Source organism: Pseudomonas sp. W2Aug9 (genome assembly GCF_023127755.1).
Taxonomy (GTDB): Bacteria; Pseudomonadota; Gammaproteobacteria; order Pseudomonadales; family Pseudomonadaceae; genus Aquipseudomonas; species Aquipseudomonas synxantha_A.
Window position 1 is genome coordinate 113,193 of sequence record NZ_SPKL01000008.1, and the last position, 55,004, is coordinate 168,196.

56 protein-coding genes (2 of these 56 cut by a window edge) are annotated in these 55,004 nt (G+C 61.1%); 24 read left to right on the forward strand and 32 right to left on the reverse strand.

Annotated elements, in window-relative coordinates:
• The 5 genes from E3O56_RS05140 to E3O56_RS05160 all read left to right on the forward strand — a co-directional run.
• Positions 1-1,035, forward strand: the 3' portion of a protein-coding gene (locus E3O56_RS05140; RefSeq protein ID WP_078822573.1) for a putative 2-aminoethylphosphonate ABC transporter ATP-binding protein. Its footprint begins 30 nt before the window's first position; only the last 1,035 of its 1,065 coding nucleotides appear in the window; the start codon falls outside the window, past its left edge; it ends in the stop codon at positions 1,033-1,035.
• A 1-nt stretch (position 1,036) separates the two neighbouring features.
• Positions 1,037-2,749 (forward strand): putative 2-aminoethylphosphonate ABC transporter permease subunit, encoded by a 1,713-nt coding sequence (locus tag E3O56_RS05145; protein ID WP_032878889.1) that lies wholly within the window; start codon positions 1,037-1,039, stop codon positions 2,747-2,749.
• A 23-nt stretch (positions 2,750-2,772) separates the two neighbouring features.
• Complete coding sequence (locus tag E3O56_RS05150; RefSeq protein WP_248127944.1) at positions 2,773-3,795, forward strand: putative 2-aminoethylphosphonate ABC transporter substrate-binding protein; 1,023 nt, start codon at positions 2,773-2,775, stop codon at positions 3,793-3,795.
• Between the two features lie 125 nt (positions 3,796-3,920).
• On the forward strand, positions 3,921-5,054 hold the full coding sequence (locus tag E3O56_RS05155; protein ID WP_248127945.1) for a TIGR03364 family FAD-dependent oxidoreductase: 1,134 nt from the start codon (positions 3,921-3,923) through the stop codon (positions 5,052-5,054).
• Positions 5,055-5,208: 154 nt separating this feature from the next.
• A complete protein-coding gene (locus E3O56_RS05160; protein ID WP_032878892.1) occupies positions 5,209-5,724 on the forward strand; it encodes a hypothetical protein in 516 nt (171 codons plus the stop codon).
• Positions 5,725-5,738: 14 nt separating this feature from the next.
• Here E3O56_RS05160 and E3O56_RS05165 read toward each other — a convergent pair whose 3' ends face one another.
• Together E3O56_RS05165 and E3O56_RS05170 are read right to left on the reverse strand one after the other, a co-directional pair.
• Positions 5,739-7,106: a DUF3482 domain-containing protein gene (locus E3O56_RS05165; protein ID WP_248127946.1), complete on the reverse strand. Its 1,368-nt coding sequence runs from the start codon at positions 7,104-7,106 to the stop codon at positions 5,739-5,741.
• On the reverse strand, positions 7,099-8,478 hold the full coding sequence (locus E3O56_RS05170) for a DUF2868 domain-containing protein (protein WP_248127947.1): 1,380 nt from the start codon (positions 8,476-8,478) through the stop codon (positions 7,099-7,101). The genes E3O56_RS05165 and E3O56_RS05170 overlap by 8 nt, the downstream gene beginning before the upstream one ends.
• 69 nt (positions 8,479-8,547) lie before the next feature.
• Here E3O56_RS05170 and E3O56_RS05175 point away from each other — a divergent pair, with 69 nt between their 5' ends.
• A complete protein-coding gene (locus E3O56_RS05175; RefSeq protein ID WP_032878896.1) occupies positions 8,548-9,060 on the forward strand; it encodes a dihydrofolate reductase in 513 nt (170 codons plus the stop codon).
• 85 nt (positions 9,061-9,145) lie between these two features.
• Here E3O56_RS05175 and E3O56_RS05180 read toward each other — a convergent pair whose 3' ends face one another.
• The gene (locus E3O56_RS05180; RefSeq protein WP_216090440.1) at positions 9,146-10,537 is read right to left on the reverse strand and encodes an L-cystine transporter; all 1,392 of its coding nucleotides are present in this window, start codon (positions 10,535-10,537) and stop codon (positions 9,146-9,148) included.
• A 242-nt stretch (positions 10,538-10,779) separates the two neighbouring features.
• Here E3O56_RS05180 and E3O56_RS05185 point away from each other — a divergent pair, with 242 nt between their 5' ends.
• The 4 genes from E3O56_RS05185 to E3O56_RS05200 all read left to right on the forward strand — a co-directional run bounded on the left by E3O56_RS05185 (position 10,780) and on the right by E3O56_RS05200 (position 16,114).
• Positions 10,780-11,841 (forward strand): hypothetical protein, encoded by a 1,062-nt coding sequence (locus tag E3O56_RS05185; RefSeq protein ID WP_005792308.1) that lies wholly within the window; start codon positions 10,780-10,782, stop codon positions 11,839-11,841.
• 213 nt (positions 11,842-12,054) lie between these two features.
• The gene (locus E3O56_RS05190; protein ID WP_005792307.1) at positions 12,055-12,588 is read left to right on the forward strand and encodes an RNA polymerase sigma factor; all 534 of its coding nucleotides are present in this window, start codon (positions 12,055-12,057) and stop codon (positions 12,586-12,588) included.
• The gene (locus E3O56_RS05195; protein ID WP_103734220.1) at positions 12,585-13,538 is read left to right on the forward strand and encodes a FecR family protein; all 954 of its coding nucleotides are present in this window, start codon (positions 12,585-12,587) and stop codon (positions 13,536-13,538) included. The genes E3O56_RS05190 and E3O56_RS05195 overlap by 4 nt, the downstream gene beginning before the upstream one ends.
• A 131-nt stretch (positions 13,539-13,669) precedes the next feature.
• Positions 13,670-16,114, forward strand: coding sequence for a TonB-dependent siderophore receptor (locus E3O56_RS05200; protein ID WP_103734221.1), 2,445 nt, complete (start codon positions 13,670-13,672; stop codon positions 16,112-16,114).
• Positions 16,115-16,240: 126 nt separating this feature from the next.
• Here the strand turns inward: E3O56_RS05200 and ilvD are convergent, their stop codons facing one another.
• The 3 genes from ilvD to E3O56_RS05215 form a co-directional block, all read right to left on the reverse strand.
• Positions 16,241-18,082: a dihydroxy-acid dehydratase gene (ilvD, locus tag E3O56_RS05205; RefSeq protein ID WP_248127948.1), complete on the reverse strand. Its 1,842-nt coding sequence runs from the start codon at positions 18,080-18,082 to the stop codon at positions 16,241-16,243.
• A 238-nt stretch (positions 18,083-18,320) separates the two neighbouring features.
• Complete coding sequence (locus E3O56_RS05210; RefSeq protein WP_032878899.1) at positions 18,321-19,511, reverse strand: MFS transporter; 1,191 nt, start codon at positions 19,509-19,511, stop codon at positions 18,321-18,323.
• 142 nt (positions 19,512-19,653) lie between these two features.
• The gene (locus E3O56_RS05215; RefSeq protein WP_005792302.1) at positions 19,654-20,850 is read right to left on the reverse strand and encodes a class I SAM-dependent rRNA methyltransferase; all 1,197 of its coding nucleotides are present in this window, start codon (positions 20,848-20,850) and stop codon (positions 19,654-19,656) included.
• Between the two features lie 277 nt (positions 20,851-21,127).
• Here E3O56_RS05215 and E3O56_RS05220 point away from each other — a divergent pair, with 277 nt between their 5' ends.
• The gene (locus tag E3O56_RS05220; protein ID WP_177464458.1) at positions 21,128-21,940 is read left to right on the forward strand and encodes an HDOD domain-containing protein; all 813 of its coding nucleotides are present in this window, start codon (positions 21,128-21,130) and stop codon (positions 21,938-21,940) included.
• A 21-nt stretch (positions 21,941-21,961) separates the two neighbouring features.
• Positions 21,962-22,774 (forward strand): bifunctional DNA-formamidopyrimidine glycosylase/DNA-(apurinic or apyrimidinic site) lyase, encoded by an 813-nt coding sequence (gene mutM / locus E3O56_RS05225; RefSeq protein ID WP_005792299.1) that lies wholly within the window; start codon positions 21,962-21,964, stop codon positions 22,772-22,774.
• A gap of 123 nt (positions 22,775-22,897) precedes the next feature.
• Here the strand turns inward: mutM and E3O56_RS05230 are convergent, their stop codons facing one another.
• The 5 genes from E3O56_RS05230 to E3O56_RS05250 all read right to left on the reverse strand — a co-directional run bounded on the left by E3O56_RS05230 (position 22,898) and on the right by E3O56_RS05250 (position 27,470).
• On the reverse strand, positions 22,898-23,149 hold the full coding sequence (locus E3O56_RS05230; protein WP_003195146.1) for a YfhL family 4Fe-4S dicluster ferredoxin: 252 nt from the start codon (positions 23,147-23,149) through the stop codon (positions 22,898-22,900).
• Positions 23,150-23,251: 102 nt separating this feature from the next.
• Positions 23,252-23,731: a pantetheine-phosphate adenylyltransferase gene (gene coaD, locus E3O56_RS05235; protein ID WP_003195136.1), complete on the reverse strand. Its 480-nt coding sequence runs from the start codon at positions 23,729-23,731 to the stop codon at positions 23,252-23,254.
• A 103-nt stretch (positions 23,732-23,834) separates the two neighbouring features.
• Positions 23,835-25,430 carry a GMC family oxidoreductase gene (locus E3O56_RS05240; RefSeq protein ID WP_148853840.1) on the reverse strand — a complete coding sequence of 532 codons (1,596 nt, stop codon included), beginning with the start codon at positions 25,428-25,430 and terminating at the stop codon, positions 23,835-23,837.
• 37 nt (positions 25,431-25,467) lie between these two features.
• Positions 25,468-26,013: a hypothetical protein gene (locus tag E3O56_RS05245; protein ID WP_005792296.1), complete on the reverse strand. Its 546-nt coding sequence runs from the start codon at positions 26,011-26,013 to the stop codon at positions 25,468-25,470.
• 29 nt (positions 26,014-26,042) lie between these two features.
• Positions 26,043-27,470: a coniferyl aldehyde dehydrogenase gene (locus E3O56_RS05250; protein ID WP_248127949.1), complete on the reverse strand. Its 1,428-nt coding sequence runs from the start codon at positions 27,468-27,470 to the stop codon at positions 26,043-26,045.
• 146 nt (positions 27,471-27,616) lie between these two features.
• Here E3O56_RS05250 and E3O56_RS05255 point away from each other — a divergent pair, with 146 nt between their 5' ends.
• Positions 27,617-28,288, forward strand: coding sequence for a TetR/AcrR family transcriptional regulator (locus tag E3O56_RS05255; RefSeq protein WP_223017737.1), 672 nt, complete (start codon positions 27,617-27,619; stop codon positions 28,286-28,288).
• A 33-nt stretch (positions 28,289-28,321) separates the two neighbouring features.
• Complete coding sequence (locus tag E3O56_RS05260) at positions 28,322-29,176, forward strand: sulfurtransferase (RefSeq protein WP_032878904.1); 855 nt, start codon at positions 28,322-28,324, stop codon at positions 29,174-29,176.
• Positions 29,177-29,311: 135 nt separating this feature from the next.
• Here the strand turns inward: E3O56_RS05260 and E3O56_RS05265 are convergent, their stop codons facing one another.
• Genes E3O56_RS05265 through E3O56_RS05280 form a run of 4 tightly spaced genes read right to left on the reverse strand, consistent with a single transcriptional unit; the run spans position 29,312 to position 33,814 of the window.
• Entirely contained in the window at positions 29,312-30,307 is a 996-nt protein-coding gene (locus tag E3O56_RS05265; protein ID WP_032878905.1) for a hydrolase, read from the reverse strand.
• A gap of 51 nt (positions 30,308-30,358) precedes the next feature.
• A complete protein-coding gene (gene rsmD / locus E3O56_RS05270) occupies positions 30,359-30,976 on the reverse strand; it encodes a 16S rRNA (guanine(966)-N(2))-methyltransferase RsmD (RefSeq protein WP_005792291.1) in 618 nt (205 codons plus the stop codon).
• Positions 30,976-32,466, reverse strand: a complete 1,491-nt coding sequence (locus E3O56_RS05275; RefSeq protein WP_078822563.1) for a pitrilysin family protein — start codon at positions 32,464-32,466, stop codon at positions 30,976-30,978. The genes rsmD and E3O56_RS05275 overlap by 1 nt, the downstream gene beginning before the upstream one ends.
• Complete coding sequence (locus E3O56_RS05280; RefSeq protein WP_005792289.1) at positions 32,459-33,814, reverse strand: pitrilysin family protein; 1,356 nt, start codon at positions 33,812-33,814, stop codon at positions 32,459-32,461. Before E3O56_RS05280 ends, E3O56_RS05275 begins: the two co-directional genes overlap by 8 nt.
• A gap of 338 nt (positions 33,815-34,152) precedes the next feature.
• Between E3O56_RS05280 and ftsY the strand changes: the two genes are divergently transcribed.
• The 4 genes from ftsY to rpoH all read left to right on the forward strand — a co-directional run bounded on the left by ftsY (position 34,153) and on the right by rpoH (position 38,219).
• Entirely contained in the window at positions 34,153-35,547 is a 1,395-nt protein-coding gene (gene ftsY, locus E3O56_RS05285; RefSeq protein WP_005792288.1) for a signal recognition particle-docking protein FtsY, read from the forward strand.
• Positions 35,544-36,215 carry a cell division ATP-binding protein FtsE gene (gene ftsE, locus E3O56_RS05290; RefSeq protein ID WP_003213784.1) on the forward strand — a complete coding sequence of 224 codons (672 nt, stop codon included), beginning with the start codon at positions 35,544-35,546 and terminating at the stop codon, positions 36,213-36,215. The genes ftsY and ftsE overlap by 4 nt, the downstream gene beginning before the upstream one ends.
• Positions 36,212-37,234 (forward strand): permease-like cell division protein FtsX, encoded by a 1,023-nt coding sequence (ftsX, locus tag E3O56_RS05295; protein ID WP_005792287.1) that lies wholly within the window; start codon positions 36,212-36,214, stop codon positions 37,232-37,234. The genes ftsE and ftsX overlap by 4 nt, the downstream gene beginning before the upstream one ends.
• 130 nt (positions 37,235-37,364) lie before the next feature.
• Positions 37,365-38,219, forward strand: coding sequence for an RNA polymerase sigma factor RpoH (gene rpoH / locus E3O56_RS05300; protein WP_003176698.1), 855 nt, complete (start codon positions 37,365-37,367; stop codon positions 38,217-38,219).
• 131 nt (positions 38,220-38,350) lie between these two features.
• Here the strand turns inward: rpoH and mtgA are convergent, their stop codons facing one another.
• Entirely contained in the window at positions 38,351-39,073 is a 723-nt protein-coding gene (gene mtgA, locus E3O56_RS05305; RefSeq protein ID WP_228309085.1) for a monofunctional biosynthetic peptidoglycan transglycosylase, read from the reverse strand.
• A 74-nt stretch (positions 39,074-39,147) separates the two neighbouring features.
• On the opposite strand from mtgA, the gene E3O56_RS05310 reads away from it, so the two are divergent.
• The 4 genes from E3O56_RS05310 to trmB all read left to right on the forward strand — a co-directional run bounded on the left by E3O56_RS05310 (position 39,148) and on the right by trmB (position 41,386).
• Positions 39,148-39,522, forward strand: coding sequence for a DUF423 domain-containing protein (locus E3O56_RS05310; RefSeq protein WP_005792284.1), 375 nt, complete (start codon positions 39,148-39,150; stop codon positions 39,520-39,522).
• 79 nt (positions 39,523-39,601) lie between these two features.
• Complete coding sequence (gene thiS / locus E3O56_RS05315) at positions 39,602-39,802, forward strand: sulfur carrier protein ThiS (protein WP_032878918.1); 201 nt, start codon at positions 39,602-39,604, stop codon at positions 39,800-39,802.
• Between the two features lie 54 nt (positions 39,803-39,856).
• Positions 39,857-40,651: a thiazole synthase gene (locus tag E3O56_RS05320; RefSeq protein ID WP_032878919.1), complete on the forward strand. Its 795-nt coding sequence runs from the start codon at positions 39,857-39,859 to the stop codon at positions 40,649-40,651.
• 9 nt (positions 40,652-40,660) lie between these two features.
• Entirely contained in the window at positions 40,661-41,386 is a 726-nt protein-coding gene (gene trmB / locus E3O56_RS05325; protein WP_032878921.1) for a tRNA (guanosine(46)-N7)-methyltransferase TrmB, read from the forward strand.
• A gap of 142 nt (positions 41,387-41,528) precedes the next feature.
• Here trmB and E3O56_RS05330 read toward each other — a convergent pair whose 3' ends face one another.
• From E3O56_RS05330 to E3O56_RS05370, 9 genes are all read right to left on the reverse strand, one after another.
• Positions 41,529-41,852, reverse strand: a complete 324-nt coding sequence (locus E3O56_RS05330; protein ID WP_043046299.1) for a DUF3392 domain-containing protein — start codon at positions 41,850-41,852, stop codon at positions 41,529-41,531.
• Positions 41,853-41,871: 19 nt separating this feature from the next.
• Positions 41,872-43,074: a radical SAM family heme chaperone HemW gene (gene hemW / locus E3O56_RS05335; RefSeq protein WP_078822559.1), complete on the reverse strand. Its 1,203-nt coding sequence runs from the start codon at positions 43,072-43,074 to the stop codon at positions 41,872-41,874.
• Entirely contained in the window at positions 43,071-43,667 is a 597-nt protein-coding gene (gene rdgB, locus E3O56_RS05340; RefSeq protein ID WP_248127950.1) for an RdgB/HAM1 family non-canonical purine NTP pyrophosphatase, read from the reverse strand. The genes hemW and rdgB overlap by 4 nt, the downstream gene beginning before the upstream one ends.
• Positions 43,664-44,098: a DUF4426 domain-containing protein gene (locus E3O56_RS05345; protein WP_148854568.1), complete on the reverse strand. Its 435-nt coding sequence runs from the start codon at positions 44,096-44,098 to the stop codon at positions 43,664-43,666. Before E3O56_RS05345 ends, rdgB begins: the two co-directional genes overlap by 4 nt.
• Positions 44,099-44,119: 21 nt before the next feature.
• A complete protein-coding gene (gene metW, locus E3O56_RS05350; RefSeq protein ID WP_005792273.1) occupies positions 44,120-44,740 on the reverse strand; it encodes a methionine biosynthesis protein MetW in 621 nt (206 codons plus the stop codon).
• Positions 44,741-44,747: 7 nt separating this feature from the next.
• Positions 44,748-45,887 (reverse strand): homoserine O-acetyltransferase, encoded by a 1,140-nt coding sequence (locus E3O56_RS05355; protein ID WP_005792271.1) that lies wholly within the window; start codon positions 45,885-45,887, stop codon positions 44,748-44,750.
• Positions 45,888-46,108: 221 nt separating this feature from the next.
• Positions 46,109-46,696 (reverse strand): YggT family protein, encoded by a 588-nt coding sequence (locus tag E3O56_RS05360; RefSeq protein ID WP_003195087.1) that lies wholly within the window; start codon positions 46,694-46,696, stop codon positions 46,109-46,111.
• A 25-nt stretch (positions 46,697-46,721) separates the two neighbouring features.
• Positions 46,722-47,540 carry a pyrroline-5-carboxylate reductase gene (gene proC, locus E3O56_RS05365; protein WP_148854567.1) on the reverse strand — a complete coding sequence of 273 codons (819 nt, stop codon included), beginning with the start codon at positions 47,538-47,540 and terminating at the stop codon, positions 46,722-46,724.
• Positions 47,541-47,565: 25 nt separating this feature from the next.
• On the reverse strand, positions 47,566-48,261 hold the full coding sequence (locus tag E3O56_RS05370; protein WP_032878930.1) for a YggS family pyridoxal phosphate-dependent enzyme: 696 nt from the start codon (positions 48,259-48,261) through the stop codon (positions 47,566-47,568).
• A gap of 57 nt (positions 48,262-48,318) precedes the next feature.
• Here E3O56_RS05370 and E3O56_RS05375 point away from each other — a divergent pair, with 57 nt between their 5' ends.
• Entirely contained in the window at positions 48,319-49,353 is a 1,035-nt protein-coding gene (locus E3O56_RS05375; RefSeq protein ID WP_248127951.1) for a type IV pilus twitching motility protein PilT, read from the forward strand.
• A 147-nt stretch (positions 49,354-49,500) separates the two neighbouring features.
• Here E3O56_RS05375 and E3O56_RS05380 read toward each other — a convergent pair whose 3' ends face one another.
• Entirely contained in the window at positions 49,501-50,139 is a 639-nt protein-coding gene (locus tag E3O56_RS05380; RefSeq protein WP_005792265.1) for a C40 family peptidase, read from the reverse strand.
• A 249-nt stretch (positions 50,140-50,388) separates the two neighbouring features.
• On the opposite strand from E3O56_RS05380, the gene E3O56_RS05385 reads away from it, so the two are divergent.
• On the forward strand, positions 50,389-50,817 hold the full coding sequence (locus E3O56_RS05385; RefSeq protein WP_032878933.1) for a TM2 domain-containing protein: 429 nt from the start codon (positions 50,389-50,391) through the stop codon (positions 50,815-50,817).
• Between the two features lie 82 nt (positions 50,818-50,899).
• Here the strand turns inward: E3O56_RS05385 and E3O56_RS05390 are convergent, their stop codons facing one another.
• From E3O56_RS05390 to E3O56_RS05415, 6 genes are all read right to left on the reverse strand, one after another.
• Positions 50,900-52,171, reverse strand: a complete 1,272-nt coding sequence (locus E3O56_RS05390; protein ID WP_228309078.1) for a dihydroorotase — start codon at positions 52,169-52,171, stop codon at positions 50,900-50,902.
• Complete coding sequence (locus E3O56_RS05395; RefSeq protein WP_032878936.1) at positions 52,168-53,172, reverse strand: aspartate carbamoyltransferase catalytic subunit; 1,005 nt, start codon at positions 53,170-53,172, stop codon at positions 52,168-52,170. The genes E3O56_RS05390 and E3O56_RS05395 overlap by 4 nt, the downstream gene beginning before the upstream one ends.
• 24 nt (positions 53,173-53,196) lie before the next feature.
• Positions 53,197-53,703, reverse strand: a complete 507-nt coding sequence (gene pyrR / locus E3O56_RS05400) for a bifunctional pyr operon transcriptional regulator/uracil phosphoribosyltransferase PyrR (protein ID WP_005792260.1) — start codon at positions 53,701-53,703, stop codon at positions 53,197-53,199.
• Between the two features lie 132 nt (positions 53,704-53,835).
• Entirely contained in the window at positions 53,836-54,273 is a 438-nt protein-coding gene (gene ruvX / locus E3O56_RS05405) for a Holliday junction resolvase RuvX (RefSeq protein ID WP_005792259.1), read from the reverse strand.
• Positions 54,273-54,842: a YqgE/AlgH family protein gene (locus tag E3O56_RS05410; RefSeq protein ID WP_005792257.1), complete on the reverse strand. Its 570-nt coding sequence runs from the start codon at positions 54,840-54,842 to the stop codon at positions 54,273-54,275. Before E3O56_RS05410 ends, ruvX begins: the two co-directional genes overlap by 1 nt.
• 50 nt (positions 54,843-54,892) lie before the next feature.
• On the reverse strand, positions 54,893-55,004 hold the end of the coding sequence (locus E3O56_RS05415) for an energy transducer TonB (protein ID WP_032878937.1). The gene runs 794 nt beyond the window's last position; the window shows 112 of its 906 coding nt (coding positions 795-906); its start codon lies beyond the right edge, outside the window — the gene reads right to left on this strand; the stop codon is at positions 54,893-54,895.

Here is a 55,004-nt window from a genome sequence, read left to right on the forward strand (position 1 = left end):
CCCATGAAGGTGCGCGGGATCCAGAAACGCTTTGGCGCTTTCACCGCGCTGGACAACGTGTCCCTGGACGTCGCCGCCGGCGAGCTGGTGTGCCTGCTGGGCCCGTCCGGCTGCGGCAAGACCACGTTGTTGCGCTGCATCGCCGGCCTGGAGCGTCAGGACAGCGGTGAGCTTTACCTGGGCGAGCGGGACGTTTCCCTGCTGCCGCCCCAGGCGCGAGACTACGGCATCCTGTTTCAGTCCTACGCGCTGTTCCCCAATCTCACGGTTGAAGCAAACATCGGCTACGGCCTCACAGGCAGCGGCCGCGATGAAGTGCGCAAGCGCGTCGGGCAGATGCTTGAACTGGTCGGTTTGGTCGGCAGCGAAAAGAAATACCCCGGTCAACTCTCCGGCGGCCAGCAGCAACGGGTGGCCCTGGCCCGGGCATTGGCGCCGGCTCCTTCGCTGTTGCTGCTGGATGAACCGATGTCGGCCCTCGACGCCCGTGTGCGCGAGCATTTGTGCACCGAGCTGCGCCAATTGCAGCGGCGCCTGGGTATTACCACCTTGATGGTGACCCACAACCAGGACGAAGCCATGTTGATGGCCGACCGCATTGCCGTGATGAATAACGGTAAGGTCGAGCAGTACGCCACGCCCCAGGAGATCTACGACCGCCCGGCCACACCCTTCGTGGCCGAGTTTGTTGGCCAGGGCAACTGGTTGCCGTTCAGCCGTAGCAGCGCCAGCCATGCCCAGGTCGGCGGAATGAATATGCGCCTGGCCGACGATGCCGGTGTGGCCCGGTCCGGCCGCCTGTTCTGTCGCCCGGAAGCGATCAGCGTCAACCCGACGGTGCATGAAGAAAACCTGTTCCCGGCCAAGGTTCGCGAAATTACTTTCCTCGGCAACCGCTGCCGCATGAGCTTTGAGTTGGAGCAGTTGCCGGGCCATCCGTTGCTGGCCGAACTGGCGCCCGAAGCCATGCCGCGCCTGGGCGCCCAGGACATCTGGGTGGCCTTGCCGCCGCGCAGCCTGCAGGTGTTTGCCTGAGATGGCCGCCGTCATGACATTGCCGGTACCGCGTCAGGTGTCCCGCGCCGAGTGGGGCGACCGCCTCTTTGTGGTCGGCGGTAAATGGCTCTGGCTCGGCCTGCTGGTGGTGGCGGTCCTGCTGCCGCTGCTGGCGATCTTCTGGCGCGGCTTCAGCAGCGAAGCCGGGCAGGGCGGTGGCCTGGTTGCAGCGCGGGAGCTGCTGACCAGCGCCAACTTCCACTGGTTGCTGGGCAATAGCCTGAAAGTTTCCCTCAGCGTGGCGGCCATCGTCGTACCGCTGGCTTACCTGTTTGCCTACGCCCTGCAACGTACGCTGATTCCCGGCAAGACCGTCTGGCGCGGTTTGTCATTGCTGCCCTTGATGGCGCCGTCGATGCTGCCGGGCATTGCCCTGGTCTATCTGTTCGGCAACCAGGGCATGTTGCGCGGCTTGCTCTCGGACAATATCTACGGCTTCTGGGGCATTGTGCTCGGTGAAGTGATCTACACCTTTCCCCATGCCTTGATGATCTTGCTCTCGGCGCTGTCCCTGGCGGATGCACGCTTGTTCGATGCGGCGTCGAGCATGGGCGCCAGCCCGGCCCGGGCGTTTCGCAGCATCACCTGGCCGGCCACGCGCCAGGCGGTGTTCGCCGCGTTCTGCCTGGTGTTTACCCTGACCATCACCGACTTCGGTGTGCCGGTGGTGGTGGGCGGTGATTACCAGGTGTTGGCGCTGGAAGCCTACAAGGCGGTGGTCGGTCAGCAACAGTTCGGGCGCGGCGCGTTGATCGGCATGGTGTTGCTGCTACCGGCACTGTTCAGCTTTGGCGTGGATGCCTGGTTGCGCCGTCGGCATGGCGACTCGATGAGCGGTCGCGCCCAGGTGTTTCTGCCCGCGCCATCGCGGCTGCGCGACGGTTGCTACCTGGCCATCGTGTTGCTGATTTGCGCGGTGTTGCTGCTGGTGTTCGGCATGGCGGTGTATTCGTCGCTGGTGAAGTTCTGGCCGTACAACCTGTCGCTATCGCTCAACCACTACCAGTTCGAAGACACCGCCGGCGGCGGCTGGCTGGCCTACCGCAACAGCCTGACCATGGCGCTGTGCACGGCGTTGATCGGCAGTGTGTTGATCTTCACCGGTGCCTACCTGATGGAGAAGACCAAGGGCCAGAAGGGCCTGAACCTGGCGCTGCGCATGCTCAGCTTCGTACCGATGGCGGTGCCGGGGCTGGTGCTCGGCTTGGGCTACGTGTTCTTTTTCAACCTCAACGGCAACCCGCTGCACGTGTTCTACGGGAGCATGGCGTTGCTGGTGGTGTGCACCATTGCGCACTACCTGACCACCGCGCAGATGACCGCGACCACCGCCCTGCGCCAGCTGGACGCCGAGTTCGAAGCGGCGGCGTTGTCGCTCAAGGCGCCGTTGTACCGCCACTATTGGCGCGTCACGGTGCCGATCTGCCTGCCGGCGCTGCTGGATATCCTGCGCTACCTGTTTGTGTCGGCGATGACCACTGTGTCCGCCGCGATCTTTCTCTACAGCCCCGACACCATCCTCGCCGCCGTCGCCGTGCTGAACATGGACGACGCCGGCAACGTGGGCGGCGCGGCGGCCATGTCGACCCTGATCCTGTTCACCTCAGTCGGCGTCTCGCTGTTGCTGGCGTGGGCCTCACGTGGCGCGCTGCGTCGCTCCCAAGCCTGGCGCCAGACCGCGCCCGGCCAATAAAACATCCCTGAAGGAGGTGCTCCATGTTCAAGCCCCTGGCGCTGGTCGCTGCGGTACTCACGGCATTCAGCCTGAATGCCTTCGCCAAGACCGAATTGACTGTGTACACGGCCCTCGAAGCCGAGCAATTGAAGACCTACAAAAAAGCCTTCGAGCAGGCCAACCCCGACATCGAGATCAAGTGGGTACGCGATTCCACCGGCATTATCACCGCCAAGCTGCTGGCTGAAAAAGACCGCCCGCAGGCTGACGTGGTGTGGGGCCTGGCCGCCTCCAGCCTGGCGATCCTCGATCAGCAAGGCATGTTGGACAACTACGCGCCCAAGGATTTGGACAAGATCGGCAAAAACTACCGAGACGCCGCCAACCCGCCCGCCTGGGTGGGCATGGACGTGTGGGCTGCGACCATCTGCTTCAACACCATCGAAGCCGAAAAGCAGGGCCTGACCAAACCGGTGAGCTGGCAGGACCTGACCAAGCCTGAGTACAAGGGCAAGATCGTCATGCCTAACCCGGCGTCCTCCGGCACCGGCTTCCTGGATGTCAGCGCCTGGTTGCAGACCTTCGGCGAGAAGCAGGGCTGGCAGTACATGGACGACCTGCACCAGAACATCGGCCAGTACGTTCACTCCGGCTCCAAGCCGTGCAAGTTGGCGGCGTCCGGTGAGTTCCCGATTGGTATTTCCTTTGAATACCCGGCGGTTCAGCTCAAACGCCAGGGTGCGCCGCTGGACATCATCCTGCCGAAAGAGGGCCTGGGCTGGGAGATCGAAGCCACCGCCGTAGTCAAGGGCAGCGCACACGCCGATGCGGCAAAAAAACTCGCTGACTTTTCCGCCAGCCCAGCGGCGATGGAGCTGTACAAGGCTAACTTCGCCATCCTCGCCCAGCCGGGTATCGCCAAGCCGCAGACCGAATTGCCGGCCGACTACGAGCAGCGCCTGATCAAGAACGACTTTGCCTGGGCCTCGAAAAACCGCGACAGCATCCTGACTGAATGGCGCAAGCGCTATGACGGTAAGTCGGAGAAGGTGGCGGGTCAGTAAGGTTTTCGTTAGGGCTTATGGCCCCTTCGCAGGCAAGCCAGCTCCCACATTTGAAGGTATTCACACATCAAAATGTGGGAGCTGGCTTGCCTGCGATAGTGGCTTCGAATTCAGGACATCACTCCATGACACACCACAGCGACCTGCTGATCATCGGCGCCGGCATCCTCGGCCTGTCCCACGCTTATGCCGCCGCCAAGCGCGGCCTCAAGGTCAAGGTGTTCGAGCGCAGCGCCACGCCATTGGGCGCCTCTGTGCGTAACTTCGGCCAGGCGCTGGTCAGCGGCCAGCCGCCGGGGCCGATGCTGGACCTGGCCCGCCAGAGCCGCGAGATCTGGGGCCAATGGGCGCAAACGGCGGGCCTTGCGCTCAAGCGCAATGGTTCTTACCTGTTTGCCCGCACGGAAGCTGAAGAACATCTGCTCGAAGCCTTCTGCGCCGGGCGTGCCCGCGAACACGGCTACAACGTCGAGCTGCTGCAAGGCGCTGCGATGAAGGGTCTTTACGCCGGCCAGTTCCGCCACCACCGCGCGGCGCTGCACGGCAAGGACGATCAGCAACTGTATTCCCGCGAGGCGATCCCGGCGCTGATCCAGTACCTGAGTCAGGCGTTGAAGGTGGAGTTTCACTTTTCCACTCTGGTGCGCGACGTCGAACCGGGCCAATTGCACAGCACGGCCGGCAGCTTTCGCGGCGAGCAGATCATCGTCTGCTCCGGCCACGACTATCAGACCCTGTTGGCCGAATCCATCGCCCCGCTCAACCCGCAAACCTGCCGCCTGCAAATGCTGCGCGCCCGGCCGATGGTCAACCTGAACCTGCAACACGCCCTGCTCACCGGCCTGAGCTGCGTGCACTACGGCGCCTTCGCCGACCTGCCGGAGGCTGCCGCAGTGCAGGCGCAGATCCTGCGCGAAACACCGTACCTGCAGGAGCACGGCATTCACCTGTTGATCAGCCCTACACCCCATGGCGAACTGATCATTGGCGACTCCCACCATTACGACAGCGACCCGTCGCCCTTCAATGCCGAGCAGGTAGATGACTGGATGATCGAGCTGGCCGAACAGACCCTGGGCTGCAAAATCCAGGTGGTCGAACGCTGGCAAGGCGTCTACGGCGCTCGCGGGCCCGGGCCGTTCTCGTTTGTGCAGGCAGCATCCGGTGTCAGCGCTGCGTTGATGCACACCGGCGTGGGCATGAGCGTGGGGCCGGCGATGGCCGAGCGAAATATCAGTACCTTGTGGGGAGAGACGTGATGAGCCCGGTGCTCGACCTTGATGTACTCAAGGCCAAGGCGGCGAGGCTACTGGCAGCGAAGATGGGCCTTACACAATAAGCCGATACGCCGCCTGGAGCCCTTGTTGTTACCTCACTAAGGTGCTTGCTTCACCCATTAAGAGAGCAACACTGATGCACTATTTGAAAGCCATCGCCCAAGACCTGCAAGGCAACGGTCATGCCGATACGGTCATTTTGCATTTCTATCAGCAACGGCCGGGTCGTCCCGATGAGCTGATCCACGATATCGTCGGACAGGAAATGACCTCGAATGCAAAATGGGGAGGGCATAGTAAACCCGGTTCGCTGGACCTGGATAAGCGCCGGATCGCGACTTTCGCCGACAGCTTCGTGAAACTCAATTGGTTTAACCCGGCAAGCCATTGGCAGTGTGCGCTCGTCATCTATGTGGATGATTTCAGCGACGCGGGACGGCCGGATTCGGTGAGGCTGGAGTTCCGTGAGAGCAAGGTGTCCGAGGGGAAAACATTACTGGTCTCCAGAACCATGGACTATGACGTCGACAGCGACAGCGTGTTGGAAACCGCTACCACCAATAGTGATATCGACCGCAACGGGGTAGCTGAAAACGCTGATAAAGAGCTGGTTCGCTCGCTATGCAAGGCGTTCCTGGGGTTGAATTGGTGAGCGCTTTAAGCGCGTCACGCTTCGTTGAGCTGTTCAGCCAATATTTCGACCTGTTCCTGACGCTCGGCCTGGCTCAGCTTGGCGTGGGGGTTGAGGGATGACCATTGCGGATAGGCGCGGGCCTTGTGCAGCGCGTCGGGCAGCTTGCCCTCGCGCCAGGTTTTGTCCTGGGGCGTGTCGACCTTGATGCTATGCATCGCCGCATGCCCGCGCAGACTAAGGGCCTTGAGCAACTGACGTTGGCGCAAGGCGAGCAGGCGCAGCACGCTGTCGTCGACGGTCAGCTCGCGTTGGCCTTTGATCTTGCCCAGCAGGCGGCTGCCGTAGCTGCGTGCGGTTTGCAGGGCGCCACCGGCGATAGCGCCGGCCAGGGCCGCAGCGCCAAGGGTCAGGCCGCCGACCAAGAGATCCACGCCCGCACCGGCAGCGGCACCGGCGGCGATTCCGCCACCGACCCGCACGCCAAGTTGCTTGAGGGTTTCGGGGTTGAACAAGTCATCGCCCCAGCGACCGTCGAGCAATGGCAGGTCGCTGGCGGCGGCATCCTGTGGGCGAAAGCCGAACAGTTTGAGCAGGGCTTCAACACACTTTTGTTCCCGTTGGCGCACCGCTTTGCGCAGATCGCCGATGGCTTGCTGTTCATCTTCGGTGACGACGCTGCGACGGCAGGCCGCGCAGTCGATCAGCAGTTCGGCGATCAAGCGTGCGGCGCTTTGCTGGCGGGCCTGGCGTTGGGCCTCTTGATCGAGGATCAGGCGTTCCAACTGCGGGCGGGAGTTTTCCAGCAGCAGGGCCAGGCTTTCATACAGGCGACGTTCACCGTCTTCCGGCGGCGCCACGCTGTCGAAGCGCACCAGCGCGTGCAGGCCGAGGCGGGCCAGGGCTTCGCGCCAGTCCGGCTCGCGCTGGTCGCTGCTGGTGACGAAGTTGAGCACCGGCAACAAGGGTTTGCCGCAACTGGCCAGCACTTGCAGCTCATCGCGGTACTTGGCCAGCACCGGCTCGCGGGCGTCGATCACATACAGGCCGGCGTCCGAGGCCAGCAATTGGCGCAACACCTTGGCTTCCTGTTCGAACCGCTGGCGTGCTTCGCTACCCTCCAGAAAACGCGCCAGGCGAGCGGGACCGTCCAGGCGTTCACCGGGGCGATCCAGGCGCTCCAGATAGTCGAGCAGGGCGATGGCGTCTTCCAGGCCGGGCGTGTCGTACAGCTCCAGCAAGGCTTCGCCATCCACCGATAGGCGCGCGCCTTCGACATGCCGCGTGGTGCTGGGGCGATGAGAGACTTCGCCGAAGCCCACGTCACGGGTGAGGGTGCGCAGCAGTGAGGTCTTGCCGACATTGGTGTGGCCGACCACGGCGAGTTTCAGCGGTTTAGTCATGCCCGGTCTCCAGCCAGTTCAGCGGTGCGCAATCGGCAAACGGCAGCTCAAGTTGTTGCAGTGCGGTGTGCCAGTCACCCAAGCGTTCGGCGTCCAGCGCCTGGCCCGGCGGCGCTTGCAGCAGCCATACACGGGTGGCGGTGGCGCTGCGCGCCAGTTCGGCGATCAACGCCAGGCTGCCACGGTCCGGCGAGCGGCGCGGGTCGCAGACGATGACCAGACGTGCGGGCGGGAAACGGCTGAGTTGTTCCAGCAGCTTGTTCCGCGATTCACTGCTGTCGAGGATGCCGGCGTTTTTAACGTTGCTGGGCAGTTTGGGCGGCCACGGGTGGTGATCGTCGAGTTCGATGGCCACCAGCAAGGCCCCGTCGCTGTCCATCTCGCTGACGCCGCCGCTGACGTGGTGCAGCTGTTCGGGCGCGGCATCGTTGACCCCAAGCCGTTCGCTGCTAGGCATCAGGCGTTCGCGCAGTTGGGCGTAGCCTTGCAGGTTGAGGTCCAGGCGCAACGCCGCACGCCCGATTTTCCAGCGCCACAGGCAGAACAGGGCGAGGATCAATCGGGGCAGCAGGCCGTAGACCAGCAACACGCCCACCAGCCAGGCGGCCCAGGCTTGGCGGGCGTTTTCGATATTCAGGGCTGAATCACCGCTGGCGCGGATCATGTCGACGGTTGGCACATTGAAACCCAGCAAAGCGGGCAGGCTGGCGAGGGCCTGGGTCACGGCGACAAACGTGTCGGCGCCGAGAATGGTGGTTTCCCACACAAAGCCGTAGCGACGGGTGGCGAGCAGGGTCAGCAGGATCACCATGGCGCTGAGCAACGCCAGCAGCCACAGGCTGTTGGCCAACACACCCACCGCCCAGCGATTGAGTTTTTTCCGTTGCAACAACAGCAGCAACGCTGGCGCCAATTGTGCGGCTTTGGCGTCACGCGCCAGTTTCTCGCTGAGCCATAACCACAGGCGCCCAAGGCTGGCGCTGTGTTCGCCAGCAAACAGCAGCCCCAGGGCCCAACTGACCAGCAGGATCAGGTTCAACCCGAGCAGGCTGCCCAGGGCCCAGAACACGTTCACCGGTGTCAGGCCATTGCCCAGCGCAGCGAATGCCAGGCCGGCGCCACTGATCACGGCCACGACCGCCAGTAAGATCAGCGCCAGGCGCGCGCCTTGCAGCCAGCGTGTGAGGGCACCGGTCAGGCCATCGCGCTCGGCCAGGTGCAAGGCGCGCTGGGTAATACGCGTCGACAGGTCGCCCCCGGCCGTGCGGGCCAGGCGGTTGGCTTCCAGGTCTTCCAGGGGGCCGGCGTGTTCTTCACGCAGGCGCACGGCTTCTGTCAGCCAGAGTGTGTGCAGAGGAGTCAGTGCAGTCACGCGCCATCCTGTTGTTTCAGTGAAGGTGGAGCATAACCGCTGACTCGCGGCTCTGGTATTCTCGTCGCCATGAAAAAAACTCTCCCTTTAAGCCTGATCGCAGCCCTCGGTGAAAACCGTGTGATCGGCGTCGACAACAGCATGCCCTGGCATTTGCCGGGGGATTTCAAGTATTTCAAAGCCACCACGCTCGGCAAGCCGATCATCATGGGGCGCAAGACCTGGGATTCCTTGGGTCGACCGCTGCCAGGGCGCTTGAACATAGTGGTCAGCCGTCAGACCGATCTGACGCTTGAAGGTGCGCAAGTTTTTCCGTCATTGGAAGCGGCGGTAGAACGGGCTGAGGAATGGGCCAAGGCGCAGGGCGCGGACGAGCTGATGCTGATCGGCGGCGCGCAGCTTTACGCGCAGGGGCTGGAACAGGCCGATCGCCTGTACCTGACGCGGGTGGCGCTGAGCCCGGAAGGGGATGCGTGGTTTCCAGAGTTTGATAGGAACCAGTGGAAGCTGGTGTCGAATGTCGAGAATCCGGCCGAAGGTGATAAACCGGCCTACAACTTCGAAGTGTGGGAAAAAGCCTAAAAGCATCGCAGGCAAGCCAGCTCCCACATTTTGATGTGTGAATACATTCAAATGTGGGAGCTGGCTTGCCTGCGATAGCGGTCTATCAGACCTGCGCTAACTCGGCATGCTCATCGGCATCCAGCAACGCTTTATCCGTCTGCCCCATGATCTGGCTGGTAATCGCCCCCGCCGTCATCGAACCATTGACGTTCAACGCTGTACGGCCCATGTCGATCAGTGGTTCCACCGAAATCAGCAACGCCACCAGTGACACCGGCAAGCCCATGGCCGGCAGTACGATCAGCGCGGCGAAGGTCGCACCACCGCCCACACCGGCGACGCCCGCCGAACTCAAGGTCACAATCGCCACCAGCGTCGCGATCCACAGCGGGTCCAGGGGGTTGATGCCCACGGTCGGCGCGACCATCACCGCCAACATCGCCGGGTAAAGACCGGCGCAACCGTTCTGGCCGATGGTCGCGCCAAACGAAGCGGCGAAACCGGCGATCGACTGGGGGATACCCAGGCGGCGGGTCTGCGCTTCAATACTCAAGGGGATCGAGGCGGCGCTGGAGCGGCTGGTAAAGGCAAAGGTCAGTACCGGCCACACCTTGCGGAAAAAGCGCAGCGGGTTGATCCCGGCCAACGACAGCAGCAGGCCGTGCACCACAAACATCAGGCCCAGGGCCAGGTACGACACCACCACGAAACTGCCCAGCTTGATGATGTCTTGCAGGTTGGAACCGGCGACCACCTTGGTCATCAGCGCCAACACGCCGTACGGGGTCAGCTTCATCACCAGGCGCACCAGGCGCATCACCCAGGCTTGCAGGGTGTCGATGGCGTTGATGACCTTCTGGCCCTTTTCCACATCATCCTTGAGCAGTTGCAGCGCGGCTACCCCGAGGAACGCGGCAAAAATCACCACGCTGATGATCGACGTCGGCTTGGCCCGGGCCAGGTCGGCGAACGGGTTGGCCGGCACGAACGACAGCAGCAACTGCGGGATATTCAGGTCGGCGACCTTGCCTGCGTAATCACTCTGGATCACTTGCAGGCGCGCCATTTCCTGGGTGCCGGCCACCAGGCCCTCGGCGGTGAGGCCGAACAGGTTGGTCAGGCCGATGCCGATCAGCGCCGCGATGGCCGTGGTAAACAACAGCGTGCCGATGGTCAGGAAGCTGATCTTGCCCAGGGACGAGGCGTTATGCAGGCGCGCCACGGCACTGAGGATCGAAGCGAACACCAGCGGGATCACGATCATTTGCAGCAACTGCACATAGCCATTGCCGACCAGATCAAACCAGCCGATGGAGGCTTTGAGCACTGGATTGCCGTCGCCATAGATGGTGTGCAAGGCCGCACCGAACAGCACGCCCAGAACCAAAGCGAACAGGACCTTCTTGGCCAGGCTCCAGTTAGTCCGACGGGTTTGTGCCAGGCCCAGCAAGAGGGCCACGAACACCAATAAATTGAGAATCAGGGGCAGATTCATTGAAGCTCCGTTGAGAAGGCAGCCAATCGCGTCAGCCTGCGATTGCGAACCGGCAAGCCTAACAGCTTGAAATATATTGATTTAATACCAATATGGAATGGTGACTGTCGTTTTTGGAATAAGCGTCTGACGCTGCTGCGCATGGCCGTGGCGGAATCAGAACCAAAGCCGTCGCGCTCGGGTGATAAGTGTCACAGGGATTTGTTAGCGTCGATGTCTTTCACTTGAGGGAGACAACGCCTATGAAGCTCGCGCCGAAACTACTCTTATCCGCAGCCTTTTGCCTCGGACTCGCCAGCCAGGCGTTTGCCGCCACCGAGTTGAAACATTGGCCGGCACCGGCCGCCAAGCAACTCAACGAAATGATCGCCGCCAACGCCAACAAGGGTAACTATGCGGTGTTCGACATGGACAACACCAGCTACCGCTACGACCTTGAAGAGTCGCTGCTGCCGTACATGGAAAACAAGGGCCTGATCACCCGCGAAACCATGGACCCATCGCTCAAGCTTATCCCCTTCAAAGACACCGCCGACCATAAGGAAAGTCTGTTCAGCTACTACTACCGCCTGTGCGAAGTCGACGACATGGTCTGCTACCCCTGGGTTGCGCAGATTTTTTCCGGCTTCACCCTCAAGGAACTCAAGGTGCAGGTCGACGAGCTGATGGCCTCCGGCAAGCCCGTACCCGTCAGCTATTTTGAAGGCGACGTGGTGAAAAAAACCGAGATACAGCCACCGAAAGTCTTCACTGGCCAGGCCGAGCTCTACAACAAACTGATGGAAAACGGCATCGAGGTGTATGTGATGACCGCCGCGTCCGAGGAACTGGTGCGCATGGTCGCGGCCGATCCGAAGTACGGCTACAACGTAAAGCCCGAGAACGTCATCGGCGTGACCACGATGCTCAAGGACCGCAAGACCGGCGAGTTGACCACCGCACGCAAGCAGATCACCGCGGGCAAATATGACGAGAAGGCCAACCTCGGCCTGGAGCTGACGCCCTACCTGTGGACCCCGGCGACCTGGATGGCCGGCAAGCACGCGGCGATCCTCACCTACATCGACGAGTGGAAAAAGCCGGTGATCGTCGGCGGTGATACCCCCACCAGCGACGGTTACATGCTGTTCCACGATGTGGACGTGGCCAAGGGTGGCATCCATTTGTGGATCAACCGTAAAGACAAGTACATGACCCAGCTCAACGGCATGATCGCCAAGCACGCGGCGGCTCAAGCCAAGGAAGGGTTGCCGGTGACGGCGGACAAGAACTGGGTGATCGTCAAGCCGGAGGAGATTCAGTAGGACCGCATCGCCTGCCATCGGGGGCAAGCCCCCTCCCACATTCGACCGAGTTTCAACCTGAGAATACGGTCAAATGTGGGACGGGCTTGCTCGCGAAGGCAGCCTCAAGTACACAGCAGTATCTATGCAAAAATAGATATCAATTGCGAACCAATCTCATCCTCTGCTAGCGTGCACACCTCCTGAACCCCATGTTCTTTTCAAGGTAGTGCCGTGCTCTCCTGGAATTCGCAGATCGCGCGCCTGTTCGCGGAGCAGAAGAAAGCCCTCGAAGCCTTCGTCACTCGCCGCACCGGCAGTGCCCAAGTGGCCGCCGACCTGACTCAGGAGTCGTTCCTGCGCCTCGCTCGCATGGACTGTGGCGATAAAATCGACAATCTCCCGGCGTTCCTCTTCACCATCGCCAGCAACCTGGTGCGCGATCACCAGCGCCAGGCCATTCGCCGCGAACGCCTGGATGCCGGCGAGCCCAGCGAAGAATTGCCGTGCAGCAACCCGGGTATCGATGAGCAATTGGCTGCCTATCAACAGCAACAGTTGATGCAGGACGCGATTTTGGCGTTGCCTGAAGCGACTCGACAGATCTTCCTGCTCTATCATGTCGACGAACTCTCCTATCGCGAGATCGGCGAACGCCTGTCGATCAGCCCGCGCAGTGTGGAATACCAATTGCGTCGCGCCTTGATTGAATGCCGTGGCTTTATCAAGAAGCGGCTTGCCTGCGATGAACAAGGACGTCGGTCATGACCGCTACCCCCACAGCCGACGAACTGTTCGACGAAGCATCCGCCTGGTATTTCCGCCTGCAGGCCGAGGATGTCACGCCTGGCGAACTGCAGGCTTTTGCCATCTGGCTGGAGCAGGGTGATGCCCAGGATGCCGCCTGGCAGGAAGTGCAGGCGATGCTCGGAGGCTTGCATGAACCGGCGCGGGTCGTTCGCCGCGCCGAACAGGCTGCCTGGCGCAAGCCCGCACGGCGTTGGTCGCGCTGGGCCTGCGCCGCGGCCGTGCTGCTGGCGGTGGGCCTGACTGTGCAGAACACACCTTGGCTTGACCGCATGCGTGCGGACTATGCCACCGGCACCGGCGAGTCACGCAGCATCGAGCTGGCCGATGGCTCCCACCTGCAGCTCAATACCGACAGTGCCATACAGGTGCGCATGAGTGCGGGCGAGCGCCAGGTGCGGTTGTTGCGTGGCGAAGGTTTCTTCGAGGTGGCCAAGGACCCGGCGCGACCGTTCGTGGTGCAGTCCGGCGACGGCTGGGTGAAGGTGGTCGGCACCCGGTTCAGTGTGGCGCGACGCGATGCGCAAACCCTCGTGCAGGTAGCGCAGGGCAAGGTGCAGGTCAGTTCCGGCAGTGGCACACCGGTGTATCTGGAGCCGGGACGGGCGGTGGAGTACCAGGAACACCTGGCTGAAGTCCGCGGTTTCGACGCGGCCAGCGGGTTTGCCTGGCGCCAGCGGCAACTGGTGTTTCGCCAGCAACCGCTCTCGGACGTGGTCAGCGAGCTGAACCGTTATTGGCCGGGCAAGACCCTGATACTGGGCGACGCATTGCGCAATCGCGTGGTCTCCGGCGTGTTTGAAATCGATAAACCCGACGCGGTGATCAAGGCGCTGGAATACACCCTCAACCTGCGCGCCGAGCATTACACCCCGTATTTGCTGGTGCTGCGCGAGGGTAAGGCGTCGTAGTCGCAACTTTTTGAAAATACTTTCAGGGATTCCCGGTGAGCATTCGTCCTTGATCACTGAGGCGTAAATAGTAAGCACTCTCAAGTAGTGCCGCGCCGATCACAGACTTTTTGCACCGGGGAGCTCCACCCATGGCACACCGTTTCGCCGCATCGCCCTTGCTCGCGCTGGTCATTTGCTTGACCGGCACTGCGTCGCTATCCCTGCAAGCTGCCGAGGTCACCCAGGCCCAGGCTTACCGTTTCGATATCCCCGGGCAAAGCCTCGACGGCGCGCTGGCGGCATTTTCAGCGGTGACGCGCGTGCAGGTGCTGGTGTCCGGTGAGGTGACCCAAGGGGTGGTGTCGCCCGGTGTGAGTGGCCATCTCGGCCAGCGCGAAGCCTTGGCGCAATTGCTTGGCGGTACGGGCTTGAGTGCGGCGTTTATCAACGCCGACACCGTGACCCTGGAGAAGCGCGTAGCCACCGGCGGCGCTATCGAAGTCGGCGCCACTACCATCAGCGCTGAACGACTGGGCGCCACGACCGAAGGCAGTGGCTCCTACACCACCGGTGCGGTGACCCTGGGCAAGGGCGAGCAGAAGCTCAAGGACATCCCGCAATCGGTCAGCGTTATGACCCGTAAACAGATGGATGACCAGAACACCACCAAGCTGTCCGAAGTGGTCAAGCGCACCCCCGGCCTGACAGCGACCAAATCCCCTGGGCCCGGTATGTTCATTTTCTCCCGTGGCTTTGAGGTCGGCACCCTGCAATACGATGGCGTGGGCATCCCGCGTAACACCTATGCGTTGGGCAGCTACCTCACTGAAAACATGGCCATCTATGACCGTGTAGAAACCCTGCGCGGGCCGGCCGCCTTGCTGCAAGGCGCCAACAGCCCGGGCGGCACCATGAACCTGGTGCGCAAGCGTGGCCAGCAGGACCCGACCGTGACGATCACCGCAAAAGCCGGCTCCTGGGACCACTACGGCACCCAGGTCGATGCCGGTGGCCCGCTCAATGCCGAAGGCACCCTGCGCGGCCGGTTTGTGGCGGATTACGACACGACGGACTCGTTCGTTGACTATGCCGGTGGCTGGAATCAGACGGTGTATGCCGCCGTGGACTACGACTTCACGCCAGACACCACCGTCGGTGTGGGGGTCAGCAACCAGAAAGGCCACTCGCGCCCCAACTTCATGTCACTGCCCCGTTACGCCAATGGCAGCGATATCGGCCTGCCGCGCTCGACTTTTGTCGGCGCCAGCTGGAACCGCAACGTCAATAACCAGACCCAGGTGTTTGCCGATATCGAGCATCGCTTCAACGATGACTGGAAGGTGAAAGCTGCCCTCGTGGCCATGGATGAACACAACGACGCGACCTACCAGGCGACCTGGGATGAGATTCCCAACCCCGGCACCGCCGGCAATGTGCGTTATGTGGATTGGGTCACCGACTTCAATACCAAGAGCCGCGGCGTGGATGTGTACGTGAACGGCAAGTTTGAAGGTTTGGGCTTGCAACAGGAGATGGTACTGGGCGCCAACTATTCCAAACTCACCACCAACGACCAGTGGGCGCGAGCAGCGACGGCCGGCGCGGACATTTTCAACATCGATCACAACCGTCCACAGCGCGATAAAAACCAGCTGTTCCAGGCGGGCAATGCTACGAAAAGTTGGTATGACATTCGCCAGAAAGGGGTTTATGGCACTTGGCGCGTCAAGGTTGTGGACCCACTGACCTTGATTCTCGGTGCACGTACCAGTTGGTATGACTATGGCTACACCGACGAGAGCGGTTCCCGGGGTGTGTATGGCGACCCAACCCGCAGCACCACGCAGAGCAATGGTCACGTTACCCCGTACGCCGGCTTGGTGTACGCCCTCAATGATCAATGGTCGGCCTACGCCAGCTACGCTGACGCGTTCGAACCGCAAACCAACCTGACCACGTCTTTGACCGTGCTCAAGCCCATCGAAGGCCAGAACTACGAACTGGGCCTGAAGGGTGAACTGGCGGACGGTCGTCTGAATACCTCGTTCGCCATCTTCCGTTATGACCAGGAAAACCGTGCGGCTCAAGACCTGCAAGGCGGCAAAGTCTGCGGCGGCTGGTACTGCTCGCTCGCCTCGGGCAAGGTTCGCAGCCAAGGCTTCGAAGCCACTTTGAGCGGCGAAGTGCTGCCGGGTTTGCAACTGGTCTCCAGCTACACCTACAACACCACCAAATTCCTCAAAGACGACACTTACGAAGGCAAGATCTTCAGCACCTGGACACCCAAGCACCTGCTCAAGGTCTGGGGTGACTACCAGTTGCCGGGCGATTGGCAGCAGTTCAGTGTCGGTGCCGGCGTAACCGCACAAAGCAGCACTGAAGCCTACGACCGCAACTTCAGCGTACCCGGCAATGCACTGTGGGATTCGCGGGTGGCCTACAAGATCAACCAGGAGTTCACAGTTGCGGCGAACCTGAACAATATGTTCGACAAGAAGTACTACATCCCTGCGTATAACGCGACGTGGGGCAGCAACTACTATGGCGACCCGCGTAATGTGATGTTCAGCATGACCTACACCCCACAGTTCTAAAGCCTGACGCATCACTTCTGTGGGAGGGGGCAAGCCCCCTCCCACATTTTGATCATCATTGTGCTTGGGGTTATCTCCAGGCAAAAAAATGCCCCGCACCTGGCGGGGCATTTTGATGCGCGAGGCTTACAGGCCGTCGAGCATTGCCGTGTTACGTACAGCACCCTTGTCGGCACTGGTGGCCAACAATGCGTAAGCCTTCAACGCAGTAGTGACTTTCCGCGGGCGTTTTTCTACCGGCTTCCAACCCTTTTTGTCCTGCTCAACCCGGCGTGCCGCCAGTTCTTCATCGCTGATCAACAGGTTGATCGAGCGGTTCGGAATGTCGATCAGCACCTTGTCGCCATCCTGCACCAGGCCAATCGCGCCACCGGCAGCGGCTTCCGGGGAAGCGTGGCCGATGGACAAGCCCGAGGTGCCGCCAGAGAAACGCCCGTCGGTCAGCAGCGCGCAGGCTTTGCCCAGACCTTTGGATTTCAGGTAGGACGTGGGGTAGAGCATCTCCTGCATACCCGGGCCGCCCTTGGGGCCTTCGTAGCGGATGATCACGATGTCGCCTTCCTTGACTTCGTCAGCGAGGATGCCGCGCACCGAGCTGTCCTGGCTTTCGTAGATCTTGGCGCGGCCTTCGAAAACGTGGATGGATTCATCCACACCTGCCGTTTTCACCACGCAGCCGTCGAGGGCGATGTTGCCGTACAGCACGGCCAGGCCGCCTTCTTGCGAGTAGGCGTGCTCGACACTGCGGATGCAGCCGTTTTCACGGTCGTCATCCAGCGTATCCCAACGGGTCGACTGGCTGAATGCGGTCTGGGTCGGGATGCCCGCCGGGCCAGCCTTGAAGAAGGTGTGTACGGCTTCGTCGTCAGTCTGGGTGATGTCCCATTTGGCGATGCCTTCGGCGATCGACTTGCTGTGCACGGTCGGCAGGTCAGTGTGCAGCAGGCCGCCACGGGCCAGGGAACCTAGGATCGAGAAGATCCCGCCGGCGCGGTGCACGTCTTCCATGTGGTACTTCTGGATGTTCGGCGCGACCTTGCACAGTTGCGGCACGTGGCGAGACAGGCGGTCAATGTCGCGCAGGTCGAAGTCGATCTCGGCTTCCTGGGCGGCGGCCAGCAAGTGCAGGATGGTATTGGTGGAACCGCCCATGGCGATGTCCAGGGTCATGGCGTTCTCGAACGCCTTGAAGTTGGCGATGTTGCGCGGCAGCACCGACTCATCGTTCTCGGTGTAATAGCGTTTGCACAGCTCGACGATGGTGCGGCCGGCCTGCAGGAACAGTTGCTCGCGGTCGCTGTGGGTGGCCAGTGTGGAACCGTTACCCGGCAAGGCGAGACCTAAGGCTTCTACCAGGCAGTTCATCGAGTTGGCGGTGAACATGCCGGAGCACGAACCGCAGGTCGGGCAGGCGCTGCGCTCGTATTCCGCGACCTTCTCGTCAGAAGCGCTGGAATCGGCGGCGATCACCATGGCGTCAACCAGGTCGAGTCCGTGGGACGCGAGCTTGGTCTTGCCGGCTTCCATCGGGCCGCCGGAGACGAAGATCACCGGGATGTTCAGGCGCAAGGCAGCCATCAACATGCCGGGGGTGATCTTGTCGCAGTTGGAGATGCACACGATGGCGTCGGCGCAGTGGGCGTTGACCATGTACTCCACGGAGTCGGCGATGATCTCGCGGCTCGGCAGGGAATACAGCATGCCGTCATGGCCCATGGCGATGCCGTCGTCCACGGCAATGGTGTTGAATTCCTTGGCCACGCCGCCGGCCCGTTCGATTTCGCGGGCGACCAGTTGGCCCAGGTCCTTGAGGTGGACGTGGCCCGGTACGAACTGGGTAAACGAGTTGGCAATCGCGATGATCGGCTTCTTGAAGTCGTCATCCTTCATCCCCGTGGCACGCCACAGTGCGCGGGCGCCGGCCATGTTGCGGCCGTGGGTGGATGTTTTCGAGCGGTAATCTGGCATGGAGCACTCCGGGCGGCTAATCACTTATTAATCAGGTGCAAAGGGGAGTGAGCTTCTAATTGACGACTGGAACACCCGAAAAATGGCCGTGTGTCCGGAAGTTGCCACTCGCATCGCGGGATCGCCGCTTGCTTGGGCCTCGAGCTCATAAACCCGCCGGGGGATGACTGGCGATGAATAGGGCCGATTCTACACCGCTGGCGGCTGGAGGGAATGGCCGTAACCTTGAAGATAGCCGCTACAGGACATGTGGGCGCTGCTTGATCAGCGCATTCAGGGCGAGCCCGGCGGCACTCAGGGTTAGAAAGCACAGGGCTAGCGCGGTGGTCAGGTTGGCGGTGGCCAGGTTGATCACCAGGCTGATCAGGCCGCCGCACATGAAAATCAGCAAGCTACCGGCAGAGGTCGCCGTGCCAGCCAGTTGCGGGTAGAGGCTCATGGCCTTGGAGTTGGCGATGGGTCGACAGATGGTGGTGCCGGCTGTGCAGATCAACATCGGGATCAGCACCGTGGCGGCCGACAGGCCGAACTGCCAGGCCAGCCAGAGCATGACCAGACCTGAAACAGTGATCAGCAACAGGCCAGTGTTGATTTGCCGGTCGGCGTCCATTTTGCGATGCAGGATACTGGCAATCACTCCGCCGCAGACGTAGGCCGCGCCATATAGCAGCAATGCCCAGGCGAATTGATACGTCGACAGGTTCAAGCGCTCCATGAAGATCAGGGGCGACATCACGATAAACGAGAAATGGCAGGCAAAGGCCAGGGCGGAAATCAACCAATAGCTGACGAAACGGAGGTCGGAAAACAGCAGCCAATAGCCGTTGAAGAACTGTAGCGGTGAGGGGCGATGGCTGCTGCGCGAGTCGTGCAGCAGGCGTGCGGACCAGAGCCACACCACTGTGGCTAACACGATAAACACGTAAAAACTCGCCTGCCATCCGCCATAAATTTGCAGCCAGGTGCCCATCAGTGGCGAGCTTGAGATGAACACTCCGCCGGCGGTGGTCATCCAGATTCGAATCCGCTGCAGCTCCCGTCCTGTAAACAAGTCCTGGATAAGCGCCTGCGACAGGGCAAACGCCCCGCACCCTACGGCCTGAACCACGCGAAAGCCGATAAACCAATTGAAATCCGGGGCCAGCAAACAACCGGCTGCACCCAGCGCCGATAAGGCAATACCTGCCAGCAGCAGTTTTTTGCGGCCGAACATGTCAGACAACGGGCCTATCAGCAGTAACGAGACGGCCAGGCCAATGGCAAAAATACTGACGGACTGGGCGATTTCTGAAGGCGTGTGGCCAAAGTGATTGGAGAGGGCGGGAAAGGATGGCAGGACTACGTCGAGGGGGAAGACTGCGAGCAGGGTCATGGTCATCAACAGTACGATGAAATATGACTTGTTTGGTGTGGCTGTACTAATAGGCATCAACCGGACCGCTCTATCCTTCCTTGCTGGGGGGAGGAGAGTCGGTGTGACGGCAAGGGAAGTCAATGGAAATGGCAGTGGGAAACAGCTGAAAGGCCCGTAGGATCAGTCGTTGACTGTTCCTACGGGGAGCATCCCGCTGTCAGCTATTAGGCAGCAAGCGACAAGTAATGCTCTTGATATACCGCGTCTCGACAATCGCCGGATGCACCGGGTGGTCCGGGCCCTGGCCGCCGCGTTCGAGCATCTGGATATTGCGATCCAGGTGACGGGCGCTGGTCAGCAGGATGTTTTGCAGATCGTCTTCCGGCAGGTGCATCGAGCACGAAGCGCTGACCAGGATACCGTCCTTGCTGAGCAGGCGCATGGCTTGCTCGTTGAGGCGGCGGTAGGCGCCTTCGCCATTCTTCATGTCTTTTTTGCGTTTGATGAAGGCCGGTGGATCGGCGACGATCACGTCGAAGCGCTCTTCGCTGGCTTTCAGTTCTTTCAACGCTTCAAAGACGTCGCCTTCGATGCAGGTCATCTTCTCGGCAAAGCCGTTCAGCGCGGCGTTGCGCTCTACGCCGTCGAGGGCGAAGGCCGAAGCGTCGACGCAGAACACTTCACTGGCGCCAAAGGCTGCAGCTTGCACGCCCCAGCCGCCGATGTAGCTGTACAGGTCGAGCACGCGCTTGCCTTTGGCATACGGGGCCAGGCGGGCGCGGTTCATGCGGTGGTCGTAGAACCAGCCGGTTTTCTGGCCCTGGATCACCGGGGCTTCGAATTTCACGCCGTTCTCTTCCAGCGCCACCCACTCCGGCACCAGGCCGAAAACCGTTTCGACGTAGCGGTTGAGGCCCTCGGCGTCGCGTGCGGCGGAGTCATTCTTGAACAGGATGCCGCTGGGCTTGAGCACCTGGGTGAGGGCCGCGATCACGTCTTCTTTATGCGCTTCCATGGTCGCCGAAGCGATCTGCACCACCAGGATGTCGCCGAAACGGTCGACCACCAGGCCCGGCAGCAGGTCGGAATCACCGTAGACCAGGCGGTAGAACGGCTTGTCGAACAGGCGATCACGCAGGGACAGCGCGACGTTGAGGCGGTGCACCAGCAGCGACTTGTCCAGCGGCAACTTGATGTCGCGCGACAGCAGGCGGGCGCAGATCAGGTTGTTCGGGCTCATGGCCACGATGCCCAGGGTCTTGCCGCCGGCTGCTTCCAGGATAGCCTGGTCGCCTGCCTGGAAGCCGTGAAGTGGGGTGGCGGCCACGTCGATTTCGTTGCTGTAGACCCACAGGTGGCCGTTGCGCAAACGACGATCGGCGTTGGCTTTGAGACGCAGGCTTGGCAGGGACATGACGTCGCTCCGGAAAAAAGAGCGGGAGTATACCCTTTGCGCACTCTTTCATGTGGGAGCTGGTTTGCCTGCGATGCGGGCGGTGCGGTGTATCAGACGTACGGTGGTAATGCTATCGCAGGCAAGCCAGCTCCCACATTCGATCGGGTTTCACTTGGGTTTTTGGGTGTCGGTCACGGCTGCATAAGGGGTAGAATTCGCGCCTAGTCCAGAGTGTGTATTTATGTCCCAAGAGCTTTCCGCCGAGCAGATTCAACAGGCCCTGCAAGGCATCAGCGTGCCGCCCCAACCGCAAATCATGGTGGATTTGCAGATGGAGCAGTACATGCCCGACCCGGACCTGGAAGTGATCGCACGGTTGATCTCCCAGGACCCGGGCTTGTCTGGTGCGCTGCTGAAGATCGTCAATTCGCCGTATTACGGCCTGAGCAACAAAATTGCATCGATCCAGCGTGCGGTAAACCTGTTGGGCAGCCGCTCGATCATCAACTTGATCAACGCGCAGTCGATCAAGGGCGAGATGAGCGACGACACCATCGTTACCCTCAACCGTTTCTGGGACACCGCCCAGGATGTGGCGATGACCTGCCTCACGCTGGCCAAGCGCACCGGCTCGCAAACCGTCGACGAAGCCTATGCCCTGGGCCTGTTCCACGATTGCGGCGTACCGTTGATGCTCAAGCGTTTTCCCAACTACATGTCCGTGCTGGAACAGGCTTACGCCAACGCCGGCCCGGATTGCCGCGTGGTCGACACCGAAAACAACGCGTTCCACACCAACCATGCAGTGGTCGGCTACTACACCGCCAAGTCCTGGCGCCTGCCGGAGCATGTCACCGACGCCATCGCCAATCACCACAACGCTCTGGCGATTTTCAGTGATGAGTCGTCGCGCAACCCGCAGCTCAAGAACCTGCTGGCTATCTTGAAGATGGCCGAGCATATCTGTTCGTCGTTTCGCGTACTGGGGAGCCAGGCGGTGGACCATGAGTGGAATGCAATCGGCCATCTGGTGCTGGATTACGTGGGCCTGTCGGATTACGACTTCGAAAGCCTGAAGTTGTCGATCCGCGAACTGGGTGCGCACTGAACCGTCATTCAAGAGGTACACATGCCCGAGTTACCTGAAGTCGAAACCACCCGACGCGGCATTGCCCCGCACCTGGAAGGCCAACGCGTCAGTCGCGTGGTGGTGCGTGAGCGGCGCCTGCGCTGGCCGATCCCGGAAGACCTGGATGTGCGCCTGTCCGGGCAGCGCATCGTGCTGGTGGAACGGCGGGCCAAGTACCTGTTGATCAATGCCGAAGTGGGCACCTTGATCAGTCACTTGGGTATGTCGGGCAACCTGCGTCTGGTTGAGGTCGGTATGCCCGCGGCCAAGCATGAACATGTGGATATCGAGTTGGAATCGGGGATGGCCCTGCGCTACACCGACCCTCGGCGTTTCGGCGCGATGCTCTGGAGCCAGGATCCGCACAACCACGAGCTGCTGCTGCGTCTGGGCCCGGAGCCGTTGACCGAGCTGTTTGATGGCGAGCGTTTGTTCCAGCTGTCACGCGGCAAGTCCATGGCGGTGAAGCCGTTCATCATGGACAACGCGGTGGTGGTGGGCGTGGGCAATATCTATGCGACAGAGGCGTTGTTTGCGGCGGGGATTGATCCGCGGCGTGCCGCCGGTGGCATTTCACGCGGGCGCTATTTGAAGCTGGCGATTGAGATCAAACGGGTGCTGGCCGCCGCTATCGAGCGGGGCGGCACCACGCTGCGCGACTTTATCGGCGGTGATGGGCAGCCGGGGTATTTCCAGCAGGAACTGTTCGTGTATGGCCGTGGCGGCGAGGCGTGCAAGGTCTGCGGGAGCGAGTTGCGCAATGTGGTGCTGGGGCAGCGGGCGAGTGTGTTTTGCCCCAAGTGTCAGAGCTGATTGCTGGGTGAGGGCTGATATTGCTATCGCAGGCAAGCCAGCTCCCACATTTGAATGTATTCACATATCCAAGTGTGGGAGCTGGCTTGCCTGCGATGAGGCCTTTACGGGCAATGAAAAGGCTTAGGCCTTACCGGTAATCTTGCGGTACTTCTCCATCAACTGCTCTTCAGTCTCCGGGTGCGCTTCATCCAGCGGAATGCAATCAACCGGGCAAACCTGCTGGCACTGCGGTTCGTCGTAGTGGCCGACGCACTGGGTGCACAGGTTGGGGTCGATCACGTAGATCTCTTCGCCCTGGGAAATGGCGGCGTTCGGGCACTCGGGTTCGCAGACGTCGCAGTTGATGCAATCGTCGGTGATGATCAGGGACATGGAAACTCCTGCCAGGGCACTCTGCCAAGGCATCTGAAAACTAATGCGCGCAATTGTGCCGCATTGGCGCCCGCAGTGCGAGCAGGCACCGATTGAGCGGTCTTACTTCTTGAAGCGCAATGTCAGTGCGTCCGCCACGGCAGGATGCACGAACTTGGTGATATCTCCGCCCAAAGCAGCAATTTCACGAACTAACGTCGAGGAAATGAACGAATAACGCTCCGACGGTGTGAGGAACAGGCTTTCCACGTCCGGCGCCAGTTGGCGGTTCATGTTGGCCAGTTGGAATTCGTATTCGAAATCCGACACCGCCCGCAAGCCGCGCAAGAACACATTGGCGTTCTGCTCCTTGGCGAAATGCGCCAGCAATGTCGAAAAGCCCACTACTTCCACATTCGGCAGGTGCTTGGTGACCTCTTGCGCCAGCTCCACACGTTGTTCCAGGGGAAACAGCGGGTTTTTCTTGGGGCTGGCTGCGACCGCGATGATCACATGGTCGAACAGGCGAGAGGCGCGTTCGACCAGATCGCCATGGCCTTTGGTAATCGGGTCGAAGGTACCTGGGTACAACACTCGGTTCATCGCGTCGTCCTGGCGGAGTCCGTTGGGGAACCGGATGGTATCGCAGCCATCCCGGTCGGCCAAGTCGACTTACGTAGATAAATGCCGTGAATCGAACGGTTTTTCACGCTGTTTTCAGACGTTCGGCCAAGGCTGACGCCAGTTGGGCGCTCAATCCATACACCGACAACTGGGGATTTGCCCCGATGCTGGTAGGAAACAGCGAGCCGTCATGAATCGACAGGTTACGCAGTTGGTGGTGGCGACCGAGGCTGTCGGTTACCGCATGCTTCGGATCTTCGCCCATGGCACAGCCGCCCATCACATGGGCGCTGCCGAGTGTTGTGCGGTGCAACTCCAGGTTCAAACCGTCAATCATGCTGCGCGCTTCGGCCAGGCTGTTCACGTACCGTGCGTCGTGATGCAAAGGCTTGACCGATTTGGCCCCTGCCGCGAACTGAATCTCGGCCATGCTGTGGAAGGCCCGGCGCAGGCCGTCCCAGGCGTAGGGTGAAACCTGATAATCGAGCACGGGTGTGCCATCGCCGCGTAAATCCACGCTGCCGCCCGGGCTGTCGGGGTGAAAGCCGTCGCGCAGCAGGGCGAGCATGGCGTGGGTGTGAGGCAGTTGGTTCATGTCCAGCGCGTTCTGTTTGCCGTAACCGCCAAACAAGGTGCTGGCCAATCCTGGGTGTAAGGGTGGCGCTTCGAGCTTGTAGGACATTTTGCCGGTAGTGCCGTCCTGCCATTGGAAATGGTCGGAGTAAATCGATTGCGGCGCACCGTAGAACGGGTTTATCACTTCGTCGAACAGCCCCGCCGAGAAGTTGACCAGGTGCAAGAAGGTCCGCTTGCCCAGCCGCGAATGCGGGTCGGGCGCGTCCGAGCGCATCAGCAGGGCCGGGCTATTGATACCGCCGCCCGACAGCACGTAATGCCTGGCTTTTACGGTGATCTTGCGCCCGGTCGGCGCCACGCAGCGCTCGTCCATGGCCACGCATTCCAGGCTGCTGATGGTGTCGCCGCTGTATTTGAGCTGCTCGGCGCGGGCGAGGTACAGCAGTTCGCCGCCTTTCTCCAGGGTGGAGGGGATAGTCGTCACCAGCATCGATTGCTTGGCGTTCACCGGGCAACCCATGCCGCAATAACCCAGGTTGAAGCAGCCGCGCACATTGCGCGGGATCACATGCCAGCTGTAGCCAAGCTTTTCGCAGCCTTTGCGGATCACATCGTTGTTGGCATTCGGTGGAAGCGCCCAGGGTGCGATGCCCAGGCGCTGTTCCATTTTTTCGAACCAGGGCGCCATCTCGGCGCTGCTGTGGCCCTTCACCGCGTATTCGCTGGCCCAGTGGGCGAGGGTGGCGTCGGGTGTACGAAAGCTGGAGGTCCAGTTGATCAAGGTGGTGCCGCCCACCGCCCGGCCTTGCAGGATGGTGATGGCGCCGTCCTTGCTCATGCGGCCGATGCCTTCCTGGTAGAGGCTGGCGTAGGCTTCGTCTTCGAGCAGCTTGAAGTCACTGCTGGTCTTGAGTGGGCCCTCTTCGATCAGCAACACCTTGTAGCCAGCGGCGCTGAGGATCTCTGCGGTGGTGCCACCACCGGCACCGCTGCCAATAATGGCTACATCGGCTTCCAGGGTCAGGTCGTTGTCGAGGGCGGCACCATTGTGGGTTTTCCAGCCACGGGCCAGGCCATCGCGGAACAGATCGGGTACGGGCATCAGGGTCGTCTCTGGTTTTTATTGTGAGGGATGCGAATCAGATCTTCGGTGGGCCGGGATAACCGCAATGGGCCCAGGAGGCGGGCCGGAAATACCAGGCCATGATCACCAACTTGAGCAGCGAGCCCTGTCCCATGCGCAGCAGGTTCAGGTAGCTGTTTTCCCAGCGGTGCAGGAAGTTGCGGATCTGCTCGCTGCTGGCATTTTCCCAACTGCCCCAGATACCGGTCAGCGGGCCGCGGGTGATGCCCATGCCCAGCACGTCGAATAACTGCTGGGTGAGCTTGAACATCTCCGGCGACAAGTTTTGCAGGCTGTAGTCGAGTTTTTTCAGGGTGTCTTCAATGCCTGCGACCACTGTCTCGGCGCTGGCCGCACCCTCCAGCAGCACTGGGATCACCGCGCGCAAGAACGGCAAATCACTGGCGCGCAACATCGCGAAGCCGCTGGCCGGCGTACTGCTGGAGCAACCGCTGAGACTGGCGCCAAGCCCGGCCGTGGCGAGGAAAGCGCTGGCGCACAGGCCGATTTTCAAGACGCCGCGCCGAGACAGTGCGGGTGAATCGTTCAGGCTGGGGTTCATTGTTTTTATCGTCCTGAAGGTGACGGTTATCAGCGGATAAACAACTTCTGGATCAATTTCTGAATCGATTTGCCGTAAGGGGGGTAGATCAACTTCGCCGCGTTCAGGCGCTGTTTAACCAGCACGCCCTTGGCCTTGCTGAATGTCAGGAAGCCTTCATGGCCGTGGTAATGGCCCATGCCCGACGGGCCGATGCCACCAAATGGCATGTCGTCCTGGGCTACGTGCAGCAAGGTGTCGTTCAGGCATACGCCGCCGGAATGGGTTTCGTGAAGCACACGCTCCTGCTCGTTCTTGTTGTAGCCGAAGTAGTACAGGGCCAGTGGGCGTGGACGCTGGTTGATGTAGGCAAAGGCTTGGTCAAGGCCGCGATACGGCACGATGGGCAAGAGCGGGCCGAAAATCTCGTCCTGCATGACTGTCATGTCGTCGCTGACATTCAGCAGCAGGCTGTGGGCCATACGTCGAGCCTGGCCTTGCTCGTACAGTGGGACCAGGGTGGCGCCCTTGTCGGTAGCGTCCTTGGCGTAGGCATTGAGCCGGGCCAGTTGCCGCTCGTTGATGATGGCGGTGTAGTCCGGGTTGTCGGCCAGGGTCGGATAAAACCCACGCACGGCCTTGGAATACGCCTCGACAAACCCTGCGACGCGGTCCTCCGGCACCAGCACATAGTCTGGCGCCACACAGGTTTGCCCGGCATTCAAGGCTTTGCCGAAGGCGATGCGCTCGGCGGCGTCCTTGAGCGGTACATCGGCCGAGACGATGGCTGGTGACTTGCCGCCCAGTTCCAGGGTGACCGGCGTGAGGTTTTCGGCCGCCGCACGCATCACGTGTTTGCCAATGCTGGTGGCACCGGTAAACAGCAGGTGATCGAAGCGCAATTTGGAAAACGCCATGCCCACTTCGGCTTCGCCCAGCACCACGCACACAAGGTCCTCGGGAAAGATCCTGGCCAGCAGCGCCTTGAGCAGTTCGCCGGTGGCCGGTGTGGACTCGCTGAGCTTGAGCATCACCCGGTTGCCGGCGGCCAAAGCCCCGACCAACGGGCCGATAGCCAGATACAACGGGTAGTTCCACGGCACGATGACGCCGACGACGCCCAACGGTTGATAAATGACTTTGGCCGAGGCGGGCTGGAAGGCAATGCCTACAGCGCGGCGGGAGGGTTTCATCCAGCCCTTGAGGTGTTTGCTGGCATAGTGAATGCCATGCAGGCTGGGCATCAATTCGGCGAACAGGGTTTCGTCTGCGCTGCGATGGCTGAAGTCCTGGCTGATCGCAGTGATCAGCGCCTGGCGTTCGTCGCTGAGCACATCGCGCAGGGCCTTGAGCCATTGTTGGCGTTGCGCAGCCGGTGGCATCGGGTTGGCGGCGTAGGCGCGACGCTGGGCTTCGAACAGCTCCTGGAGGTGGTCCAAGGCCTGGGCATCTTGCAGGTAGGCAATGTTGGCAGACATGGCGCAGTTCCCGATTGTTATAGGTCTGCCTGGATTTTTAGAGTCATTGCTCTAAATTGTCAAATAACATTGCAGTAACATCCAGATTTAACCTGGCCGGCATAGGCCGTAAGATGCCCCATCCCGTGTTTGGAAGCTGATCCCCCATGGCACCACGAGTAAAGACCAGCGAGCGCATTGTGCAAACCAGCCTGGAGCTTTTTAACCAGCAGGGCGAGCGCAGTGTCAGCACCAACCATATCGCCGCCCATATGGAGATTTCTCCGGGCAACCTGTACTACCACTTCCCCAACAAGCAGGCGATCATCGCCGTGCTGTTTCGCGAATATGAAGCCCTGGTGGACAGTTTCCTGCGCCCGCCCCAGGGGCGCACGATGGTGGTGGAGGACAAGCGCTTTTATCTGCAAGCCGTGCTGGCGGGCATGTGGCGCTATCGTTTCCTGCACCGCGACCTCGAACATCTGCTGGAGAGCGATCCGGAACTTGCCACAGGCTATCGGCGGTTTTCCCAGCGTTGCCTGATCCAGGGCGGTGCCATTTACCAGGGGTTTGTCGATGCCGGCATTCTGAATATGGGCCCGGTGCAAACCGAAGCCCTGACCCTGAATGCCTGGATCATCCTGACCTCCTGGGTGCGGTTCCTGTGCACCACCAACGAAAAGTCCACCCACCTGAGCGCCGAGGCGATCAAGCGCGGGGTGTACCAGGTGCTGGTGTTGGAGGCGGGGTTTGTCACGCCCCAGGCCAAAGAAGCGGTGGATGCGTTGTTCAAGGAATTTTACGTGCCCCTGAACCAGGCACTGGAAGAAGTGAAGTAAGACCTTTCCCCTTTGTATTCACAGGAGTCAGTCATGCCGCTTGCCCAACTGATCAGCCCCCCGCAATTGGCCGAGCGCCAGAAGTCGGCAGGGCTGGTGATCCTGGATTGCCGCTTTGCCCTGGAAGACCCGGATTACGGCCTGTGCAGCTACACCGAAGGGCATATCGAGGGCGCGCAATACGCCGACCTGGAGCGCCACCTCAGCGGTCCGGTAACCAAGGGCGTGACGGGTCGTCATCCTTTGCCAGCAGCAGACACGTTCGCCAAGCAGCTACGGGCCTGGGGCATCAGTGCCGACACCGATGTGGTGCTGTATGACGACGGCCCCGGTGCCTATGCTGCCCGTGCCTGGTGGCTGCTGGCCTGGCTGGGCAAGCGTGATGGGGTGTTTATTCTCGATGGTGGCCTCAAGGCCTGGCACAGCGCCGGTTTCCCCTTGAGCCTGGATGCGCCGGTGACCGAGCCGGGCACCTTCACTGGTACGCCGGATAATCGGCTGGTGCTGGATGCCGAGCATTTGCAAAAACGCCTGGGTCAGCCCGGCCTGACCTTGATCGACGCCCGCGCCCAGCCGCGTTTTCGTGGCGAAGTAGAGCCCATAGACCCGATTGCCGGGCATATTCCCGGCGCGCAGTGCGCAGCATTCAATGAAAACCTGGGCAGTGACGGGCGCTTCCTGCCGGCCGAGCAGCTCAAGCAACGCTTTGCTGCGCAGTTGCAGGGGCGCCCGCCGCAGGAGTTGGTGGCGTATTGCGGTTCGGGGGTGACGGCGTGCCATAACCTGTTTGCCCTGGCGTTGGCGGGGTATCCGTTGGGCAAGTTGTATGCGGGGTCGTGGAGTGAGTGGATTACGGATCCGGCGCGGGAAATTGCAACAGGCGACTGAGCAATTGGCCCTGTAAACCCAATCAAAATGTGGGAGGGGGCTTGCCCCCGATTGCAGTGTGTCAGTCTCAGTATCTGTAACTGATCCACCGCTATCGGGGGCAAGTCGAATCGTCGCACCGCCCCTCCCACATTTTTAACTGCGTTGTGTCAGTAACCACTGTGGGATGCGGCGTTCCAAGTAATAGCCGGGACGTTTCAGTGAACCCTCCACAAAGCCCACATGCCCACCCTTTGTCAGCAATTCAAACTCGGTGCACTCCGACAGCTCACTCGCTTCCGGCAGGCTATGAGCAAACACAAACGGATCATCGGCGGCCTGGATGATCAGTGTTGGTGTGCGGATATCGCCCAGGTAGTAGCGACTGGATGCGCGGCGATAGTAATCCTCAGCACTCAAGAAGCCATGCAACGGCGCAGTCACTCGCCCATCGAAGTCCCAGAACGTGCGCATCTTCTCCAGGGAGCCCAGTGCCTCCAGGGTTTTCAGTCCTTCCTCACGTCCATCTTGCAAAAACTGGCGTTGCTTTACGCGAATGTACGCCAGCATCTCGCGCATGAAATGCTTCTGGTAAATCCGCGAAAACCCCAGACCGATGCGATCAGCGCATTGGTCCAGGCGAAACGGTACCGAGACCGCCGCCGCGCCTTGCAGCCCCGAAGTCACGCCGGTTTCGCCCAAGTGCTTGAGCAACACATTGCCGCCCAGGGAATACCCCACGGCATACAGCGGTGCCAGTGGCCGTTTGGCGCGCAGATGGGCAATCGCCGCGGCCAGGTCTTCGCTGGCCCCGGAGTGATAACTGCGCGCCAGAAGGTTGGGCTCGCCCGAGCAGCCGCGCCAGTTCAACGCAACGCTGGCCCAACCTTGGCCGGCGAGGGCTTGTTGCAGGCCGGCCACATAGGGCGAATTGGACGAACCGGTCAGTCCATGCAGCACCAGTACCAACGGTGCGTGCAGGTCATGGGGGCCATGCCAGTCGAGGTCGAGGAAGTCGCCGTCTTCCAGCCATAGACGTTCGCGTTGGCGTTCGATATGGGTCGTTGGGCGCAACAGCGGCCCCCACAGTGTTTGCAGGTGAGGGTTGCCGAGGCCGAAGGCGGGTTTGAACAGATCGGAAGAGGGGGTCATGAAACTCTCGGTAGCCAGTGAGCTCGCCGTGGCAAGCTCCCCTGCCACAGGTTAAGCGGCGTTTTCGACCAGGCGATGCCACAACGCGTAATACACCCGCCCGGACTTTTGCTCCCGATGCAGGCGCCAACTGCCCGGCAGGCCGAGCGTTGATGGCGCGGTCTCGCTTTCAGTGTAGATCCAGGCATCCGGTGCCAGCCACTGGCGCTCTTCGAGCAAAGCACACACAGTCGGCAGCAGGTTCTGGTTGAACGGCGGGTCGAGGAACACCACGTCGTATTCAGTCACCGCCTGGGTTTCCAGGTAGCGCAGCGCGTCAGCCGTCTGTACCTGGCCGGTGGTGCAACGCAGCGTGCCCAGGTGTTCCTTGAGGCTGGACACCGCCACATTACTGGCATCCAACGCCTGGCCCTGGGCCGCGCCACGCGACAGCGCCTCCAGGAACAGCGCGCCACTGCCGGCGAACGGGTCCAGCACCTTGGCCCCGCCGATGTATGGCGCCAGCCAGTTGAACAGGGTTTCACGCACGCGATCCGGCGTCGGGCGCAGGCCTACGACGTCGGGGAAGCTCAGCTTGCGGCTGCCCCATTCACCGCCAATGATGCGCAGTTGGCCCACACCGTTATGCACGTTGTGGACAGGTTTTTTCGGGCGAGATGAACTGGCCATTAATGCTCCGGAACCCCGAGCGGCTGCTCGGCAGGTTTATCAGTGGGGGGCGGTAGTGGCTTTTGCGCAATCGTCGGGCCGGCGGTCACGATGACCATCTTGTCGGCGCTCAAGTGTTTGTTCATTGCAGCCTTGACCTGCTCTACGGTCAGGGCCTGGGATTGTTTCATGAAATCTTCCAGATAGCTCAGCGGCAGGTTGTAAAAACCCATGGCGCCCAGTTGCCCGACAATATCGGCGTTGCTCGCGGTGGACAGCGGGAAGCTGCCGGCCAGTTCGCGCTTGGCGTCGTCCAGTTCTTTTTGCGTGGGGCCGTTCTTGAGGTAGTCAGCCAGTACATCCTCAACCAGGCGCAGGGTGCCGCCGCTCATTTCGGCGCGGGTCTGCAAGTTGATCATGAACGGGCCGCGCACCTGCATTGGCGAGAAACCGGAGTACACGCCGTAGGTCAGGCCGCGTTTCTCGCGCACTTCGCTCATCAAACGGGTGCCGAAGCCACCGCCGCCAAGGATCTGGTTGCCCAGGGACAGAGCTGCGTAGTCCGGATCGGCGCGGTCGATGCCCAATTGCGCAAACAGCAGGTGGGTTTGCTTGGAGGGAAACTCGATACGGCTCAGGCCGGCTTTTGGCTCGGTCGGTTGAGCGATCTTGGCCATGGCGGGCCCTTTGGGCAGCGAGGCCGACACTTTGGCCGTCATGGCCTCGGCCTCAGCGCGAGTCAGGTCGCCGACCACCGCAATCACAGCATTACCCGCCGCGTAGGCTTTGGCGTGGAATGCCTTCAACTGCGCCAGGGTGATCTTCGGCACACTCTCGGGGGTGCCTTCGCTCGGGTGCGCGTAAGGGTGATCGCCGTACAGGCGTTTGAACAGTTCGATGCTCGCCAGCTTGGCGGGGTTCTGCTTCTGATACTCGAAGCCGGCCAGGATCTGGTTCTTGATCCGCGCCAGGGAGTCTGCCGGGAACGTCGGTTGGCCAATAACCTGGTCGAACAGTGCCAGGGCTGCGGTGCGCTTATCGCTGTCGCTGAGGCTGCGCAGGGTGACCAGCGCCATGTCGCGGTAGGCACCATTGCCGAAGTCGGCGCCGAGGCCCTCAAAGCCACTGGCGATCTGGCTGACATCCTTGCCCGGCACGCCTTCGTTGAGCATGGCGTTGGTCATCAGCGCCAGGCCCGGTGTGTCGCCATCCTGGCTGCTGCCGGCGGCGAACAGGATGCGCATATCGAACATCGGCAGTTCATGGGCTTCGACAAACAGCACCTTGGCGCCTTCGGCGGTGGTCCAGGTTTGCACATCGAGCTTGCGGTTGGTTGGCGCCTTGCCGTCCAGTTCCGCCAGCGACTGCAGGGTGCTGGCCGATTGGGCCTTTTCCAGAGCCTGGCTGGCGACCGACTCGCTCGGGCGCAGGAAATACACGGCACTGGCCGCAACCAGGGTGACTGCGATCAGGCTGGGCAGGATCAGGCGGCTGCTTTTACGATCACTCATGAGCGGTCTCCTCAGGCAATACATGGGCGACGCTCAGACGTTCGCGGGTGAAATAGGTGCGCGCGGCTTTCTGGATATCTTCTGGCGTCACGCTTTGCAGGTCAGCCAGTTCGGTGTCCATCAGCTTCCAGGACAGGCCGACGGTTTCCAGGGAGCCGATGGCAGTGGCCTGGCTGGTGATGGAGTCACGCTGGTACACCAGGCCGGCAATGACCTGGGCCCGGATGCGCTCCAGTTCTTCAGCGGTCGGCGGCTTGGCTTTCAACTCATCAAGCAGGCGCCACAGGCCGGCTTCGGCTTGGGCGACGGTCTTTTGTTTCTGCTGGTTGGGCGTGGCCGAGAGCATGAACAACGTATCGCCACGGGTATAGGCGTCGTAGTTGGTGGACGCGGCGGATACCAGCTCCTCACCACGTTCCAGTTGCTCGGAGATACGTGCACTGTAGCCGCCGTCCAGCAGGGCCGAGATCAGGCGCAAGGCTTGCACCGAGCGTTTGTCTTCGGCGGTGGCCAGGCCCGGTACGTTGAAGCCCAGGAACACGCTTGGCAGTTGGGTCTGCACCCGCAGGGTCAGCAGGCGCTCGCCGGGTTCGGCCAGCTCCAGCGGGATCTTCGCCGGTGGTACATCACGCTTGGGGATCGGGCCGAAGTAACGCTGGGCCAGGCTTTTCACCTCGTCCGGGGTCACATCGCCGACCACTACCAGGGTAGCGTTGTTGGGCACATACCAGGATTGGTACCAGTGGCGCAGTTCCTCGACCTTCATGCGCTCAAGGTCAGCCATCCAGCCGATGGTCGGCGTGTGGTAGCCGCTGGCCGGGAAGGCCATGGCCTTGAAGCGTTCGTAGGCCTTGGACATCGGGTTGTCGTCGGTGCGCAGACGGCGTTCTTCCTTGATTACCTCGATTTCGCGGCTGAACTCGTCGGCGGGCAGGCGCAGGCTGGCCATGCGGTCGGCTTCCAGCTCAAAGGCCACGCCCAGGCGGTCGCGGGCCAGCACCTGGTAATACGCGGTGTAGTCATCGCTGGTGAACGCGTTTTCTTCGGCGCCCAGGTCACGCAGGATCAGCGAGGCTTCGCCGGGGCCGACCTTGGCGCTGCCTTTGAACATCATGTGTTCAAGGGCGTGGGACAAACCGGTCTGGCCTGGGGTTTCGTAGCTTGAACCAACCTTGTACCAGACTTGGGAAACCACCACTGGCGCGCGATGGTCTTCGCGCACGACCACTTTAAGGCCGTTATCCAGAGTGAATTCATGAGTGGGTTGTGGGTCGGCAGCGAAGGCTGAAAGGGGCAGACAAACTGTGCTGAGCAGCAGGCCTGCGGCGCGGCGGGCTAGAGCATTCATTCGTTTTTTAACCTGTTGGGCTGCCCGCTTGGTCTTAGCGTCGGCGGGCGAGGAGGTGCTAGGATACTGATCCGATTTAGGGACGGCCACTGCGGTCGTCATCTAGTCCTGGGTTCAGTCGTAGGAAAGTTGGAGTAGTTGGCGTTTTTCCCCGACAATCTTCCACGTTTCGCCGATTTTATCGCTTCAGTCCCATATTGAAACGATTTGCCAAGGCACTTATTTACGCCTTACAAAATGTTGCGCATGAACAAGCGGGCGTTAAAGCAGTCTGTTCTGCATCGAATTTATTTACCGAGGCGCCCTGGCGCATCGCTACTTTGAGATAGCCGTCCTCCATGTTTGGTTCCAACGACGACAAGAAGAGCCCAGCTGCGGCTGGCGAGAAAAAAGGCCTGTTCGGATGGCTGCGCAAAAAGCCGCAGGAAACCGTCGTCGAACAGCCGCAGGTTCAAGCTGAGCCTATTCCAGAGCCTATAGTAGAAGCCGAGCCGGTTGCCGAGACGCCGGCGCCGGTGGTGTTGCCCATCGCGGAGCCGGTATTGCAGCCGGTGGTCGAGGCAGAACCCGAGCCGGAGCCCGAGCCCGAGCACAAACCGTGGCTTGCGCTACCGGTAGCCGAAGAGCCGGTGGCACTGGTTGAAGATGTGCAGGCTGAACACGTGACGCCGCCCATTCCGGTGGCGCCACCGGTAGAGGTAGTGGTCCAGACGCCGCCAGCGGTCGAAATCCCGGTTGAAGTGCCTGCTGTCGTTGCCGCGCCTGCGGTGATCGAAGAGCCTGTCGCGCCTGCCGAAACCAGCAAGAGCGGCTTTTTCGCCCGCCTCAAGCAGGGTCTGAGCAAGACCAGCGCCAGCATCGGCGAAGGTATGGCCAGCCTGTTTCTGGGCAAGAAGGTCATTGATGATGAACTGCTGGAAGACATCGAAACCCGCCTGCTTACCGCCGACGTGGGTGTCGAAGCCACTGCCGTGATCATCCAGAGCCTGACTCAGAAGGTCGCGCGCAAGCAACTGACCGACGCCGATGCGTTGTACAAATCCTTGCAGGCCGAACTGGCTGCAATGCTCAAGCCCGTGGAAGCGCCGCTGGTGATCACCCCGAACAAGCCGTTCGTGATCCTGGTGGTCGGCGTCAACGGCGCGGGCAAAACCACCACCATCGGCAAGCTGGCCAAGAAGCTGCAGGGCGAGGGCAAGAAAGTCATGCTCGCCGCCGGTGACACCTTCCGTGCCGCCGCCGTCGAGCAGTTGCAGGTATGGGGCGAGCGCAACAAGATCCCGGTGATCGCCCAGCACACCGGCGCCGACTCCGCTTCGGTGATCTTCGATGCCGTGCAGGCCGCCAAGGCGCGTAATATCGACGTGTTGATCGCCGATACCGCCGGGCGCCTGCACACCAAAGACAACCTGATGGAAGAGCTGAAGAAAGTGCGCCGTGTGATCAGCAAGCTCGACGCCGATGCGCCGCATGAAGTCTTGCTGGTGCTCGACGCCGGTACTGGTCAGAACGCCATCAGCCAGGCCAAACAATTCAACCAGACGGTGCAGCTGACCGGCCTGGCATTGACTAAGCTCGACGGCACGGCCAAGGGCGGGGTGATTTTCGCCCTGGCCAAACAGTTCGGGTTGCCGATTCGTTATATCGGTGTCGGTGAAGGTATCGACGACCTGCGCACCTTTGAAGCCGAACCCTTTGTACAGGCACTGTTTGCCGAGCGGGAGCGTTCATGATTCGATTCGAACAGGTCGGTAAACGCTATGCCAACGGGCATGTGGGCTTGCATGAGCTGAGCTTTCGAGTGCGTCGCGGCGAGTTCTTGTTTGTCACCGGTCACTCGGGCGCTGGCAAAAGCACGCTGTTGCGCCTGTTACTCGCCATGGAGCGCCCGACCACCGGCAAGTTGCTGCTGGCGGGCCAGGACCTGGCTACCATCAGCAATGCGCAAATTCCGTTTCTACGCCGCCAGATCGGCGTGGTGTTCCAGAATCACCAGCTGCTGTTCGATCGCACGGTGTTCAACAACATCGCGCTGCCGCTGCAGATTCTCGGGCTGTCCAAAGCCGAAATCGTCAAGCGCGTGGATTCGGCGCTGGAGCGCGTGGCATTGTCGGACAAGACCGACCTTTACCCGGGGGACCTGTCCACCGGCCAGCAACAGCGCGTCGGTATTGCCCGCGCCATCGTCCACCGTCCGGCCTTGCTGCTGGCGGACGAACCCACCGGTAACCTCGACCCGCGCCTGGCGGCCGAGATCATGGGGGTGTTCGAAGACATCAATCGGCTGGGCACCAGCGTATTGATCGCCAGCCACGACCTGGCCCTGATCGCCCGTATGCGCCATCGCATGTTGACCTTGCAACGTGGCCGCTTGATCGGTGATGGGGAGGCTGGCGTATGAGTGCTACCCGTAGCCCCAAAGTATCCGAACGCGTGGCACCCAAGCCTGCCGATCCGCAACCGCCGAAGAAAAAGCGTGACGAAGACGATGGCCCGGACTTCGGCACCTTGCTGCACGCCTGGATCGAAAGCCATCGCGCCAGCCTGCTTGACAGCCTGCGTCGCCTGGGCAAACAGCCGATCGGCAGCTTTTTCACCTGCCTGGTCATGGCCGTAGCCTTGAGCCTGCCGATGGGCTTGTCGCTGCTGCTTAATAATGTGGAGCGCCTCGGCGGTTCCTGGCAGCGGGCGGCGCAGATATCGCTGTACCTGAATCTGGACACCAGCAGCAAGGACGGCGAAGCGCTACGCGACGACATCAAGAACATTCCGGGCGTAGCGGATGCCGAATACATAAGCCGCGATCAAGCCCTTGAAGAATTCCAGCAGCAGTCCGGCCTGGGCGAGGCGCTCAAGGAGCTGCCGCAGAACCCGCTGCCGGGCGTGGTGCTGGTGACGCCGAACGAGGTCGACAAGCCGGCGCTGGAGGCCCTGCGACAAAAACTCGCAGAGATGCCCAAGGTGCAACAGGCCCAACTTGATCTAGTCTGGGTAGAGCGCCTGGCCGCGATCCTCAAGCTGGGTGACCGCTTTGTGTTCGGCCTGACGGTGTTATTAGTGTCTGCATTACTTTTGGTGATAGGTAATACCATTCGTCTTCATATTGAAAACCGTCGCACCGAGATAGAAGTGATTAAACTGGTCGGCGGCACGGACAGCTATGTACGCCGTCCTTTCCTGTACATGGGCGCGCTTTATGGCCTGGGTGCCGGGGTGTTGTCCTGGGGCGTGCTGGCGTTTGGCCTGAATTGGTTGAACGACGCGGTTGTCGGGCTGGCGGGTTTGTATGGCAGTGATTTTGCCCTGGCCGGGGTGCCGGTAGCCGATGGTCTGAGTCTCTTGCTTGGCGCGGTGTTGTTGGGGTATATCGGTGCCTGGATTGCGGTAGCACGGCATTTACGTGAACTGGCGCCGAAGTAGTTAATGCCAGATTAATGTGGTTTCGTTTGTATTGACCGTATCAGTGGTTTAGGGAACTTGTCCTACGGTTCCCAGGTCAATTTTCGCAGTGCTGAACTGCACGAGTTATGTGAGTCGGAGGTTTTTTCGTATGACCACTTCTTTGCAACCTGCTTATGCCTTGGTCCCGGGTGCGAACCTGGAGGCTTATGTGCACACGGTCAACAGCATTCCATTGCTGACACCCGAGCAGGAGCGTGAACTGGCCGAGAGTCTCTACTATGAGCAGGATTTGGGGGCGGCTCGGCAGATGGTGCTCGCCCACCTGCGTTTTGTCGTACATATCGCCCGTAGCTATAGCGGCTACGGCCTGGCCCAGGCTGACCTGATCCAGGAAGGCAACGTTGGCCTGATGAAGGCTGTAAAGCGCTTCAACCCTGAAATGGGTGTGCGCCTGGTTTCGTTTGCCGTGCACTGGATCAAGGCGGAAATCCACGAGTTCATCCTGCGCAACTGGCGCATCGTGAAAGTGGCGACCACCAAGGCCCAGCGCAAGCTGTTCTTCAACCTGCGCAGCCAGAAGAAACGCCTGGCGTGGCTGAACAACGAAGAAGTCCACCGCGTGGCCGAAAGCCTCGGTGTGGAGCCTCGTGAAGTGCGCGAGATGGAAAGCCGCCTGACCGGCCATGACATGGCCTTTGACCCAGCCGCCGAAGCGGATGACGACAGCGCCTTCCAATCGCCTGCCAACTACCTGGAAGACCACCGGTACGACCCGGCGCGTCAACTGGAAGACGCCGACTGGAGCGATAATTCCAACCACAACCTGCATGAAGCGCTGGAAGTGCTGGACGACCGCAGCCGTGACATTCTCTACCAGCGTTGGCTGGCAGAAGAGAAAGCCACGCTGCATGACCTGGCGCAGAAGTACAACGTGTCGGCCGAGCGGATTCGTCAGCTTGAGAAAAGCGCGATGAACAAGCTGAAGTTGTCGATCGCCGCCTAATTCAGCTGGCAATGCTAGTTTGAAAATGTGGGAGGGGGCTTGCTCCCGATAGCAGAGTGTCAGTCAACATCAAAGTGACTGATCTATCGCTATCGGGAGCAAGCCCCCTCCCACATTTGTTTTGTGTTGTGTCAGTTGGACCAGGGGGCTTTTCGAGAGTTGTTCAGCTCAGTCAGGTATCCAGCGCCACCTAATTGACTCATCTGCTGGCGAATCCAAGCCGCTCGCCTGGCCACATACGCGGTCGGATGACTGGCACTCCATACCCTTGGATTAGGCAACACCGCCGCCAGATAGCTGGCCTGTTGCCGCGAAAGCCCCTTGGCGCTCACGCCAAAATGGTGCCGCGCCGCCGCCTCTGCGCCGAATACGCCTTCATCCCATTCCACGCTGTTGAGGTACACCTCAAGAATCCGCTCCTTGGGCCACAGCACCTCGATCAACCCGGTGAACCACGCTTCCAGGCCCTTGCGCAAATAGCTGCGGCCGGCCCACAGGAACAGGTTTTTCGACACTTGCTGGCTCAGCGTGCTGGCGCCGCGAATCGAGCCGCCGCGCTCGTTGTGCAGGATCGCCGCCTGGATCGCGCCAAAATCAAAACCCCAATGTTGCGGGAAGCGCTGGTCTTCACCGGCCATCACCGCCACTTTGAGGTCATCGCTGATTTCATCCCACGGTACCCAGCTGCGTTGCAGGTCAATGGGTTCGCCGTCGATCCAGGACTCGACCTTGCGCTCCACCATCAACGCGGTAAACGGGGGCGGGACCACACGAAACAGCAGCACCAGCAACACACTGCCGATGGCGAACCATTTCACGACGTTGAGAAAGCGTTTGAAGAGGACACGCAGCATAGAGATGGCTTGGCCGAACCCGTTGAGCGGGCCATTATACAGACCCTGCCCGATGAGTCTGACTGGAGTTCCCCATGCTGCGTAGCTTTCTGATGCTGGCTGCCTTTTTCGGTTTTACCGGTGTCGCCCTGGGCGCGTTCGCCGCCCACGGCCTGAAAAACCGCCTGAGCGCCGACTACCTGGCGATCTTCCATACCGGCGTGACCTACCAACTGGTGCACGCCCTGGCGTTGTTCGGCGTGGCGTTGCTGGCGGCGCATATTCCCGGTCGATTGGTCAGTTGGGCGGGTATCTCGTTTACCGTCGGTATCCTGCTGTTCTCGGGCAGCCTGTATGTGCTGACGATGACTGGCATCAGCAAACTCGGGATCATTACGCCGTTCGGCGGGCTGGCGTTCCTGCTTGGCTGGTTCTTCCTTGGCCTGGCAGCGTGGCGCTTGCAGCTTTGACCGCTTGACGCTTGGAGCTGACCGGCAGGTCCCAATCGCGCTAGAATGCGGGCCCCTAAAAACGATGGCGGCCCGTGGCATGCGCATTCAGTTGAACGGCGAACCCTTTGAACTGCCCGACGGTGAAACCGTCGCGGCCCTGCTGACCCGCCTGGACCTGACCGGGCGTCGCGTCGCAGTGGAGCTCAACCTGGATATCGTCCCGCGTAGCCAGCACGCCGAGACCTCGCTGAAGGAAAACGACCAGGTCGAAGTGGTCCACGCCATCGGTGGCGGTTAGCCCGCCACGGCGGTAACGCATTCTGCAGAACCTCATCCAAACAGAGGATTTCCCATGAGCATCGTTCGTAACGACAAGCCTTTCGTCCTGGCCGGTCGTACCTACCAGTCCCGCTTGCTGGTCGGCACCGGCAAGTACCGCGACATGGAAGAGACCCGCCAGGCCATCGAAGCCTCGGGTGCCGAAATCGTGACGTTCGCCGTGCGCCGCACCAACCTGGGCCAGATTGAAGGCGAACCGAACCTGCTCGAAGTGCTGTCCCCAGACCGCTACACCTTCCTGCCGAACACCGCCGGTTGCTACGACGCCATCGAAGCCGTGCGCACCTGCCGCCTGGCCCGTGAGTTGCTGGACGGCCACAACCTGGTGAAGCTGGAAGTGCTGGCCGACCAGAAAACCCTGTTCCCCAATGTGATCGAAACCCTCAAGGCCGCCGAGACCCTGGTCAAGGAAGGCTTTGACGTGATGGTCTACACCAGCGATGACCCGATCATCGCCCGGCAGCTGGCAGAAATCGGCTGTATCGCCGTGATGCCGCTGGCTGGCCTGATCGGTTCGGGCCTGGGCATCTGCAACCCGTACAACCTGCAGATCATCCTTGAAGAAGCCAGGATCCCAGTGCTGGTGGATGCGGGCGTGGGCACTGCCTCCGACGCGACCATCGCCATGGAACTGGGCTGCGACGCGGTGCTGATGAACTCGGCCATCGCCCACGCCCAGCAACCGATCATGATGGCCGAAGCCATGAAACACGCGATCGTCGCGGGCCGCCTGGCCTACCTCGCCGGGCGCATGCCGAAAAAACTCTATGCCAGCGCCTCTTCGCCGCTGGATGGTCTGATCAAGTAAGAGCTATTGATGACTGAATCAAACGAAACGCCGAACACCGTGGAAGCGGGCGACGAGTCCAAGCACCGCCGCATCAAGAGTTTTGTGATGCGCGCCGGCCGTATGACCGAAGGCCAGCAAAAGGGCCTGGAGCAAGGCACGCCGCTGTTCGTTTTGCCCCTGGCCGATGCGCCGGTTGATTACGACCAGGTGTTTGGCCGTTCGGCCCCACGCTCCCTGGAAATCGGTTTCGGCATGGGCCACTCCCTGCTGGAAATGGCCGCGGCCGCGCCGGAGCAGGATTTCATCGGTGTGGAAGTCCACCGTCCAGGTGTCGGCGCATTGCTCAATGGCGTGCTGACCCAGGGCCTGACCAACCTGCGAGTTTACGACTGCGACGCGATTGAAGTGCTCAACCGCTGCATCGCCGACAACAGCCTCGACCGCCTGATGCTGTTCTTCCCCGACCCGTGGCACAAAGCCCGTCACCACAAGCGTCGTATCGTCCAGGCGTCCTTTGCGGAGTTGGTGCGCAGCAAGCTGAAAGTGGGCGGTATCCTGCACATGGCCACCGACTGGGAACCGTACGCGGAATACATGCTGGAAGTGATGAACGTTGCCCCTGGCTACCGCAACCTGGCCGAAGACGGCAAATGCGTGCCACGCCCGGCCGAGCGGCCGATCACCAAGTTCGAACGCCGCGGCGAGCGATTGGGGCATGGAGTGTGGGATTTGAAGTTCGAGAAGTTGGCTTAAGCAGTCATCAGCATTGAAATGCAATCAAATGTGGGAGGGGGCTTGCTCCCGATAGCAGGGTGTCAGCCACCAAATCTTTGGCTGATACACCGCAATCGGGAGCAAGCCCCCTCCCACATTTGTATCTGTGTTGGGCCTGGGATCAGCGCCGGTCTGCCACTACCCCAATCAACACCAGCACCACGATCAACACCGGCGCCAGGCTGTAGTTATTGAATTGGCTCAGCCCCCGCACAATCCACGGCGTAGCGTAGATCAACGCCGCACCGCTGCCGATCATGCACAGCAGGGCCATCAAGGGCACGCGCAGGGCGCCGGCGATGCTGCCCAGGCGCGCTTCGACCCAGCCCTTGATATCGGCGCCGAACAGCACCAACAAGCAGCCCACGAGGGCCAGGGAGATTTCCGACAGGTTGCTACGGCTCCAGCGGGATACGGTGGCGAGCAGGTCGAGTACCAGATCCATTCGATTTCCTTAAGAGCGATCAGCTCAAAAACGTCTGCAACAGGTCATTGAGAAAGAGTTGCCCGCGGTCGGTTGCCGCCAGGCGTGACGGTTCGACCTGCATTAATCCACTTTGTTCTGCCTCGCGGCGGCCTTCATCGAGGCTGGCCAGATCAAGGCCGGTGCGTTCGGCGTAGAGCTTGGCATCGACCCCTTCGGTCAGGCGCAGAGCGTTCATCAGGAACTCGAACGGCAGTTCGTCGTTGGTCAGCTCTTTCGCTCCGGCCTGGAAGCTTTTGGCCGGGTTGAGGTAGTCCTTGGGGGCGCGGGTTTTCCAGGTGCGTACGATGCGCCCGTCCGGGTGGCTGAGCTTGCCGTGGGCGCCGGCGCCGATGCCGATAAAGTCGCCAAAGCTCCAGTAATTCAGGTTGTGTCGCGCCGGGCGGCCGGGCTGGGCATAGGCCGACACCTCGTATTGCGCGTAACCGTGTTCGGCGAGCAGCGCCTGGCCGGCTTCCTGGATGTCCCACAGTGTGTCGTCTTCCGGCAGCGCGGGCGGCTGGTTCCAGAAGACGGTGTTGGGTTCCAAGGTCAGTTGGTACCAGGACAGGTGTGTCGGCTTGAGCGCAATGGCTTGGCGCAGGTCGCCTAGGGCGTCGTCCAGGGACTGGTTGGGCAAACCGTGCATCAAGTCCAGGTTGAAGTTATCGAACCCTGCCTGGCGCGCCATGCCAGCGGCGCGCACGGCTTCATCGCCATTGTGAATACGGCCCAGGGCTTCAAGCTTCTCTTGCTGGAAGCTCTGGATGCCGATGGACAGGCGATTGATCCCCAGTTTGCGGTACGCCACGAACTTCTCTTGCTCGAAGGTTCCGGGGTTGGCTTCCAGGGTGATCTCGATATCCGCGGCGAACCGAATACGGGCTTCCACGCCTTTTAACAAGCGGCCCAAGGCGGCGGCGCTGAACAGGCTGGGCGTGCCGCCACCGAAGAAAATCGAACTCAGCTCCCGGCCATAAACGGCGTGCAGGTCTTGATCCAGATCCGCCAGCAATGCATCTACATACTCTTCTTCCGGCAGCACCTTGCTGGCGGTGTGGGAGTTGAAGTCGCAATACGGGCATTTGCGCACGCACCAAGGGATGTGGATGTACAGCGCCAGGGGCGGCAGGTGGGGCAGGGCCGCCCGTGGTGTTTGCGCGCCACCGTGGATCAGCGGCTGCGCAGAGGTGTTCTGGGTCATTTCAAGCCCAGGCGCTGGCGCAGCAACGCCATGGCGCGGGCGCGGTGGCTGATCTGGTTCTTGTCGGCCGGGCTCAGTTCGGCGCTGGAGACATTGCGCTCCGGCACCCAGAACAAAGGGTCGTAACCGAAGCCATGCTCACCGCTGGCGGCGTGCAGGATGCGCCCGTGCCACAAGCCTTCGCACAGGATCGGCAGCGGGTCATCGGCATGTCGCACCAGGGCCAGCACGCAGACGAACTGTGCACCACGTTCGGCGTCGGGCACGTCCTTGAGCGCGTCGAGCAGCTTGGCGTTATTGGCTGCGTCGCCCTCGCCGTCGGCGTAACGGGCCGAATAAATGCCGGGCGCGCCGCCGAGAAAGTCCACCGCCAGGCCCGAGTCATCCGCCAGGGCCGGCAGGCCGGAGATGCGTGCTGCGTTGCGGGCCTTGAGGATGGCGTTCTCAACGAACGACAAGCCGGTTTCTTCCGGTTCGACCTGGCTGAACTCGCCAATCGAACGCAGTTGCACGGATTCACCGAGCATGGCCTGCAGTTCTTTGAGTTTGCCGGCGTTATGGCTGGCCAGTACGAGTTGGGTAAGGTTCATCATTCGGCCGGAAACAGTTCTTGGTTGAATTGGAAACCATGGGCTTTGCCGCCGGTTTCAACGTTGATGGTAAATGTCTTGTATTCCCGCTGGGTCACCGAGTAGGGCGCGAGGTAGCTGATGCCGCCTTTCTCTTCGATTTGCTTGAACGTCAGGATCTCGCTTTTGCCGCCCAAATCCTTGATGGTGCCGGTCACCTGGGCCGCGACCGGGGCCACGCCCTTGATCACAGTCACGTTGATCAAACCCTTCTCTTTGCTGCGCACTACGCCGACTTTCTGTGCGGTCTCGGGTGGCAGGAAGCTGGAGGTGAAGGTGTTGTAGTGAACGGTGATATCGCCGAAGTCTTTCTTGCGATTAGCGTCGATAGTGTCGGCGGCCATGGCGCTGGCGCCCAGGCATGCGGTCAGTAGAAAAATAGCCAAACGACTCATGAACGTCCCTCTTGAAGATGATTAGACGGCAACTTTGTGGTCGGTCAGGCCAGGACTGCTGACCCGGTAAATACCGATTTCGCCCAATAGATTGGGCCATAGCTTACTCGCCCAGCCGTGGCGGTGCTGTTGATCGACGGCAAGGCGGTTGATGACCTTGGCTTCACGCTCGCCACACAACGCTTCGAAGTCTTCGAAGGTGCAGAAGTGGATGTTGGGCGTGTTGTACCACGTGTACGGCAGGAAATCCGAGACCGGCATACGGCCCTTGGTGGCCAGGTACCAGCGGCAGCGCCAGTGGCCGAAATTGGGGAAGGTGATGATGCATTGGCGGCCAACGCGCAGCATTTCGTCGAGGATGCGGTCCGGGTAGTGCACCGCTTGCAGGGCCTGGGTCATCACCACGATATCGAAGCTGTTGCTGGCGAAGTTGCCCAGGCCCTTGTCCAGGTCCTGCTCGATTACGTTGATGCCCTTGGCCACGCACTGGGCGATGTTGTCCGGGTCGTTTTCCAGGCCGTAGCCGGTGACTTGCTTGTTGTCGCGCAGCCAGCTCAGCAGTTCGCCATCGCCGCAGCCCAGGTCGAGCACGCGGCTGCCGGCGGGGATCCAGTCTTGGATGATTTCCAGGTCGGCTCTCATGGCGTTCTCACAGTGCGATTCGGTTCATGTAGTTGCTAAAGGCCTGCAGGTAACGCGGGATCGGAATCAGGAAGGCGTCGTGGCCCTGCGGTGCATCGATCTCCAGGTAGCAGACGTCTTTTTTGGCGGCCATCAGCGCATCCACCAGCTCACGGGAGCGGGCCGGCGAGAAGCGCCAGTCGGTAGTGAATGACATCACGCAGAACTTGGCCGTGGCGTGCTCGAAGGTTTTCGCCAGGTCGTCGTCGTGGTTGGCCGCCGGGTCGAAGTAGTCCAGGGCCTTGGTCATCAACAGGTAGGTGTTGGCATCAAAACGTCCGGAGAATTCTTCACCCTGATAGCGCAGGTAGCTTTCCACCTGGAACTCGACGCTGTGGAAGTCGTAGTTGAGCTTCTCGCTCTTGAGGCCGCGACCGAATTTTTCGCCCATGGAATCATCGGACAGGTAGGTGATATGCCCCACCATCCGCGCCAGCATCAGGCCGCGCTTGGGGATCACGCCGGCTTCCTGGAACGAACCGCCGTGGAACTCGGGGTCGGTGAGGATGGCCTGGCGTGCCACTTCGTTGAAGGCGATGTTCTGCGCCGACAGCTTGGGCGCCGAGGCGATAGCCAGGCAGTGGCGCACGCGGTCCGGGTAGCTGATGGTCCATTGCAGCGCCTGCATACCGCCCAGGCTGCCACCAATGACTGCGGCCCACTGGTGGATGCCCAGCAGGTCGGCCAGGCGTGCCTGGCTGTGTACCCAGTCTTCTACGGTCAACACCGGGAAGTCCGCGCCGAATGGCTTGCCGGTGTCCGGATTGAGGCTGCTGGGGCCGGTGGAGCCATTGCAGCCGCCGAGGTTGTTGAGGCTGACGACGAAGAACTTGTTGGTGTCGATGGGCTTGCCGGGGCCGATGCAACTGTCCCACCAGCCGGGTTTGCGCTCGTCAACGCTGTGGAAACCGGCGGCGTGGTGGTGGCCGGACAGGGCGTGGCAGATCAGCACGGCGTTGCTCGCCGTGGCGTTCAGTTGGCCGTAGGTTTCGTAGATCAGGTCGTAGGCAGGCAACGAACGGCCGCAGGCCAGGGCCAGCGGTTCGCTGAAGTGCGCCACTTGAGGCACGACCAGTCCAACAGAATCGGGGGGGAAGGCAGCTGGCATCGACCCTGCTCTCGTTTAAATGAGGCGTAAGTCTAAAGAGCGGGGACCCTAGCGGCAAGCAATGGTCTGTACCAGTACGCAGATACAAAATGTGGGAAGGGTTGATGTGGGAGCCGGGCTTGCCCGCGATGCAGGCACCGCGGTTTTCAGACACACCGAGGTGATGCTATCGCAGGCAAGCCAGCTCCCACACAAGCCAGCTCCTATAGGGGCTACGGCATTCAGATCAGGCCGAACAGCTCTTTGGGCATGTAGGCAAAGTACGCCAGGCGTGGAATCACCCAGCTCTGCAGCAACTGAATCACGATAAACGCAAAGATCGGCGAGATATCCAGGCCACCCAGGTTCGGGATCAGGCGACGGAAGGGTGCCAGCACCGGTTCGGTGATCTGAGCCACCAGTTCGGCACCCGGGCTACGGCTACCGGGTGCGACCCACGAGAGAATCACGCTGATGATCATCGACCAGAAAATGATCTTCAGGAACAGCGAGAAAATACCGATCAGGCCCCACGGCAACAGCAGCACGGTGAACGCCTGGTAGCCGTTGAGCATCAGGATCACCACGAACAGCAGGATCTGCAGCAGCAACGCCAGCACCAGCGACGACATGTCCAGGCCGAACAGGCTCGGGATCACCCGGCGCAGTGGCTTGAGCAGCGGTTGGGTGGCCTTGACTACGAACTGGCACAACGGGTTGTAGAAGTTCGCCCGCACCAGTTGCAGGATAAAGCGCATCAGCACGATCAGCAGGTACAGGCTGCCCAAGGTCTGAATGATGAAAATGGCAGCGTCATTGATTCCGAGCATGTTTGATTACCTTGGTAAGGGACGACTATTTGCCCAGTTGCTCAGCCATCTCGGCCGAACGATGTGCCGCGGCACCCAGTGCTTTTTCCACCAGGGCCTCAAAGCCCCCGGCCTGGAATGATTCAATGGCGGCTTGCGTAGTGCCGCCCGGCGACGTTACCCGCCGGCGCAGTTCGGCGGCATCGACATCGCTGCCGACAGCCATTTTCGCGGCGCCCAGGGCCGTTTGCTCAGCCAGTTGTTCGGCAACGTCGTGGGGCAGGCCCAGCTTGACGCCAGCGGCGGTCATGGCCTCGATCAACAGGAAGAAGTAGGCCGGGCCGCTGCCAGAAACGGCGGTGACCGCATCCAGTTGCTGCTCCTGTTCCAGCCATACGGCAAGGCCCACCGCAGACAGCAACTCCTGAGCCTGGTCACGCTGCTGCGCGCTGACTTCAGCGGTGGCGTACAAACCGCTTACGCCCTGGCGCAGCAACGCTGGGGTATTGGGCATGCAACGTACGATCGGCTGGTCACCGAGCCAGGCTTTCATGCTGGCACAGGTGATGCCGGCGGCAATGGACACCACCAATTGATGCGGCAGCAGGCTTGGACGCAGGCTCTCGCACACGGCCTTCATGGCCTGGGGCTTGACCGCCAGCACGATCACATCGACGCCGTGGATGGCTTCGGCGTTATCGGCAAAGGTTTCAATGCCGTGTTCGGCGCTGACCCGTTCGCGGGTTTCGTCACCCGGGTCGCTGGCGCGGATCTGTTCGGCGTCCAGGCCCTTGGCCCGCAGGCCACCGATCAGGCTGGCCGCCATGTTACCGGCGCCGATAAAGGCAATACGCGTGTTGCTCATGACAGGTCCTTATTTTCGAGGGAAGTCAGCCATTTTGCGGCTGGCCGTAGTCGCGGGCGCCAAACAGGGCGGTACCGATCCGCACCCAGGTGGCGCCTTGGGCGATGGCCGACTCAAGGTCATGGCTCATGCCCATGGAAAGTGTGTCCAGCGCCAGGTTCAAGCTGGCTTGCAGGTCGCGTACGCTGGCAAACGCCGCATCCTGTGCGGCCCGGTCTTTAGTCGGCTCGGGGATCGCCATCAGGCCGCGCAGCTTCAAGCGCGGCAGGGCGCTGATCGCGTTGGCCAGGGCTGGCAGGTCGGCCGGCGTACAGCCGGATTTGCTGGCCTCGCCACTGACATTGACCTGGATGCAGATATTCAGCGGCGGCAGGTCGGCCGGGCGTTGTTCGGACAGGCGTTGTGCGATTTTCAGGCGGTCCACAGAATGCACCCAGGCGAAGTTCTCGGCGATGGCGCGAGTCTTGTTCGATTGAATGGGGCCGATGAAGTGCCAACTCAAGGGCAGGTCGGTTAAATCCGCCTGTTTGCCCAAGGCTTCCTGCAGGTAGTTCTCGCCAAAATCGCGCATCCCGGCGGCATAGGCGTCGCGCACGGCTTGTGCGGGTTTGGTCTTGCTCACGGCCAGCAGGTGGATGCTGCTTGCGTCACGTTGCACGGCGTCGGCTGCGGCGCGGATGCGCTGGCTAACCAGGCCGATGTTGTCTGCTATCGTCGACATTCAAGATGCGCCCGTGGATATGGAGTCCGCGGCATTCTACTGGAAATGGAAAGCCCTATGGATATCACGCAATTGCTGACGGCCAGCGTAAGCCGTGGCGCCTGTGACCTGCATTTGTCGGCCGGCCTGGCGCCGATGGTGCGAGTCGATGGCGAGGTCTGGCCGATGGATGAGCCGGTGCTGAGCGCAGCGCAACTGGTCGATCTGGTGAGCCCTTTGTTGAATAAACACCAACAAAAGGATTTCGAAACATCTCTTGAAACGGATTTTGCCTTCGAATTGCCGGGAGTCGCACGCTTTCGGGCGAACGTGTTCCGCCAGAATCGCGGTATAGGCGCGGTGTTTCGTGCCATCCCGACCGAGGTCCAGAGCCTGGAAGACCTTGGGTTGGGCGAGGTATTCCAGCGTATGGCTCAGTTCCCCCGTGGCCTGGTGCTGGTCACCGGGCCTACGGGTTCGGGCAAGTCCACGACGCTGGCGGCGATGATCGATTATCTGAACCGGCACCGGCGCCAGCACATCCTCACGCTTGAAGACCCCATCGAATTTATCCACAGGCCGAAACTGGCCCTGATCACCCAACGGCAGGTGCACCGCGACACCCACAGCTTCTGCGTGGCCCTGCGCTCGGCCCTGAGGGAAGACCCTGATGTGATCCTGGTAGGCGAATTGCGCGACCTGGAAACCATCCGCCTGGCCTTGACGGCAGCTGAGACCGGGCACCTGGTGTTTGGCACCCTGCACACTTCATCGGCTGCAAAGACTGTAGACAGGCTGGTGGACGTCTTCCCGGCCGGGGAAAAGGCCATGGTCCGCTCGATGTTGTCGGAGTCGTTGCAGGCGGTGGTGTCTCAGGTACTGGTGAAGAAGGTCGGCGGCGGCCGTGTGGCCGCCCATGAAATCATGCTGGGCACGCCGGCGATTCGCAATCTGATCCGTGAAGACAAGGTGGCGCAGATGGTTTCGGCAATTCAGACCGGTGGCGCGTTGGGGATGAAGACCCTGGATATGAGTTTGAAGACGTTGGTCGGCGCGGGGCTGGTCAGCCGGGAAGAGGCGCGGGAGAAGGCGAGGGTGCCTGCAGATATCTAAAACGCACAGATACTCATGTGGGAGCTGGCTTGCCTGCGATAGCGGGCTGTCAGGCGCTCTCTCTGCCAACTGACACACCGTCATCGCAGGCAAGCCAGCTCCCACATTTGATTGCATTTCAAATGGGGAGCTTCAGTGGCGCCTGGCTTAGCGCTGCACGATCCGCAGGTTGCTGTTCTGCTCTTTAGGCAGCACACGCTTGGCAATCACGTAGTTCTTGTCCCAGAACGGCTTTTTCAGCGTGTCGATGCTCACCGACTTGCCACGACGCGGCGCGTGGATAAAACGGTCGTTGCCCAGGTAGATGGCTACGTGATTGACCTGGCGGCTCTTGAGCTTGAAGAACAACAAGTCGCCGGGCTTCAGGTCTTTGCGATCAACCTTCAAGCCGTGGCCGGCAGCCATGGCGTTGGAAGTGCGTGGCAAATCCACGGCTTTTACATCGTTGAATGCATATTTCACCAGGCCGCTGCAGTCGAACCCTTTACTTGGGCTGCTACCGCCCCAACGATAAGGAGTACCCAGCACGTTGACGGCACGGCTGAGGACGTTGCTGCTTTGCTTGGTGTTGACAGCCATCAGGCCGGGTGTTGCTTTACCGTGTGCCTTGCTCAGTTGAGTCGGGCGGTTGACGGTCAGCTTTACCGATTTGGCCTTGGTGGTTGTGCTGTGGACTTTAGGGGTGAAACCATTGACGTTCGGAAGTCGTTGCTCACGATTGGTGGCGTGGGCGGCCAGTGGCATTAATAGGCAGATGGTCAGCCATGTCTTGAAAAATGGTCGCATTAGGCGTGGCTCTTATGGGTTTGCGCGCAACTTTATAACAGCTTTTTGTGTCGTTCTCAGGCCGTTTGTCGACTGAACCTTGGGGTCAAATCCAGGAAAAACGCGACGAATTGCCGCAATTGTCCTACACAAGTCAGGTGGCATAAGGCTTTGAGGACAGGAAGATACCATTTGCCGTACGTCGGGCGCTCGTAAAAAAGTCACAAAGAAAATGAAAAAATTTATCTATCGAAGCAAAAGAGGTACTCCATGAACACCTATCAACAGGTTGGTCAGCAGCAAGATACCCATAGCAAGGTGATCGGTTACCTGCTGTGGATTTTCGGTTTTACCGGGGCGCATCGCTTTTATTACGGCAAACCCGTGACCGGCACGATCTGGTTTTTTACCTTCGGCCTGCTGGGCATTGGTTGGTTGATCGACGTATTCCTCATCCCGGCCATGGACCGTGAAGCCGACCTGCGTTTTACCGCCGGGCCTATCGAATACAACGTCGCGTGGATCCTGTTGGCGTTCCTGGGCCTGTTCGGTGTGCACCGTATGTACCAGGGCAAATGGATCACCGGCCTGATCTACCTGCTGACCGGCGGTTTGTTCCTGATTGGGGTGCTGTATGACTTCTGGACGTTGAATACGCAGATCTCGATCCGCAATGCCGAGCGCAATAACGGCCGCTGATCTCTCGGCCCTATAGAGAACAAAATGTGGGAGGGAGCAAGCCCCCTCCCACATTTTTTACTGCGCTCACTCTAGACCGGTTTCAGGCCTGGTAAGTGATCCGCCCATCCATCAAGGTGTACCGCACCGTCGCCGGCAGGCTGTGGCCAATGAACGGGCAGTTTTCACCCTTGGACAACCAATGCTCCCCTGCCACCGTCGAGCTGCCCAGGTCAAACAGCACCAGGTCCGCTGGCGAACCGACTTCAAGCTTGCCCGCCGGCAAGCGCAGAGCGTCGGCCGGGCCGGCGCTCAGGCGGGACAATAGCGTCGGCAGGTCGAGCAAGCCGTCTTCCACCAAGGTCATTGCCAGCGGCAACAACAACTCCACGCTACTGATACCCGGCTCGGTCGCGCCAAATGGCGCCAACTTGGCGTCACGCTCGTGAGGCTGGTGATGGCTGGAAATCGCTGACACCACCCCCGACTTCACCGCCGCACGCAAACCGTCACGGTCGGCCTTGGTACGCAGTGGAGGCTGCACGTGATACAGGCTGGAGAAGTCGATCAGCGCCTCATCCGTCAGGATCAATTGGTACAGCGCCACATCCGCCGTCACCGGCAAGCCACGGGCCTGGGCCTGGGCGATCAGGGCAACGCCGCGGGCGCTGGTCAGCTGGCTGAAGTGTGCGCGTACGCCGCTTTGCTCCACCAGCAACAGGTCACGGGCCAGGGCCACGGTTTCGGCGGTTTCCGGGATGCCCGGCAGGCCGAGGAAGCTGGCGACTGCCCCTTCATGGGCCAGGCCGCCTTCGGCCAGGTCGCGGTCCTGGGAGTGGAAGATCACCGTCAGGTCGAAGGTGGCCGCGTATTCCAGGGCACGGCACAGCGTGCGGGTGCTGCGAAAACTTTCCAGGCCGTTGCTGAAGGCCACGCAACCGGCATCGCGCAGTGCGATCAGTTCGGCCAGTTGTTCGCCATCCAGGCCTTTGCTCAAGGCGCCGACGGGAAACACCTTGCAATTGCCGGCTTCACGGGCGCGGTCCAGGATCAGCTCGGTCACCGCCGAAGTGTCCAGCACCGGCTTGGTGTTCGGCGGGCAGCACAGGCTGGTCACGCCACCGGCCGCAGCGGCCTGGGTTTCGCTGTTGATGTTGCCTTTGCGGCTGTAGCCCGGCTCGCGCAGGGCGACGTTCAGGTCCACCAGCCCGGGCGCGGCCACCAGGCCCTTGGCGTCGATGCTTTCGATGGCGTTGAAGCCGGCAGGTGCGGCGCCAATGGCGATGATCTTGCCGGCGTCCAGATAAAGATCGGTAACTTGGTCCAGGCCACTGGCTGGATCGATGACTCGGGCGCCGAGAATGCTGAGCTTCACTGGGCCTGCTCCTGCTCGAATTGACGTTGCGCGGTCTGCCCGCTCATGGCCATGGACAGCACGGCCATGCGTACCGCGATGCCGTAGGTCACTTGGTTCAAGATCACCGACTGCGGGCCATCGGCCACCGCCGACTCAATCTCCACCCCGCGGTTGATCGGCCCCGGGTGCATCACGATGGCATCCGGCTTGGCCCCGGCCAAACGTGCGGTGGTCAGGCCGAACAGGCGGTAGAACTCGCCTTCGCTGGGCAGCAAGCCACCAGCCATGCGCTCGCGTTGCAGGCGCAGCATGATCACCACGTCCACATCCTTGAGGCCCTCGGCCATGTCGGTGTAGACCTTCACGCCATACTGTTCGATGCCGATGGGCAGCAGGGTTTTCGGCGCGATCACGCGGATATCCGGGCAGCCCAGGGCTTTGAGGGCCAGCATGTTCGAGCGTGCTACACGGGAGTGCAGGATGTCGCCGACGATGGCCACCGAGAGGTTTTCAAAGCTGCCCTTGTGCCGACGGATGGTGAGCATGTCGAGCATGCCCTGGGTCGGGTGGGCGTGGCGGCCGTCGCCGCCGTTGATGACCGCTACCTGCGGGCACACATGCTCGGCGATGAAGTGCGCGGCGCCGGAGTCGCCGTGGCGTACCACGAACATGTCGGCGGCCATGGCTTCGAGGTTGCGCAGGGTGTCGAGCAGGGTCTCGCCCTTGCTCGCCGACGAGGTGGACACGTTCAGCGTGATCACGTCGGCCGATAGCCGCTGGGCTGCCAGTTCAAAGGTGGTGCGGGTGCGGGTGGAGTTCTCGAAGAACACATTGCAGATAGTCTTGCCGCGCAGCAGCGGGACCTTCTTCACCGCGCGGCCGCCGACTTCAAGGAACGAGTCGGCGGTGTCGAGGATTTCGGTGAGCAGTTCGCGGGGCAAACCGTCGAGGGACAAGAAATGTTGCAACTGGCCCTGAGCATTGAGCTGCAGCGGGCGCTTGGCATCTAGAGGCGTCATCGCGGGGACTCTGTACAAGGCGGTTTAAAGGGCAAGGTCTTGCAGTTCGAGTTCGAGCGGCGTGGGACCGGACAATTTTACCCGCTGCCGGGCTTGCAAAGACAGTGTTGCACCTACGACATCCGGGCTGATCGGCAATTCGCCAGCATCCAGGTCCAGCAGGCAGACCAACGTAATGCTGGCCGGGCGCCCGTAATCGAACAGTTCGTTCATGGCGGCGCGTATGGTACGGCCGCTCATCAGGACGTCATCGATCAGGATCAGGTGCTGGCCCTCAACCTCGAATGGCAGGGCCGAAGGTTGCACCTGTGGGTGCAGGCCGTTCTGGCTGAAGTCGTCGCGGTAGAAGGACACGTCCAGCGTACCCAGGGGCGAATCGCTGCCCAGTTCTTCCAGTAACGCCTGGGCTACCCAGACACCGCCGGTGCGGATGCCGATAAAGCGCGGTTCGCTGATGCCGCGGTGTTCCAGGTGCGCCTTGAGGCGTAATGCCATCTGGCTGATCAGTTCGGCGGGATTGGGCAGGCTCATGGGGGCTCCTTTTTAAGTGTGTAGGCGCAAGCTTGCTCGCGAAAAACTCATGGGTACCGCGTTCATCCAGCCTTCACGCGGTATCGTTAACGTTCTTCGCGGGCAAGCCCGCTCCCACAGGATCGCGGCGGGTCAGGATTCAAATAAAGCGGTGTTTTCATCCAGCCAACCCTGCAACAGCAAGGCGGCGGCGATGGCGTCCACGGGGTTGTCGCGGTAACTGCCCTTCTGCCCGCCGCGGTCACGACGCTCACCCTTGGCTTCAAAGGTGGTCAGGCGCTCATCGTGGGTATAGAAGGGCAGGTTGTAGCGGCCATTGAGGCGGCGCGCGAATTTTTCGGCGCGCAGGCACATGTCGCTGGGGGTGCCATCCATGTTCAGGGGCAGGCCGACCACCACAGCGTCGGGCTTCCACTCTTTGATAAGGGCTTCAACCTGGTTCCAGTCCGGTATGCCGTTCTGGGCCTTCAAGGTGCACAGCTCGCGGGCCTGGCCGGTAATAACCTGGCCGACCGCTACGCCGATCTGTTTAGTGCCGTAGTCAAAACCCAGGATCAGACGCAAGGCCATCAGGCGTGCCCCGCCTGGCTGGTCAACAGGCTGAGGTTGACCCGCAGCTTGGCGGCGGCAGCATCAAGGCGCAGTTCGCTGGCGGTGTTGAACAGGATGTCGGCGTCGAACGGGCAGGTCAGCCAGGCATTGCTCGCCAGCTCGGCCTCCAGTTGCCCGGCTTCCCAACCGGCGTAGCCCAGGGTAATCAGGCTTTGCTCAGGGCCGACGCCATCGGCGATCGCGAACAGCACGTCCTGAGACGTGGACAGTGACACGCCCTCAAGATCCACCGTGGCCTGGTATTGCGGCCCGGTGGGGTGCAACACAAAGCCGCGATCGGTCTGCACCGGCCCGCCGATATAGATCGGCACATCCTGGCAGCGGGTCGGTGGGTCGAGTTCCGGGCGCAATTGCTCAAGGATATCGGCCAGGCTCAGCTCCTGTGGACGGTTGACCACCAGCCCCATGGCACCATTGGCCGTGTGCTCGACGATATAGGTCAAGGTCTGCGCAAAGTTCGGGTCGGCCATATGGGGCATGGCGATCAGGAATTGGTGCTTGAGGTAGGTCGGGCTGACGTTTTTCATGTCCGCTAGTGTGGCGTTGGAGGGGCGAACTGACAAGTGTAGGAGCGGTGTCAGTTGCTGGACAGCCGGTCGCCCTTGGCAAACTTCCAGGTGCGGATGATTTCCAGGCGGTCCACGTCATTCAAGTCGCCGCTGAACGGCGCAAAAGGCGCGGCCAGGCGC

Coding starts and splice junctions, on each gene's coding strand:
- ftsY (WP_005792288.1), top strand. CDS start 34,153: ATGTTTGGTTCCAACGACGACAAGAAGAGCCCAGCTGCGGCTGGCGAG.
- rdgB (WP_248127950.1), bottom strand. CDS start 43,667: ATGATGAACCTTACCCAACTCGTACTGGCCAGCCATAACGCCGGCAAA.
- metW (WP_005792273.1), bottom strand. CDS start 44,740: ATGAGAGCCGACCTGGAAATCATCCAAGACTGGATCCCCGCCGGCAGC.
- E3O56_RS05240 (WP_148853840.1), bottom strand. CDS start 25,430: ATGCCCGTACCCGATCTGTTCCGCGATGGCCTGGCCCGTGGCTGGAAA.
- proC (WP_148854567.1), bottom strand. CDS start 47,540: ATGAGCAACACGCGTATTGCCTTTATCGGCGCCGGTAACATGGCGGCC.
- mutM (WP_005792299.1), top strand. CDS start 21,962: ATGCCCGAGTTACCTGAAGTCGAAACCACCCGACGCGGCATTGCCCCG.
- E3O56_RS05330 (WP_043046299.1), bottom strand. CDS start 41,852: ATGGATCTGGTACTCGACCTGCTCGCCACCGTATCCCGCTGGAGCCGT.
- E3O56_RS05250 (WP_248127949.1), bottom strand. CDS start 27,470: ATGTCTGCCAACATTGCCTACCTGCAAGATGCCCAGGCCTTGGACCAC.
- rpoH (WP_003176698.1), top strand. CDS start 37,365: ATGACCACTTCTTTGCAACCTGCTTATGCCTTGGTCCCGGGTGCGAAC.
- ftsE (WP_003213784.1), top strand. CDS start 35,544: ATGATTCGATTCGAACAGGTCGGTAAACGCTATGCCAACGGGCATGTG.
- E3O56_RS05280 (WP_005792289.1), bottom strand. CDS start 33,814: ATGAATGCTCTAGCCCGCCGCGCCGCAGGCCTGCTGCTCAGCACAGTT.
- E3O56_RS05410 (WP_005792257.1), bottom strand. CDS start 54,842: ATGAAAAACGTCAGCCCGACCTACCTCAAGCACCAATTCCTGATCGCC.
- ftsX (WP_005792287.1), top strand. CDS start 36,212: ATGAGTGCTACCCGTAGCCCCAAAGTATCCGAACGCGTGGCACCCAAG.
- E3O56_RS05310 (WP_005792284.1), top strand. CDS start 39,148: ATGCTGCGTAGCTTTCTGATGCTGGCTGCCTTTTTCGGTTTTACCGGT.
- rsmD (WP_005792291.1), bottom strand. CDS start 30,976: ATGGCCAGTTCATCTCGCCCGAAAAAACCTGTCCACAACGTGCATAAC.
- ruvX (WP_005792259.1), bottom strand. CDS start 54,273: ATGGCCTTGCGTCTGATCCTGGGTTTTGACTACGGCACTAAACAGATC.
- E3O56_RS05265 (WP_032878905.1), bottom strand. CDS start 30,307: ATGACCCCCTCTTCCGATCTGTTCAAACCCGCCTTCGGCCTCGGCAAC.
- E3O56_RS05245 (WP_005792296.1), bottom strand. CDS start 26,013: ATGAACCCCAGCCTGAACGATTCACCCGCACTGTCTCGGCGCGGCGTC.
- E3O56_RS05320 (WP_032878919.1), top strand. CDS start 39,857: ATGAGCATCGTTCGTAACGACAAGCCTTTCGTCCTGGCCGGTCGTACC.
- E3O56_RS05215 (WP_005792302.1), bottom strand. CDS start 20,850: ATGTCCCTGCCAAGCCTGCGTCTCAAAGCCAACGCCGATCGTCGTTTG.
- E3O56_RS05210 (WP_032878899.1), bottom strand. CDS start 19,511: ATGCCTATTAGTACAGCCACACCAAACAAGTCATATTTCATCGTACTG.
- E3O56_RS05200 (WP_103734221.1), top strand. CDS start 13,670: ATGGCACACCGTTTCGCCGCATCGCCCTTGCTCGCGCTGGTCATTTGC.
- E3O56_RS05180 (WP_216090440.1), bottom strand. CDS start 10,537: ATGAATCTGCCCCTGATTCTCAATTTATTGGTGTTCGTGGCCCTCTTG.
- E3O56_RS05150 (WP_248127944.1), top strand. CDS start 2,773: ATGTTCAAGCCCCTGGCGCTGGTCGCTGCGGTACTCACGGCATTCAGC.
- E3O56_RS05175 (WP_032878896.1), top strand. CDS start 8,548: ATGAAAAAAACTCTCCCTTTAAGCCTGATCGCAGCCCTCGGTGAAAAC.
- E3O56_RS05395 (WP_032878936.1), bottom strand. CDS start 53,172: ATGACGCCTCTAGATGCCAAGCGCCCGCTGCAGCTCAATGCTCAGGGC.
- E3O56_RS05185 (WP_005792308.1), top strand. CDS start 10,780: ATGAAGCTCGCGCCGAAACTACTCTTATCCGCAGCCTTTTGCCTCGGA.
- ilvD (WP_248127948.1), bottom strand. CDS start 18,082: ATGCCAGATTACCGCTCGAAAACATCCACCCACGGCCGCAACATGGCC.
- E3O56_RS05145 (WP_032878889.1), top strand. CDS start 1,037: ATGGCCGCCGTCATGACATTGCCGGTACCGCGTCAGGTGTCCCGCGCC.
- E3O56_RS05370 (WP_032878930.1), bottom strand. CDS start 48,261: ATGTCGACGATAGCAGACAACATCGGCCTGGTTAGCCAGCGCATCCGC.
- E3O56_RS05230 (WP_003195146.1), bottom strand. CDS start 23,149: ATGTCCCTGATCATCACCGACGATTGCATCAACTGCGACGTCTGCGAA.
- E3O56_RS05260 (WP_032878904.1), top strand. CDS start 28,322: ATGCCGCTTGCCCAACTGATCAGCCCCCCGCAATTGGCCGAGCGCCAG.
- E3O56_RS05165 (WP_248127946.1), bottom strand. CDS start 7,106: ATGACTAAACCGCTGAAACTCGCCGTGGTCGGCCACACCAATGTCGGC.
- E3O56_RS05195 (WP_103734220.1), top strand. CDS start 12,585: ATGACCGCTACCCCCACAGCCGACGAACTGTTCGACGAAGCATCCGCC.
- coaD (WP_003195136.1), bottom strand. CDS start 23,731: ATGAACCGAGTGTTGTACCCAGGTACCTTCGACCCGATTACCAAAGGC.
- E3O56_RS05360 (WP_003195087.1), bottom strand. CDS start 46,696: ATGCTCGGAATCAATGACGCTGCCATTTTCATCATTCAGACCTTGGGC.
- E3O56_RS05380 (WP_005792265.1), bottom strand. CDS start 50,139: ATGCGACCATTTTTCAAGACATGGCTGACCATCTGCCTATTAATGCCA.
- E3O56_RS05155 (WP_248127945.1), top strand. CDS start 3,921: ATGACACACCACAGCGACCTGCTGATCATCGGCGCCGGCATCCTCGGC.
- E3O56_RS05160 (WP_032878892.1), top strand. CDS start 5,209: ATGCACTATTTGAAAGCCATCGCCCAAGACCTGCAAGGCAACGGTCAT.
- thiS (WP_032878918.1), top strand. CDS start 39,602: ATGCGCATTCAGTTGAACGGCGAACCCTTTGAACTGCCCGACGGTGAA.
- E3O56_RS05275 (WP_078822563.1), bottom strand. CDS start 32,466: ATGAGTGATCGTAAAAGCAGCCGCCTGATCCTGCCCAGCCTGATCGCA.
- mtgA (WP_228309085.1), bottom strand. CDS start 39,073: ATGCTGCGTGTCCTCTTCAAACGCTTTCTCAACGTCGTGAAATGGTTC.
- pyrR (WP_005792260.1), bottom strand. CDS start 53,703: ATGAGCCTGCCCAATCCCGCCGAACTGATCAGCCAGATGGCATTACGC.
- E3O56_RS05385 (WP_032878933.1), top strand. CDS start 50,389: ATGAACACCTATCAACAGGTTGGTCAGCAGCAAGATACCCATAGCAAG.
- E3O56_RS05345 (WP_148854568.1), bottom strand. CDS start 44,098: ATGAGTCGTTTGGCTATTTTTCTACTGACCGCATGCCTGGGCGCCAGC.
- E3O56_RS05255 (WP_223017737.1), top strand. CDS start 27,617: ATGGCACCACGAGTAAAGACCAGCGAGCGCATTGTGCAAACCAGCCTG.
- hemW (WP_078822559.1), bottom strand. CDS start 43,074: ATGACCCAGAACACCTCTGCGCAGCCGCTGATCCACGGTGGCGCGCAA.
- E3O56_RS05355 (WP_005792271.1), bottom strand. CDS start 45,887: ATGCCAGCTGCCTTCCCCCCCGATTCTGTTGGACTGGTCGTGCCTCAA.
- E3O56_RS05375 (WP_248127951.1), top strand. CDS start 48,319: ATGGATATCACGCAATTGCTGACGGCCAGCGTAAGCCGTGGCGCCTGT.
- trmB (WP_032878921.1), top strand. CDS start 40,661: ATGACTGAATCAAACGAAACGCCGAACACCGTGGAAGCGGGCGACGAG.